Genomic DNA, 56,322 nt, shown 5'->3' with positions numbered 1-56,322 from the left:
GTACTGGGGCACCCACTACGCCCTCGGTACCGCCCTCGCCCAGTTCGGGGAGCAGGCGCGCACGCCCGCGCGGACCGTCGAGGCCTACGAGGCGGCGCGGGCCGCCGTCGAGCTCGCCCCCGAGGAGGACGCGGCCCACTTCCTCGTGGGGCTCACCGCCCAGCGCCGGGGCGACCACGCCACCGCGCAGCGGGCGTACGAGACGACCCTGCGGCTCAACCCGCAGAGCAGCGAGGCCCACAACAACCTGTCGCTGCTGAGGCTGCGGCGCCGCTGGTTCCGGCGCGGGGCCTGGACCCAGGCCGCCGAGGGCTTCGTCGCCTCCGCCGCGCTCGACCTCCAGGACCGCAAGGCCCGCTACAACCTGGAGGCCATGGCCTGGAACACGGTCGCCGGGGCCCGCTGGGTGGCCCTGCTCGGCTTCATCGCCTCGACGTTCGGTGCCGCCTCGCTGCGGGGCGGTGCCACCGGCGCCGAGGCCGTCGTGCCCTTCGTGACGGGTGCCGCCGTGCTCGTCGGCGCCTGGGGCGGCTGGGTGCTGTGGATGGGCCGCAGGGTGCCTCCCCGGCTGCGCCGTCCGATGTTCCTGGTCGCCCGCTCCTGCCGACCGGTGATCGCGATGGCCACCGCCGTGGGGCTCCTCGGGCTCTACTCGGTGGTGTCGATGGCCCTCTGGTCGTTCGACGTGAGCGTCGTCGGAGGGCTGGGGACGCCGCTGTTCTGGGCCGTGATCATCACGTACTGGGTGAGCCGATCGGCCCTCAACCGGCGCGCACCCAAGGACTGACCGGGGACACGGCGCCGCCCGGTGCGGCGGATAGCATGCCCGTGTACCGACCGACGAGGCGAGGAGGCCCAGGGCCATGGCCGGAGAGCCGCAGAGCGACTGCCTGTTCTGCAAGATCGTGGCGGGGGACGTGCCCGCGACGATCGTGCGCGAGACGGAGACGACGCTCGCGTTCCGCGACATAAACCCGCAGGCGCCCACCCACGTCCTCGTGATCCCGCGCCTCCACTACCCGGACGCCGCCTCCCTGGCCACCGCCGCGCCGACCGTCGCCGCCGACATACTGCGCGAGGCCGGCGAGGTCGCCTCGCAGGAGAAGGTCGACGGCAGCGGTTTCCGGATCGTCTTCAACACCGGCGCCGGCGCGGGCCAGACCGTCTTCCACGCCCACGCGCACGTGCTGGGCGGCCGCGGCCTCAACTGGCCCCCCGGATAGGCGGGAACACACATGTCCGTTCGCGAACTCGTCGTGCTCGGGACCGCGAGCCAGGTCCCGACCCGGCACCGGAACCACAACGGCTACCTGCTGCGCTGGGACGGGCAGGGCATCCTCTTCGATCCCGGAGAGGGCACCCAGCGGCAGATGCTGCGGGCCGGGGTCGCGGCGCACGACATCGACCGGATCTGTGTGACGCACTTCCACGGCGACCACTCGCTCGGCCTGGCGGGGGTGATCCAGCGGATCAACCTCGACCAGGTCCCGCACCCGGTCACCGCGCACTACCCGGCGAGCGGACAGCACTTCTTCGAGCGGCTGCGGTACGCCACCGCCTACCGCGAGACCGTGGAGCTGGCGCAGGCCCCGGTCGCCGCCGACGGGGTGCTCGCCGTCACCGACGCGTACACCCTGGACGCGTACAGGCTCTCCCACCCCGTCGAGTCGTACGGCTACCGGCTGACCGAGCCCGACGGGCGCCGCATCCTGCCCGAGCGGCTCGCCGCGCACGACATCAAGGGCCCCGACGTGGGCCGGATCCAGCGCGAGGGTGCCCTGAACGGCGTGACCCTCGACGAGGTCAGCGAGGTCCGTCGCGGGCAGCGCTTCGCCTTCGTCATGGACACCCGGCTCTGTGACGGCGTGCACGCCCTCGCGGAGGGCGCCGACATGCTCGTCATCGAGTCGACGTTCCTCGACGAGGACGTCCGCCTCGCCACCGACCACGGCCATCTGACGGCCGGACAGGCGGCCGCCGTCGCCCGGGACGCGGGTGTCCGGCATCTCGTCCTGACCCACTTCTCGCAGCGCTACTCCGAGCCGTCCGAGTTCGAGCGGCAGGCGCGGGCGGCCGGGTTCGACGGCGAACTGAGCATTGCCCAGGACCTCATGAGGGTCCCCGTACCGAAGAGATAGACACCCCCCATGCACGGACCCACCGGATCCAACGGCCCCACCGGACTCACCGGCCCCACTGGACCCACCGGCCTTCCCAAGGCCGAACTGCACCTCCACATCGAGGGCACCCTCGAACCCGAGCTGGCCTTCGCGCTCGCCGCCCGCAACGGCGTCACCCTGCCGTACGCGGACACCGCCGCCCTGCGCGAGGCGTACCGCTTCAGCGACCTCCAGTCCTTCCTGGACCTCTACTACGGCCTGATGGCGGTCCTGCGCACCGCCGAGGACTTCACCGAGCTCACCGACGCCTATCTGGGGCGGGCCGCCGCCCAGGGCGTCCGGCACGCCGAGATCTTCTTCGACCCGCAGGCGCACACCGCCCGCGGTGTTCCCGTCGGCACCGTCATCGAGGGCCTGAGCGCCTCCCTCGAACGCTCAGAGGAGCGGTACGGGATCTCCACCCGGCTCATCATGTGCTTCCTGCGCGACGAGTCGGCGGAGTCGGCGCTCGCCACCCTGGAGGCCGCGAAGCCCCACCTCGACCGGATCACCGGCGTCGGGCTCGACTCGGCCGAGGTCGGCCACCCGCCGGCCAAGTTCCGCGAGGTGTACGAGGCCGCCGCGGCGCTCGGACTGCGCCGCGTCGCCCACGCGGGCGAGGAGGGCCCGGCCGCCTACATCCGCGAGGCCCTGGACGTCCTCGGCGTCGAGCGGATCGACCACGGGCTGCGCTGCATGGAGGACCCGGAGCTCGTCGAACGGCTCGTGCGGGAGCGGGTGCCGCTCACGCTCTGCCCGCTGTCGAACGTCCGGCTCCGGGCGATCGACGTGCTCGCCGACCACCCGCTGCGGGCGATGATGGCGGCGGGGCTGCTCGTCACCGTGAACTCCGACGACCCGGCCTACTTCGGCGGGTACGTGGGGGACAACTTCGACGGGGTGCGGGACGCGCTGGGGCTGACGCCGGAGCAGCTGCGCGAGCTGGCGCGGAACTCGTTCGAGGCGTCCTTCCTCGACGACGACGAGCCGCGACGGGCGCGGTACCTCTCCGAGGTGGAGGCGTACGAGTTCGGCGCGGAGTAGGCGGTGGGTGGGGGCGCCCGCGGCGGGCTTTCCCCCACCACGCCCCGCCCCTTCCCGGGTCCGGGAGCAAGCCCCGGACCCGCTACGGCCCGCGGCCGTGCCCTCGAAGGCCGGGCGGGCCGGTCTTCCGCCCGGGCGGAGAACCAGCCCGCCGCAGGCGCCCCCTCACCCCCGGTCGCTCGGCCTCGCCAGGCGGAACGCGGACTTCGCGAGGCGGCGGCGGCCCACCGGGACCGGGATCGGGGTGACCTCCTGTTCCGTGGCGCCCATCTGGGGAACGGACGGCGGGGTCGCCGCGGCCGTGCCCGCCAGGACCGCCCCCGCCGCACCGCCCCTGCGCCGCACCGACCCCGGCACCAGCGGCCGGCCGGAGACGTGCCGGGCCACCGCCGTCATCGGCATCGCGACCAGCAGGAGCAGGGCGCACAGGGTCGCGCCCATCCCCGGATAGCCGACCCCCTCCGACAGCAGGCTGCCGGTGACCGGGCCGCACGCCACGCCCAGGGAGGACGCCGCGCCGACCAGGACCGCCCAGCGGCCGCGCGGGTCGAGCGAGGCGGCCAGGCCCAGGAGGTACGAGAGGACTACGGGGTAGAGGGCGTTCCACAGGACTTCGCCGGTCGCGAACGACGCCAGGTCCCCGGCCGACGAGCTGAGCAGCACACAGCCCGCGATGAGGACCGTGCCCACGCCGATCGGTACCGCCCGGCCCAGGCGGGAGCCGAGCGCCCCCGCCGCCGTGACCCCGACGAGCCCCGCGCCGAGCGCCACCGCGAAGACCGCCCCGACGGTGACCTCGGACAGTCCGGCCTGGGTGAGCCCGATGCGGCCGCTCACGCCCCACAGCGCGTTCTGCGCGAGGGACCAGCAGAGGATCCCGCCCGCGAGCACCGCTCCGGCCCGGCGGTGGGGGAGCGTGCCGGTCGGCGCCGCCTCCCGGTTCCCCCGGGTCGCGCTCGGCAGCCGGCCCGTGAGCGGCCACACCAGGGCCGCCGCGCAGGCGATCGCGAGGAGAGGCGGCGCATGGCCGCCGGCCAGGTGCGGGAGCGTCAGATAGAGGGCGCCCGCGGTGGCCGAGACGGAGAGCAGGCCGAGCGTGGAGGCCCGGTGCGGATCCCGCTGTCCGGCGATCCCGGCGGCGGCCACCGCCGTCGCCGTGCCCGAGCCGAGGCCGCCGAGGACGGCGCCCGCGACCACCAGGGGCACGAGGTCGGTCGCGGCGGCGGAGCCGTAGCCGACGGCCATCGCGAGGAGGCCCGCGCGGGCCGCCCGGCGCGGGCCGATCCGCTCCCCGCGCGCGGCGAGGGTGAAGCCCGCGCAGGAGGAGCCGAGCAGCAGGACGGAGCCGACGAGGCCCGCCTGCGAGGGGGTGAGGCCGAGCCCGGCGGAGAGCCGGCCGACGACGGTCGGCAGCAGGTACGGGGCGAGGTAACCGGCCGTGAAAAGGGCGACGAGGGCGACGAGAGCCCCCGGGACGCGCGGGCGCGACGACATGGGCGTTCCAGGAACTGAACAGGGAAATGAGATGGGCGCCCGGTGATCCACGGGTCGCGGCACCATGTGTATCAAGCATCCGAGTGAGCGGAGAAGGCGGTATCCCCCGATTCGGCCTGTGAGACGGGTCACTATCGGTTTGGGGTCGGGGTGACGGGGAACGCGCGAAGGCCGCGTTGCGTCACCCCCGTCTCACCGACCCCATCGGGCACACTGTCCAGATCGGCACCGCGGTGCCGGTCCGCCGCACCACGACCGGGGAGTCCGCCGTGACCACAGCAAGGGGAGACCAGCCGCAACAGGACGCCGGAGTCGACCCTTTGGTGTGTCTGCGCGAACCCACCGACCCGGCCTGCGACGTCTTCCTGACCGGCACGGTCTTCCTCGACATCATCTTCACCGGCCTCGACAGCGCCCCCGTCCGCGGCACCGAGTCCTGGGCCCGGGGCATGGGATCCAGCCCCGGCGGCGTCGCCAACATGGCCACCGCCCTCGCCCGGCTCGGCCTGCGCACCTCCCTCGCCGCCGCCTTCGGCGACGACCACTACGGCGAGTACTGCTGGGACGCCCTGGAGCAGGGCGAGGGCATCGACCTGTCGCTCTCCAGGACCGTGCCCGGCTGGCACTCCCCGGTGACCGTCTCCATGGCCTACGAGGGCGAGCGCACGATGGTCTCCCACGGCCACGCCGCCCCGCCCCTCGACGGCGCCCTGCCCACCTATCCGCCGCACGCGCGGGCCGCCGTCGCCTCCCTCGTCCCCGGCCGCGGCGAGGACTGGGTCGCCCGGGCCGCCCGCGGCGGCGCCAAGGTCTTCGCCGACGTCGGCTGGGACGACACCGGCCGCTGGGACCTGGCGGGCCTCACCGACCTCGCGCACTGCGAGGCCTTCCTGCCCAACGCCGCCGAGGCGATGCGCTACACCCGCACCGACTGCCCCCGGGCCGCCGCCCGCGCCCTCGCCGACAAGGTCCGCTACGCCGTCGTCACCCTCGGTTCCGAGGGCGCCTACGCCGTCGACGGCGCCACCGGCGAGACCGCCGAGGTCCCCGCCATCCAGGTGTCCGCCCTCGACCCGACCGGCGCGGGGGACGTCTTCGTCGCCGGATTCGTCACCGGCACCCTCGCCGACTGGCCCCTCGCCGACCGGCTCGCCTTCGCCGGACTCACCGCGGCCCTCTCCGTCCAGGAGTTCGGCGGCTCCCTGTCCGCCCCCACCTGGGGCGAGATCGCCGCCTGGTGGCAACACGTCCAGGGGCACGCCATGCAGGACCCCGAGGCGCTGCGCGACCGCTACGCCTTCCTGGAGCGGCTCCTGCCGGCCCCCGCCCGCCCCTGGCCGCTGCGCAGGGCGGTGCCCACGATCGGCTTCCGCGCGGCCCACCCCTAGGGTGTGTCCGGATCCTGCCCGGAGAGGCGCCCCGGCCCTCGGCGGCCCCCCTCCGTAAACCGCTACGGGCTTGTCGGCACCGAGTCGTAGGCTTGGTAGCCCAGAGGCGGTCGAGCGGCGACAGCCCTGCATCGGGAGGTGTGTGCAGGCCACAGTGCCGGCCCATGACTCAGACGCCCTCATCCCACAACGGCGCGCCCGGCGAAGCCCGCGCTCAGTTCACGGTCCCCGCCAAGCATCCGATGGTGACCATCCTCGGCTCGGGTGACTCCCTGCTCCGCGTGATCGAGCGGTCGTTCCCGCAGACCGACATCCATGTCCGGGGCAACCAGGTCAGCGCGATCGGCGATGCGGCGGACGTCGCGCTGATCCAGCGCCTGTTCGACGAGATGATGCTGGTGCTCCGCACCGGTCAGCCGATGACGGAGGACGCAGTGGAACGCTCGATCGCCATGCTCAGGGCGAGCGAGAACGGTTCGGAGGGCGGCGAGGAGACCCCCGCCGAGGTGCTCACGCAGAACATCCTCTCCAACCGCGGTCGCACGATCCGGCCCAAGACCCTCAACCAGAAGCGGTACGTCGACGCGATCGACAAGCACACGATCGTCTTCGGCATCGGTCCCGCCGGTACGGGAAAGACCTATCTGGCCATGGCCAAGGCGGTCCAGGCCCTGCAGTCCAAGCAGGTCACCCGGATCATCCTGACCCGCCCGGCCGTCGAGGCCGGCGAGCGCCTCGGCTTCCTGCCCGGCACGCTCTACGAGAAGATCGACCCCTACCTGCGCCCGCTCTACGACGCCCTGCACGACATGCTCGACCCGGACTCGATCCCCAAGCTCATGGCGAGCGGCACGATCGAGGTCGCGCCGCTGGCCTACATGAGGGGTCGCGCGCAGCCCGTCTTCACGAACGTCCTGACGCCGGACGGCTGGCGCCCGATCGGCGACCTGGAGGTCGGCGACCTGGTCATCGGCTCCAACGGCGAGCCGACTCCCGTCCTGGGTGTCTACCCCCAGGGTGAGAAGGACGTCTACCGCGTCAGCGCCCAGGACGGCTCCTGGACCCTCTGCTGCGGCGAGCACCTGTGGACGGTCCGCACCGCCTCGGACAAGCGCCGCGACAAGCCGTGGCGGGTCCTGGAAACCCAGGAGATGATCGGCAACCTGCGGGCCGCACACGCTCGCCGGTACGAGCTGCCGCTGCTCACCGCGCCCGTGGCCATGCCCGAGCGCGAGGTCCCGATGGACCCGTACGCGCTGGGGCTGCTGCTCGGAGACGGCTGTCTGACCGGCTCGACCACGCCCTCGTTCTCCAGCGAGGACCACGAACTCGCCGAGGCGCTGGAAGCGGTGCTTCCCGGCATCGCGGTGCGGGCGAAGGGCGGCCCGGACTACGTACTGAACCGGGTCAAGGCTCCCGGCGACGTCGTCACGCTGGAGAACCCCGTGACGGGGACGCTCCGGCGGCTCGACCTGCTGGGCACCCGGTCCCACTCCAAGTTCGTCCCCGACGACTACCTGTTCAACTCGGCCGAGGTCCGCCTCGCGGTCCTCCAGGGACTCCTGGATTCCGACGGCGGTCCGGTCACCCAGGCCGACCGCACCTGCCGGATCCAGTACTCGACCGCCTCGATCGTGCTCCGCGACGATGTGATCGCGCTGGTCCAGTCGCTCGGCGGCGTCGCATACACACGTCGCCGCCCGGCCGAGGGGCGTCCGCAAGGGTCTGCCCTGGGCAAGCACCGCTACGACGCCCACATCGTCGACATCCGCCTCCCCGAGGGCATCGAGCCCTTCCGGCTCGCCCGCAAGCGGGAGAAGTACCTCGCTGCCGGCGGCGGCGGCCGGCCGATGCGGTTCATCGACTCCATCGAGCCCGCCGGGCGCGAGGAGACGGTCTGCATTCAGGTCGCGGCCGAGGACTCGTTGTACGTCACCCAGGACTACCTGCTGACGCACAACACGCTCAACGACGCCTTCATCATCCTGGACGAGGCGCAGAACACGAACCCCGAGCAGATGAAGATGTTCCTCACCCGCCTCGGTTTCGACTCGAAGATCGTCATCACCGGTGACGTCACCCAGGTCGACCTGCCGAACGGGACGAAGAGCGGTCTGCGGCAGGTCCGGGACATCCTGGATGGGGTCCAGGACGTCCACTTCTCGACGCTCACGTCGCAGGATGTCGTCCGGCACAAGCTCGTCGGCCGTATCGTCGACGCGTACGAGCAGTACGACCTCCGCAACGAGGGCCGCGACGACAGCCGCGGCGAGCATCGGCGCGGCCGTAACGGGAAGTAGAACGCAGAACACATGTCGATCGACGTCAACAACGAGTCCGGCACCGAGGTCGACGAGCAGGCGATCCTCGACATCGCCCGCTACGCGCTCGCGCGCATGCGCATCCACCCGCTCTCCGAGCTCTCGGTGATCGTCGTGGACGCGGAGGCGATGGAGCAGCTCCACATCCAGTGGATGGACCTGCCCGGACCCACGGACGTCATGTCCTTCCCGATGGACGAACTGCGCCCGCCGGCGAAGGACGACGCGGAGCCCCCGCAGGGGCTCCTCGGCGACATCGTGCTCTGCCCCGAGGTCGCCACCCAGCAGGGCAAGGACGCGCCGACGGAGCACTCCATGGACGAGGAGCTGCAGCTGCTCACCGTCCACGGAGTGCTCCACCTCCTCGGGTACGACCACGAGGAGCCCGACGAGAAGGCCGAGATGTTCGGCCTCCAGGCGGCGATCGTCGACGGCTGGCGCGAGGAGAAGGGCCTCACCGGCCCGTCCCCGGCGCCGACCGTCTCCTGACCCCGATGGACGTTTCGCTGATCCTCGGCGCGGTGGCCCTGGTCGTCGTCGCCTGGCTCGCCGCCTGCGCCGAGGCCGGTCTCGCGCGCGTCTCCAGTTTCCGTGCCGCCGAGGCCGTACGGTCCGGCCGGCGCGGGGCCGAGAAGCTCGCCCAGGTCGCCTCGGACCCGACCCGCTATCTCAACGTGGCGCTGCTGGTGCGCGTCGCCTGCGAGATGGCGGCCGGTGTCCTCGTCACGTACGCCTGCCTGGAAGCCTTCCCGGAGACCTGGGAGGCGCTGCTCGTCGCCATCGCCGTGATGGTCCTCGTGTCGTACGTGGCCGTCGGCGTCTCGCCGCGCACCATCGGCCGTCAGCACCCGCTGAACACGGCGACGGCCGCCGCGTACGTCCTGCTGCCGCTGGCCCGGATCATGGGGCCGATCCCGCAGCTGCTCATCCTCATCGGCAACGCGCTGACGCCCGGCAAGGGCTTCCGCAAGGGCCCCTTCGCCTCCGAGGCGGAGCTGCGGGCCATGGTGGACCTCGCGGAACAGGAGTCCCTGATCGAGGACGAGGAGCGCCGGATGGTGCACTCCGTGTTCGAGCTGGGCGACACCCTGGTCCGTGAGGTGATGGTGCCGCGGACCGACCTCGTCTCCATCGAGCGGTACAAGACGATCCGCCAGGGCCTCACCCTCGCGCTGCGCTCCGGGTTCTCCCGTATCCCGGTCACCGGGGAGAACGAGGACGACATCGTCGGCATCGTGTATCTGAAGGACCTCGTCCGCAAGACGCACATCAACCGGGACTCCGAGTCGGACGTGCTGTCCACGGCCATGCGGGCCGCCGCCTTCGTGCCCGACACCAAGAACGCCGGTGACCTGCTGCGGGAGATGCAGCAGGAGCGCAACCACGTCGCCGTCGTCATCGACGAGTACGGCGGCACGGCCGGCATCGTCACGATCGAGGACATCCTGGAGGAGATCGTCGGCGAGATCACCGACGAGTACGACCGGGAGCTGCCGCCCGTCGAGGACCTCGGCGAGGGCCGCCACCGGGTCACCGCGCGCCTCGACATCGGCGACCTCGGCGAGCTGTACGGCTTTGGTCCCGACGAGTACGACGACGAGGACGTGGAGACCGTCGGAGGTCTGCTCGCCAAGGCGCTCGGCCGGGTTCCGATCGCGGGCGCCAAGGCGGTCGTGGAGCTGCCGGACGGGCGCTCGCTGCGGCTGACGGCCGAGTCCCCGGCCGGCCGGCGGAACAAGATCGTCACCGTTCTCGTGGAGCCGCTGGAATCGCTGGAGGAGAACCCGGCATGACCCCCGACGAGCTGCGCGCCTTCTGCCTGGACTTCAACGACGCGACGGAGGAGTTCCCCTTCGGGCCGGACGTCTCCGTCTTCAAGGTGGCCGGGAAGCTGTTCGCGCTCTCGTGGCTCGAGGGCGAGCCGCTGCGGGTCAACCTCAAGTGCGATCCGGACGAGGCGGTACGGCTCCGTGAGGAGTATCCGGCGGTCGCGCCCGGCTATCACATGAACAAGCGGCACTGGAACACCGTGACCGTGGGAGAGCTCCCGGACCGGATGGTCCGGGAGCTCGTCGAGGACTCGTACGACCTGGTGGTCGCGGGTCTGCCGAAGGCCGTGCGGCTCCGTCTCGACAGGCCGTAGGCCCTGTCGTCACCTAGCTCTCTCCGGGGCGTGGTTCAGGACCGGCGCCGCAGGCCGAGGCCGACGAGGAGCGCCGTACCGATCAGGATCGCCGCGTCCACGACGACGACCGTGCGGACGCCCCCGTACAGGTCCCCGCCCGTGGTGGCGAGCACGCCGAGCAGCGGGATGCCGACGGTGAGGCCGACCTGCTGGGTGGTGGTGACCAGGCCGGTCGCCAGGCCCTGCTGCTCGTTCGGGACGCCGGAGGTGACGGTCAGTCCGTACGAGATGATCGCGCCGAGGTGGCACATCGAGGCCAGCGAGACGGCGACGGTCGCCAGGACCACGCCCGACTCCTCGCCGAGGCCGAGCAGCGCGGCCGTCAGCACACCCTGTCCGAGCAGCGAGCCGACCAGGGTGCGGCGGGCGCCGATCCGGCCGATCACCTTCGGGGCGAACATGCCGGCCACGACCGACATCACCCCCTGCACACCGAAGACCAGGCCGGTCGCGAAGGCCGACAGGTCCAGGGTCTCCTGGAGGTACAGGGTGAGGACGAAGACGACCGTCGACATCATCGAGAAGGTGATCAGGCCGCCCAGATTGCCGAAGGCGACCGTGCCGCGCTTCAGCATCGGCAGCGAGATCAGCGGGGCGCTGTGCCGGGACTCGACCCGCACGAAGACCGCGAGCAGCAGGACGCCCGCCACCAGGGTGACCAGCACGTCCGTGCCGCCGAAGCCGCGCTCGGCCGCCGTCGTCAGGGCGTAGATCAGGGCGAGCAAGCCGCCGGTGACGGTCACCGCGCCGGGCAGGTCGAGGCGGGGCCGGTCGGGGGTGCGGGACTCGGGGAGCAGGCCGGGGGCCAGTGGGAGCACGATCACGCTGAAGAGGGCGAGCAGGCCCATGGTGGAGCGCCAGCCGAGCGTGTCGGTCATGACACCGCCGAGGACCATGCCGACGGTGAAGCCGAGCGACAGCAGTGTGCCGGAGATGCCGAGCGCCCGGTCGCGCAGCGGGCCCTCGGGGAAGGTGGTGGTCAGCAGGGACATGCCGGTGGGCACGATCGCGGCGGCGCCGAGGCCCTGGAGGGCGCGTCCGGTGAGGAAGGCGGCCGGGTTCCAGGCGAAGGTGGCGAGCAGCGAGGCCAGGCCGAAGAGGGCGAGTCCGGCGAGGAAGAGCTTCTTGCGTCCGTAGAGGTCGCCCACGCGGCCGAAGAGGAGCAGGAAGCCGCCGGAGGGCAGGGCGAAGGCGGTGACGGCCCACTGGAGGGCGGACCGGTCGAGGCCGAGGTCGGCGCCGAGGACGGGCAGCGCCACGTTCAGCACGGAGAAGTCGAGCGCCACCATGAACTGGGCGGCGCACAGCACGAAGAGGATGAGCCGGGTGCGGCCGGTGAGGGTCGGGGGAGCTGCCGGGGCGGCGGTCTCGGCGGGGGGAGAGGTCAGGGTTGCCATGGCCCCACCCTCGGCGTTCGGGAACAAGGCTGGGGAGCGGGAACTTATCCTGTTGGTCGCACCACCAGGCATCCAGGGGGAGGAAGCACACGTGGCCACCGCTCTCGAGAGCACCACGGCGAAGCGGCACCGACTGGGCGAGCTGCGCGAATTCCTGATGAGCCGTCGGGCCCGGGTGAGCCCGGCCGACGCGGGGCTTCCGGACGGTGGTGCGCGGCGCCGTACGCCGGGGCTGCGCCGGGAGGAGGTCGCGGTCCTCGCGGGTGTCGGGGTCTCCTGGTACCAGTGGCTGGAGCAGGGCCGGGACATCACGGTCTCGCCGCAGGTGCTCGACTCGGTGGCGCGGGTGCTGCGGCTGAGCCCGGCGGAGCGGCGTCATCTGTACGTCCTCGCGGCGCTGAACCCGCCGGCCCTGGAGCTCGCTCCGGAGGACCGGGACATGTGCGACGGGCTGCGGCGGCTCATCGACGCGTGGATGCCGTTCCCCGCGCACATCATGGACTCCTACTGGAACACGGTCCTGTACAACGACGCGGCGGCGATCGTGCTCGGGATGGGTCCCGACATCGCGCAGAACTGCCTGGTCACCTTCTTCACCGAGCCGCTGTACCGCGATCGGATGGCCCACTGGGAGGAACTCGCGCCGAGGGTCGTCGCGCAGTTCCGTTCGGCGTGCTCGGAGTGCCCGGACGACGAGGGCTTCCGGGCGGTGATCGAGGAGGCCAAGGCGCTGAGCCCGGAGTTCGTGGAGCTGTGGGAGCGGCGGGACATCCTGCCCGGCGGTCAGAACCGCAAGGAGATGGAGCATCCGCTGGTCGGCACGCTGGTGGTCGAGGCGACGCAGCTGCGCGTCCCGGCCCGCCCGGACCTGGTGATCGTGCTGCACACGCCGCTGCCGGAGGCCGGTACGGCGGAGAAGCTGGAGTGGCTGGTGTCGCCCGAGGGGCGGCGTGGGGCGATGTACCCGGTCGCGGGCTGAGCCCCGGGGGCGTCGCGGGTCGCGCTCCGGAGCGGACCTATGCTCGGGGCATGACACTCAGCAGCGAGCACGGCGACCTCGGCGCCGAGGACCTCAAGATCATCACCCTGGCGCGCAGCGCCCGCGCCCGCAACGGTGTGCCCGAGGGGGCCGCGGTGCGCGACGAGACCGGCCGTACCTACGTGGCGGGGACCGTGGAGCTGGAATCGCTCAAGCTGAGCGCGCTGCGGACCGCGGTCGCGATGGCGGTGGCGAGCGGCGCCCAGTCCCTGGAGGCGGCGGCCGTCGTGTCCGGCGCGGAGTCCGCGTCGGACGAGGACCGCGCGGCGGTACGGGACCTCGGCGGCCCGGAGACCCCGGTCCTGCTGGCCGGTCCGGACGGACGGCTGCGCGTGGCGGTCACGGCGGGCTGAGCGACCCGGCCGCCCGAGCGGCGGGAACGGGACACCGAAGGGCCCGGCGCACACGCGCCGGGCCCTCGCGTATCGGTCCCTTTGTGTGTTTGTGAAGGATCACCGCAACTTCTCTTGCCTTCCCATGCGGTCTGCGTCTCAATGAACAGCGGTCCGCCCGACGGACCGTCAGATCTCCATCATCCACGCAGTGTCCGCACCCCCCTGCGTTCGCCATCGGAAGGGGTTCGAACTCGCCATGAGAAGCAGAAGCACCTTAGGGACCGTCGCGGTCCTCGCCGGAGGGCTCGCCGCCGCCTCGCTCGCCTTCGCGCCGACGGCCGCCGCCGTCTCGCCGGGCTCGGCCACGGCGACGTACGACTGCGGATCGTGGGGCGGCGGCAGCGCCACCCTCGTCGCGACGCAGAGCGGCACCGCCGCCACCATCACCCTCACCTCGTCCGTGACGACCCCGATCCCGGTCGGCGCCGACCAGATCAACGCCACGCTGACGCTGGCCAAGGCCGGCGGCGGCACGCGGGTCTTCAGCGGCAAGAAGAACCCGGCGCTCCCCGTGGGGCCCGTGACCATCGGACCCCTCAGCGGGACCGTGGCCTCCGGCGACAGCCTCAACTCGTACTTCGCGGGTGTCGCCCTCAAGATGGTGATCTTCGGGGTCACGGTGAACTGTGACGCGCTGACCTCGCAGTCGCCGGGACCGTTCGTCTTCAGCTGAGCCCTGTACCAACCGGACCGGTGTCGCCCTGGGCGGCACCGGTCTCCGTCGTGTTCCGGCCCGCGAAAGGCACTGCTGACCTGGAGAAACGCCTCCGACCCGAGGATCTTGACAGTATCTGATGGGTCATCAGTCAATGTCTTTCGCTTGCATTGACTTCTCTCCGCCCGCAGCCGTCAATGGCGCCCACTCATCCCTAGGAGGGGGCACACCCATGGCACTCACCCGATCCCGGGCGGCGGCCCGAAGACGGCGCTGGACCGCCGTCCTCGGCGCCACCGCCCTCGCGGTCGCAGGAGGCGCGCTCGCGGCCCCGGCCGGCGCGACGACCACCTCCCAGCCGGTGGAATTCCAGACCCGCTGCGTCCCGCCGCCGATCGCCGGCATCCCGCCCATCACGGGCAGCACCACCGCCGAGATCACCGTCGACAAGGCCAGCCCCAAGGTCGGCGAGACGGTCACGGTGACGTACACGATCACCAAGCCCGCCGCGTCCAACCCGGTCGACCTCGCGCTGCCGGCCGACATCATGACGCCCAGCGGCAAGGTCGTCCTCGGCGGCGCCCAGAGCGGCGCGGTCACCGTCAACGGCCCCAAGAAGAACCCGCCGGTCCCCGGCAAGGGCTCCTTCCCGGCCTTCTCGATGACCGGCACCTTCACCGTCACCCAGCCCGGGTCGATCACCCTCTCGCCCGGTGACTACAACATCCACACCAGCTACCTCATGGAGCTGGACACCCCCTGTACGGTGCTCACCCCGCCCGCCCCGGTCTCCGAGACGGTCGTCGCGAGCCCCGTGACCAGTCCCAACACCCGCGCCCTCGCCCTCGACACCGCGTCCGGCGACCCGGGCGTCCGGGTGACCGTCAACGGATCGAAGTTCACCCCGCTCACCGAGGTCACCGTCGTCGGCCGGGCCGGGGCGGCGGAGACCGCGGACAGGATGACCGTCACGACCGACAGCGAGGGCTCCTTCGCCGCACGCCTGAAGGTCAACGACGTGGCGACCACCGGGATCGTGGCCTACGAGGGCGCGGCCTGGGACCCCGAGAAGGGCGCCGGACCCGCCGCGTACAAGGTCGTCGTACCGGCGCCGCCGAACAGCCAGACCATCACCGCGGCCGTCACCGCCGGTGAGCTGTCCATGACCCAGGCCGGGGACGCCGTCCAGCTGTCCTCCGTCGACTTCGGTCAGGGCGGCGCGGCCACCGGCGACCTCAGGACGGTGACGGTCAAGGACTTCCGCGGCGGCCCCGCTGGCTGGTCCCTCACCGGCAAGGTCACCGACTTCACCGGCACCGGCGGCTCCATCGGCGCCGGGAACCTGAGCTGGACCCCGGCCTGCACCGCCAAGGCCGGCAGCCCCAGCGCCTGCGCGGCCGGCTCGTCCGGTCCGGTCGGCAGCGGCGGCGCGACCCTCGCCTCCACGCCGAACGGCGCCCTCACGGGCGGCGAGTTCACGATCGACGCGGGGCTCTCCCTCGACGTCCCGGCCTTCACGGCGCCGGGCTCGTACGCGGGCGTGCTGACGCTCACCCTGTCCTGACCACCGTGCGGGCCGGGCGCGCACCCGGCCGGCCCGCTCCGCACCCCGGGGGTTTCCGACTCGTGCGCACGCTGTACGTACTCCTCCTGAGCGTCCTGCTCCTCCTGCTGGGCCCCGCCCCGCACGCGCGGGCAGCCGAGAACGGCGAGTGGGCCGTCTACCCGGCCGCCGCCCGTCTCGGCAGCCGCCCCTACTTCTTCCTCACCGCCGACCCGGGCTCCACGCTCACCGACCGGGTCACCGTCGCCAACAAGACGACCGTCCCGCTGACCTTCCGGCTCTACGGCGCCGACGCCTACAACACCGACCGGGACGGCGGCTTCGCCGTCCGCACCCAGCGGGAGAAGCAGACCGGCGCCGGTGCCTGGATCAAGCCCGAGCGGACCCGTGTCACCGTCCCGCCCGGCTCCGCCGTCACCGTCCGCTACACACTGACCGTCCCCGCCGACGCCGACCCCGGCGACCACCCCGGGGCGCTCGTCGCCCTCGACGAGCGGATCAGCCCCGGGGGGAAGGGCGCCGTCGCCGTCGGTGTCCAGCGCGCCGTCGCCGCCCGTCTCTACCTGCGGGTGAACGGGCCGACCGTGCCCGCCCTCGGCGTCGAGGACGTCACCGTCGACCAGGACCGGCCGCTGGTCCCCGGCGCCGGCACCAGCAGCGCGGTCGTCTCCTACACGCTGCACAACCGGGGCAACGTCACCCTCAACCCCAAGGTCGCCCTCAAGGCGCAGGGGCTCTTCGGACGCACCCTCCTCGACCGCGACCTCGCCAAGGTGCCGTCCGAGCTGCTGCCCCGGCAGAAGATCCGGCTCACCGAGCGGTGGACCGGCTCCCCGCAGCTGGACTGGGGTGACATCACCCTCACCGCCACCGCGAAGGACGTCCGGGAAGCGGGCACGGTCTCCTTCCTCGCCCTGCCCTGGCTCGCCGCCGCGACCCTGCTCGTCGGGGGCGCCGCGGGCCTCCTCGGCCTGCGGATACGGCGGTACCGGGCGGCCCGCGCGGAGCCGAGTGCGCACGTGAGTACGTGAGGCGGGCGCTCATCGGGGACAATGGCCCCCATGAGCGCTCGCAACCAAGAAACCGAAGCCGTCCACCGGGCCGGCTTCGCCTGCTTCGTCGGCCGCCCCAACGCGGGCAAGTCCACCCTCACGAACGCTCTGGTCGGTCAGAAGGTGGCCATCACCTCGAACCGGCCGCAGACCACCCGGCACACCGTGCGGGGCATCGTGCACCGCCCGGAGGCGCAGCTGATCCTGGTGGACACCCCCGGCCTCCACAAGCCGCGCACCCTCCTCGGCGAGCGGCTCAACGACGTCGTGCGCACCACCTGGGCCGAGGTCGACGTCATCGGCTTCTGCCTGCCCGCCGACCAGAAGCTCGGCCCCGGCGACAAGTTCATCGCCAAGGAGCTCGCCGGGATCAAGAAGACCCCGAAGGTCGCGATCATCACCAAGACCGACCTGGTCGACTCCAAGACGCTCGCCGAGCAGCTCATCGCGATCGACCAGCTCGGCAAGGAGCTGGGCTTCGAGTGGGCGCAGATCGTCCCGGTCTCCGCCGTGGGCAACAAGCAGGTCCAGCTCGTCGCCGACCTGCTGATCCCGCTGCTTCCCGAGTCCCCGCCGCTCTACCCGGAGGGCGACCTCACGGACGAGCCGGAGCAGGTCATGGTCGCGGAGCTGATCCGCGAGGCCGCGCTCGAAGGCGTACGGGACGAGCTGCCGCACTCGATCGCGGTGGTCGTCGAGGAGATGATCCCCCGTGAGAACCGCCCGGCGGACCGGCCGCTGCTCGACATCCACGCCAACGTGTACATCGAGCGTCCCAGCCAGAAGGGCATCATCATCGGCCCGAAGGGCAGCCGTCTCAAGGAGGTCGGCATGAAGTCCCGCAAGCACATCGAGGCCCTCCTCGGCACCCCGGTCTTCCTGGACCTCCACGTCAAGGTCGCCAAGGACTGGCAGCGCGACCCGAAGCAGCTGCGCAAGCTCGGCTTCTAGGCAGTCGCCGGGGACGCGTGCCAGCATGGCGCCGTGACAGAGATCGTCAAGGGGGGAAACCTGCCGGTCCCCGGGCAGGTGTGGCGGATCGCGGTCGTCCGGCGGGACGCTGATGACGGAGTGCCGGAGGTCGACGCCTCGGCGTTGTTGCTCGACGCCTCCGGCAGGGTCAGGGGCGACGGCGACCTGGTCTTCTACAACCAGCCGGTGCACACGTCCGGCGCGGTGCGCCTGCTCGACCGGGTACGGGACGGGGAGCGGCGGGTCGCCGACTGGCTGGAGATCGACACCGGGCGCGTCGAGCCCGCCGTCCAGCGCATCGTGATCACCGCCTCCAGCGAGCACGGGACGTTCGGCCAGGTCCCGGGCCTGCACATCCGGACGGTCAGCGCCGCCACCGGCGAGCAGCTCGCGCTGTACGAGGTCGACGACGCGAGCACCGAGACGGCGTTCCTCCTCGGCGAGTTCTACCTGCGCGACGGGGCGTGGAAGTTCCGTGCGCTGGGCCAGGGGTACGACTCCGGCCTCGTCGGCCTCGCCGAGGACTTCGGCATCGTGGGCAGGGACCCGGAGCACGCCCCCGACGACGAGCCCGGGCATGACGACGAGCCCGCACCTGGCCACGAGCCCGTGCACGACGGCGGGCCGGGCCCGGTCGACGAGCCCGTCTCCGTCGGCGCCGTTCCGGAGGCCATCCCCGAGGAGCTCCTCGCCAAGGTCCGGGAGGCCGAGGCCGAGGCCGCCCTCGTACGGACATCGCCGCCGCGGGTCCCCGCACAGCACTCCCCGTGGGGGACCGGCCCGCGGTCGGACGCCGAGCTGTTCGGCGGGGAGTTCCCGGAGTTCGTCCGCAGCGGCGAGGGCAAGGCCGACATCACCGTCGACGTGCCGATCCCGGCCGGTTACGTCGTCGTCGAATCGACCCGGAGGGGCGACGGCTACTTCGCCGTGCACAGCATCGACGAGAAGGGTGAAAGCGCCGGCCTGCTCGCGAACACGCTGCTGAAGGACCAGGGGGCCCGCCGGGTCCTGCGGTACGACGGCAAGGCCCCGCTGCGCCTGCGCGTGAGCGCCTACGGCGAGTCGTGGACGGTCGCCGTCCGTCCGGTGAGCACCGTGGAGGTCCTCGACGGCACGGCCGAGGGACGGGGCTCCGACGTGCTGCTGTACACGGGCCCGGCCGGCCTGCTCTCCTCCCGGCTCCGCACGAGGTTCGGCTTCGAGTGGTTCAACGTGCACGGCTACGAGCCGGACGGCCGCGATCACCTGCTGGCCAACGAGGCGAACAGGTTCCCCCGGGACACACGTCCCCTGCCCGAGGGGCCCCTGCTCGTGCAGCTCGTCAGCGCCGACGGGGACTGGTCCCTGAAGGTCCGGCCGCCGAAGGAGAACAGATTCTGGCGGCGCGCCTCCCGCTAGGGGGTGCCCGAAGGCCCCGGAGCCTACGCGCCCTCCTTGAGGACCCTCGTGACGAGGGTCCTCTGCGCCTCCGAGAGGCGGGGGTCGCAGCAGCGGACGGTGACGCCGTCGATCGTGATCTCGTAGGAGAAGCCGTCCGGGACGCCCCGGACGTCGCCGTCACCGTCGGCGAGGACGGTGGCGGCCAGGGACTCCCACTCGGTGTCCGTGACCACCACCTCCGCCGACCGCTCGATGCCCGCGAAACCGCCCGTGCGCCGCACTCGAATCCGCATGGGACCTGTGTACCAGCCGGATCAGTCGGTCGGCACGCCCACCGCCGACCAGGCCTTCAGGACGGCCTGGATCTCCTCCCCGTCGCCATACCGGGCGCGCGCCGCCGCCACCGTGGCCGCCGCGAACTCGGAGAAGCGGGCCTCGGGGGTGAGCGTCCCGCCGGTCATCACGTCGTACCAGATCTGCCCGGCCCGCTCCCAGGCGTTGCCGCCGAGCTCCGTCGCGGCCAGGTAGAAGGCGTGGTTGGGGATGCCGGAGTTGATGTGCACCCCGCCGTTGTCGCGGCCGGTGCGGACGTAGTCGTCCATGTGGCCGGGCTGCGGGTCCTTGCCGAGGACGTCGTCGTCGTACGCGGTGCCCGGGGCCTTCATGGAGCGCAGTGCCGTCCCCTCCACGTTCGGGTGGAAGAGGCCCTCGCCGATGAGCCAGTCGGCCCGGTCGGCGCTCTGCCCGCGCGCGTACTGCTTGACCAGCGAGCCGAAGACGTCGGAGACGGACTCGTTGAGGGCGCCGGACTGGCTGAAGTACTCCAGGTTCGCCGTGTACTGGGTGAAGCCGTGGGCCAGCTCGTGGCCGATGACGTCCACGGGGAGGGTGAAGTCGAGGAAGATCTCGTCGTCGCCGTCGCCGAACACCATCTGCTCGCCGTTCCAGAAGGCGTTGCCGTAGTTCTCGTCGTAGTGGACGGAGGCGAGGAGCGGCAGCCCGGAGCCGTCCATCGAGTCGTGTCCGAAGGCGTTCAGGAAGAGGTCGAAGGTGGCGCCGAGGCCGGCGTACGCCCGGTTGACGGTCGCGTCCCCGGTCGCCTCGTCGCCCTCGCCGCGGACCTTGGTGCCCGGCAGATCGGTGCCGCGCGCGCAGTCGTAGACGGTGCGGTGCGGGCGCCCGGCCTCGGCGGGGGCGAGCGTGGGCGCGGTGCCGGGCAGCGGCAGCACCCGGAACGTACGGGCCGAGGCGTCCGCGATGAGGGTGCGGCGGGCGGCGGCGGCGACGGCCGGGTTGTCGGAGTGCGCCAGGTGCTCCAGGAGGTGCGGGGGGACGATCGAGCAGAAGACGGGAGAGCGGTGCGGGGCAGGCGTGTGGGGAGTCATGCTCGCAATGTGGCACTGCGTGAGCCCACTGTCACGGGGTGAGACGAGGATTGGCGAAATGGAGTGATGCGTCACTGTTCGGCCTTGACGCGGAGGCTGTCCCGCATACTGATACGGGACGTCCGCCTCCGGCGCCCCTGGGCTAAGCTGCGGCACATCATGCGTTTCGGGCTGCTTCTCCTTAGCTGCCGCGGCGAGGGCCTGTAGTCGTAGGCCGACCCCCTCCCCGCGGGACCTGGTGTTGCGTTCGACAGTCGGCCGTCCTTCTTGCTGGACCCGAGGAGCCAAACGCACATGACCCAGTCTCCGTTCATCGGCCGCCCCACGCCCGTCACCAACGCGACGCAGCTGCAGAAGCCGTCCGGGATGCCGATCCACAAGTACGGCCGCTACGAGTCGGTGGACATCCCCGACCGCACCTGGCCCGAGCAGCGGATCACCAAGGCCCCGCGCTGGCTGTCCACCGACCTGCGCGACGGCAACCAGGCGCTGATCGACCCGATGTCCCCGGCCCGCAAGCGCGAGATGTTCGACCTGCTGGTCCGCATGGGCTACAAGGAGATCGAGGTCGGCTTCCCGTCCTCCGGCGAGACCGACTTCAACTTCGTGCGCTCCATCATCGAAGAGGGCGCGATCCCGGACGACGTCACCATCTCCGTACTGACCCAGGCCCGCGAGGACCTGATCGAGCGGACCGTGGAGTCCCTGGTCGGCGCGAAGCGCGCCACCGTCCACCTGTACAACGCCACCGCGCCCACCTTCCGCCGGGTCGTCTTCCGCGGCTCGAAGGAGCAGATCAAGCAGATCGCCGTGGACGGCACCCGTCTGGTGATGGAGTACGCGGAGAAGCTGCTCGACGAGCGCACGGTCTTCGGCTACCAGTACAGCCCGGAGATCTTCACCGACACCGAGCTGGACTTCGCCCTGGAGGTCTGCGAGGCGGTCTGCGACGTGTGGCAGCCCGGTCCGGAGCGCGAGATCATCCTGAACCTGCCCGCCACCGTGGAGCGTTCGACGCCGTCCACGCACGCGGACCGCTTCGAGTGGATGTCCCGGAACCTGACCCGCCGTGCGCACGTCTGTCTGTCGGTCCACCCGCACAACGACCGCGGTACGGCCGTGGCGGCGGCCGAGCTGGCGATCATGGCCGGCGCCGACCGCATCGAGGGCTGCCTGTTCGGCCAGGGCGAGCGCACGGGCAACGTCGACCTGGTGACGCTGGGCATGAACCTGTTCTCCCAGGGCGTCGACCCGCAGATCGACTTCTCGCAGATCGACGAGATCCGCCGGACGTCCGAGTACTGCAACCAGATGGAGGTCCACCCGCGCCACCCCTACGCGGGCGACCTGGTCTACACGGCCTTCTCCGGCTCCCACCAGGACGCCATCAAGAAGGGCTTCGACGCGATGGAGGCCGACGCGGCCGCCGCCGGCAAGACCGTCGACGAGATCGAGTGGGCCGTGCCGTACCTGCCGATCGACCCGAAGGACGTCGGCCGCTCCTACGAGGCCGTCATCCGGGTCAACTCGCAGTCCGGCAAGGGCGGTATCGCGTACGTCCTGAAGAACGACCACAAGCTGGACCTGCCCCGCCGGATGCAGATCGAGTTCTCGAAGATCATCCAGCAGAAGACGGACAGCGAGGGCGGCGAGGTCACGCCGGCCGCGATCTGGGCCGTCTTCCAGGACGAGTACCTGCCCAACCCGCAAAACGCCTGGGGTCGCATCCAGCTGCGCTCCGGTCAGACCACCTCCGACACCGACGGCACGGACACCCTGACCGTCGAGGCGGTCGTGGACGGCGCCGAGACCGTGCTGTCCGGCTCCGGCAACGGCCCGATCTCGGCCTTCTTCGCCGCGCTGCAGTCGATCGGCGTGGACGCCCGCCTGCTGGACTACCAGGAGCACACGATGAGCGAGGGCGCCTCCGCGCAGGCCGCCTCGTACATCGAGTGCGCCATCGACGGCCAGGTCCTGTGGGGCATCGGCATCGACGCCAACACGACCCGCGCCTCCCTGAAGGCGGTCATCTCGGCGGTCAACCGCTCCGCCCGCTGACCCGTCCCCCCTGTCGCCACCGGACCGCCCCGCCCCTTTCCGAAGGGGCGGGGCGGTCCGCCGTCGTCCGGCCCCCGTCCGCCGCCGGCGCCCGACGTGTGAGCTGCGTCACGGTTTCAGGTTCACTTAAGGAAGATCATCCCGGCATGCCGGAATCGGCGTCATATCAGGTGAGTTGACGGCACATCGGGGAATGGCGGATGGTCGGCGCGTCCCTTCGGACACCGCCCCCCACGCGCCCTCTCCATACCTCCCTGACCTGGAGTTTCGCATGCGCACGACCGCTGCCGTGGCCGCCGTTCTCGCGGTGACCGGTGCCGCCCTCAGCTGGGTTCCCGCCGCCTCCGCCGCCGACTCCGCGACCACCACGGAGTGCGTGACGCATCCGCTCGGCACCGCCGGTCGCTACGCCGAGTTCGTCGAGAAGGACTCCACCCGCCACTCGGACTCCGAGGGCGCGGTCGCGGTCGGCGGCGACGCCTTCTTCGGCGACGCGAAGCTCGGCCAGGGCTTCTCCATCGGCCACAAGCTGACCGGCGCCGACCTGGCCGCGCTGCCCGGCGGCCACAGCCTCGTCGTCGGCGGCACCCTGCACGCCAACCAGGTCGTGATCAACAAGGGTTCCGGCGTGTACGGATCGCTCGACGACCGCTCCGTGAAGGGCGCGGGCTTCGCCGTCGACGGCCCGCACGCGAAGGGCGCCTCGCCGGTCGACTTCGGCAAGGAGTTCACCGGGCTGCGCGCGCTGTCCACCGGCTGGGCCGCGACGAAGCCCAACGGCACGGTCTCCACCTCCGGCGACGGAGTCTTCCTCACCGGCACCGACCCGAAGCTGAACGTCTTCGCCGTGAACGCCGCCGACCTGGAGAAGTTCCGCGCGATCACCCTGGACGTCCCGGTCGGCTCCTCGACCCTGGTGAACGTGCTCGGCGCCTCGTACGACATGAGCACCTCGGCCACCTACGGCGTCTACTACAAGAACCTCGACGGCGGCGCCCCGGTCGTCGACGACTACGCGGTGCCGCGCCCGGAGTACGGGCAGATCCGTTCCAAGCTGCTGTGGAACTTCCCGCAGGCCGAGAGCGTGAAGAAGAACTACACCTCGTGGCCGGGCACGATCCTCGCGCCGAACGCCAAGGTCGAGATGGGCGGCAAGAACGTCGGCCCCGGCCACGTCAATGGCTCCGTCATCGCCGAGGAGCTCGTCACCGTCCCCGGCGCCGAGACCCACCAGATGAACTTCACCGGCTGCCTGCCCGGCGAGCCGAAGCCCGGCCCGGTCGTCACCCCCGAGACGCCGAAGCCGACCGACACCCCCGTCCCCACGCCGCCGGCCACCCCCGAGCCGACTCCCAGCGAGGGCGGCACGACGCCGAGTGCCTCCAAGACGCCCACGGGCTCCGCGTCCCCGTCCGCGCCCGCCACTCCGGGCGGGACCACCAGTGCCCCGGCCGGGACGCCGACCCCGGCGCCCTCCGCCACCCCGGAGGGTGATCTCGCGACGACCGGATCGGCCATCGGCCCCGGAACGATCGGTGCCGCCGCGGCCGCCGTCCTCGTCGGTGGAGGCTTCCTGGCCTTCGCAAAGCGCCGCCGTCGCACCTCCTGAACCATGACGTGTCTCGGCCAACTCCACGGCGAAGTCCTGACGGGGTGCTGACGCCACATCAAGGATGTGGCTAACATCACGCCAACGCCGGCAGTGCAGCCGGGCCGTTGAGGAGGTGCGTGTGCGGTCTGCCCGGAATTCACGTGGTGGGAAAGTGGGCGTCTGCGGAATCCGCACCTCCTGGAACACGGTCGGCGACGGCGAGTTCTTCTGCGAGGAGTGCGGGGGCGACCGGAACTACCGGCGGCGCACCGGCCGCCGCAGGTTCGCCGTCCTGGGCGTCCCGGTCCTGCCCAGGGGCTGTACGGGCCCCGTCGTCGAGTGCGCGGCCTGTCACACGCACTTCGGTACGGAGGTGCTCGACCACCCGACGACGAGCCGGTTCTCCGCGATGCTGCGGGACGCCGTGCACACCGTCGCCCTGGCCGTCCTCGCGGCCGGCGGCACCGATTCCCGCGAGGTCCTGGACCGGGCCGTGAGCGCGGTCCGGTCCGCCGGCTTCGCCGAGTGCACGGCCGTCCAGCTCGTCGACCTCGTCGAGGCGCTGGAGGCGGACACCGGGCGCTTCATGCCCGAGGTGAACCCCGAGGGGGCGCTCCTCGCGATCGAACTGCACGAGGCCCTGGAGCCGCTCACCCCGCACCTGGCACCGTCCGGACGGGAGTCGATCCTGCTCCAGGCCGCCCGGATCGCCCTCGCCGACGGGGTCTACAGCCCGGCCGAGCGGGAGGTCCTCGGAACCGTCGGGAACGCGCTGGCGCTCGCTCCCGACGACACCGTGCGGCTGCTGGCCTCGGCCCGTACCGTCCCGTAGGGGACGACCCGCTCGGGGCGCGAGGGCGCGAGGGCGCGAAGGCGCGAGGCGCGAGGGGGCAGGGCTCAGGGCGTGATGTTCTGGTTGAGCCGGAACACGTTGTCGGGGTCGTACCGCCGCTTGACCGTGCGCAGCCGGTCGTAGTTCTGCCGGTAGTTGACCCGTACCCGGTCCTGGTCGTCGGTGTCCATGAAGTTGACGTACCCGCCCTCCTGGGTGTGCGGGCGCAGCGCCCTGTCGTAGGCGCGGGTCCAGGCGATGTTGTGCTCCGAGTCCGCCGGATCGGTCCAGGTGCCGCCGAAGGAGTGCGAGAAGACGGCGTCGCGGTAGGCGAACGCGGTCTCCTCCGGGCCCACCCGGTGGCAGGCGCCGTCGATCGGGAAGATCGCCGTGTCCGATTCGAGGGACGGCATCGTCGCGCCGTACTCCATGTGGGCCGCGATCGCGCCGTCCGAGAGTTCGCGGCTGAAGTTGCCCTTCCAGTAGTGGAGGAGCCCCGGCGGCAGCTGCTCGTCGAAGAGGGTGTTGATCACCGGGTACGGCATCCGCTCCATGAACCGGCCGATCACCGGCCCGAGCCCGTCCAGGCGGGCGAGAACCCTCTCGTCCTCCGCCTCCGGGCCGCTGAAACAGGTGAACGCGGCGCAGATCGGACGGCCGTGCCAGCGCTCGGGGAGGAAGGGTTCCTCGGGGCCGAGGGCCAGGACGAGGATCGAGTTCAGCTCCTCGGGGGAGTCCGCGATCAGCTCGCGCCAGGCGCGGGCCACGTCTCCGTCGAGGGGGTAGCAGCTCAGCCCGCCGAAGACGTCCGCGACCGGGTGCAGCCGGTACGCGAGGGAGACGGCGACGCCGAAGTTGCCGCCGCCGCCCCGCAGCGCCCAGAACAGGTCCGGGTTCCGCTCGGCGTCGCAGGACACCAGGGCGCCCTCGGCGGTCACCACGTCCGCCGCGATCAGGTTGTCGCAGCTCAGGCCGTAGCGGCGGGCCAGATGGCCCATGCCGCCGCCGAGCGTGAGGCCGCCGATGCCGGTCGTGGAGATCACCCCGCCGGTGGTCGCGAGACCGAAGGCGTGGGTGGCGTGGTCGAAGTCGCCCCAGGTGGCGCCGCCCTCGGCGCGTGCCGTACGGGTCTCCGGGTCGACCCGGACGCCCCGCATCCGGGACAGGTCGACGACGAGACCGTCGTCCACGGTGCCGAAGCCGGCGACGGAGTGGGAGCCGCCGCGCACGGCCAGGGGGAGATCGTGCTCCCTGGCGTGGAGTACCGCCGCGATCACGTCGGCGGCGTCCACGGCGTGGACGACGACGGCCGGGTGGCGGTCGTGCAGGGCGTTGTAGACCCGGCGGGACTCGTCGTACGACGGGTCGCCGCGGGTCACGACGGTGCCGCGCACGGCACCGCGGAGCATGTCTGCGGTGGTCTGGGGATGCGTCGTGGTGGTCATGTCTCCGGTGTAGCCCGGTGGGCTCCCGGCGCGCATCGCCCGAACCGCCCATGCGCGGGCCCCCGTCCGTATGGGCCGTTCAGACCAGGTCGTGCGCGTACGCGTAGGCCGTGGCGGAGGTGCGGGAACCGACGCCCAGCTTGGCGAAGATGTTGTTGAGGTGCCGGGCGACGGTGTGCTCGCTGATCACCAGCGCACCGGCGATGTCCTTGTTCGTGCCGCCCGAGGCGACCAGCCGCAGGACCTCCGCCTCCCGAGCGGTGAGCCCGCCCGGGAGCCGCCGCCGTGAGCCGCCGCCGAGCAGCGCGGCCGCGCGCCGGGCGTCCGGCACGGCCCCGAGCCGTTCGAAGACCGCCCGCGCGGTGCCGAGCTCCAGCCGGGCCGCCTCCTCGTCGCCCGCCGTCCGGCAGGCGGCCGCGAGCAGCATCCGTACCTGCGCGGCCTCGTACGGCACCCGCAGCTCCAGCCATCCGGCGAGCGCCCGGCGCAGCGGGAGCAGCGCTCCGGGGCGCCTCTCGGCGAGGGCCACCGAGCCGAGGGCGGTGTCGGCCAGGGCACGCAGCAGGGGTACGTCCCCGTCGGCGGCGCCCGCGAGGGCGGCGAGGTCCGCCGCCGCCTTCGCCGCCCCGGGCAGGTCCCGGACGGCGAGCGCCACCTCCGTACGGGCGGCGAGCAGGCGGGCCCGGCCCAGGACGTCGTGGTCGGGGTCGCTCCGGCAGGCCAGGGCCAGGTCGACGCCCGCCACGGCCGCGTCGGCCCGGCCCTGAGCGAGGCGCAGCAGGGCGAGGCCGGGCTGGGGGATCCGGCCCAGCTCGTGGGCGTGGCCGTACGAGACGGCGGCCGCTTCGAGACGGCCCTGGCGCCGCTGGACGTCCCCGGCGGCGTAGTACGCGGCGGCGGCCGACTCCAGGCAGTCCACCGGCACCTCCCGGCAGGCCTGCCGGGCCTCGGCCTCGGCGAGCGCCCAGGCGCCGAGGAGGTCGAGGACCTCGACCCGGTGGGCCCGGCAGACGCCCCGGAAGGGGTTCTCCCCGGAGGGGACGGTCATGGGGAGCGGGGTCAGGGCCGCAGCCGGGTCCTCCGTGTCCGGGGCCGTGCCCGTGTCCGCGTTCCCGTCCGGCGGGCGGCCGGTCCACGGCGGGGCGCACCATTCCATCGCCGCGTTCGTCCACTCCACCGCCCGCGCGAAGTCGGCGGCCTCCATGCACTGGGTCAGGGCCAGGCAGTACAGCCAGCCCGTGACCATGCCGCTCAGCTCGCCCGCCGACACGGCGCACATCGCTTCGTCGAGCAGGGCGAGGCCCTCGGCCCTGCGGCCGGCCGCGAGGAGCACACGGGACTCGGCCTGGCGGGCGAGGGCGAGGAGGTCGGGGCTGCCGCAGGCGAGGGCCAGGGCGGTCATGCGGCGGGTCGCGGCGAGGGCCGACTCGTGGTCGCCGTGCGCCGAGGCCTCCTCGGCGGCCGTCATCGCCAGGAAGCACTGCTCGGGGCAGTCCGGCAGGTCCTCCAGGTGGTGCCGGGCGCGGTGGAGCCAGCCGGCGGCCGCCGCGGGCCGCCCGAGGCCGGTGTACTCGTAGTACAGCCACCAGGAGGTGAGTCCGGCGCCCCGGTGGTCGTCGGCCGCGAGATAGGCGGCGTGGGCCCGGAGCCGGGCGGCGACGGACTCGTCGACGTGCCCGGACCACCAGGCGGAGTCGGCGAGGACGGAGAGGTCGTCGGCGGTCAGGCCGCGCTCGGGGTGCCGGTCGTGGTCGTGCAACAGCTCGTACGCCTCGGCCCAGGACTCGCGGGCGGCGGCGTCCCTGGCGCGTGCGACCGGATCGGTCGTGGTGGGTGCGGACATGGCTCTCGCCCCTTCCCGGTCCTCTCAGGGTAGGCCGGGGAAGGGGCGAGAGCCCGCGAAGTCCTACTTGATCGCGCCGCTGGCGCGCAGCATGTCCTCGCGCTCGACGATCTTCACGCGCTCGCGGCCCTGCGGCTCGCCGAGCGCCTGCTCGGCGGCGTCCAGGGCGTACCAGCCCTCCCACGTCGTGTACGTGAGGCCCTTGCCCTCCAGGAAGGACACGACCGCGTCCGTCTCCGGGCTGTCCGGGGTGAGCAGGCGCCCGTTGGCGAAGTCGTCCAGGAGGTTCGCCACGGTCTCGTTGGCGTCGCCCTTGGTGTGGCCGATGAGGCCGACGGGGCCGCGGCGGATCCAGCCGGTGCAGTACGTGGAGGCCATGTGCTCGCCGGTCTCCTCGATGACGCGGCCGCCCTCGTCCGGGACGGTGCCGGTGGCGGTGTCCCAGGGGAGCTTGGGCAGCTCGTCGGAGAGGTAGCCGACGGCGCGGTAGACGGACTGGACGTCCCAGTCGGTGGTCCTGCCGGTGCCCGTGACGTTGCCGGTGCCGTCCAGTTCGGTGCGCTCGGTGCGCAGGCCGACGACCTGGCCGTCCTCGCCGAGGATCTCGACGGGCGACTCGAAGAAGTGCAGGAAGAGCTTGTGCGGTCGGTCGCCGATGTCGCGGATCGCCCAGTTCTCCAGGGTCTTCGCGACCATGTCGGTCTGCTTGTTCTTGCGTCGCTCGGCGATCGAGCCGTCGTCGTAGTCGATGTCCTCGGGGTTGACGATGACCTCGATGTTCGGCGAGTGGTCCAGCTCGCGCAGCTCCATGGGGCTGAACTTGGCCTGGGCGGGGCCGCGGCGGCCGAAGACGTGGATCTCGACGGCCTTGTTGACCTTGAGGCCGTCGTAGACGTTCGCCGGGATCTCGGTCGGCAGCAGCTCGTCGGCGGTCTTGGCCAGGATGCGGGCGATGTCGAGGGCCACGTTGCCGACGCCGAGGACGGCGACCTTCTCCGCCTCGAGCGGCCAGGTGCGCGGGACGTCCGGGTGGCCGTCGTACCAGGAGGCGAAGTCGGCGGCGCCGTAGGAACCGTCCAGCTCGACGCCGGGGATGCGGAGCTCGCGGTCGGCCATGGCGCCGGTCGAGAAGACCACGGCGTCGTAGAAGGCGCGCAGGTCGTCGAGGTGGATGTCGGTGCCGTAGTCGATGTTGCCGAAGAGGCGGACCTGCGGCTTGTCGAGGACCTGGTGGAGGGCCTTGACGATGCCCTTGATGCGCGGGTGGTCGGGGGCGACGCCGTAACGGATGAGGCCGAAGGGGGCGGGCATCCGCTCGAAGAGATCGATGGACACACCCGGCTCGGCGGCGGCCTCGGACTTCAGCAGCGCATCGGCGGCGTAGATTCCGGCGGGGCCGGCGCCGACGATCGCGACCCGGAGGGGGCGGGGCATGACTGGGTTCCCTTCGCAAGCGACGTGGCGGCGAGGCCGCCGACACTTAGGCCACCCTAAATAATGCACGTCGCGGAGTGGTACCCGCCCCCGGTCTATGAGCTCATAAGTTGGACTTATGACTTCCATAAGTGGGACTGGGGGCCTCAGAGGTCGCCGATCCCGAGCAGGGCGAGGATCACGCAGGTGATCGCCCCGGCGGCCCCCAGCAGGCCGATGACCAGGCCGCTCCCCAGCAGGGTGTAGTCCATCGCCCGCGCGCCACGGCTCCGGAGGACGACCACGCGCCCGGGGTCCTGCGGATCGTAGGCGACGTCGATGGTCCACGTGCCGGCGACCTTCCGCACCATGCGGCTCAGCCCGTCGGGGTCCGTGTAGATGTAGGTGGCGTACTCGCCCGGGGCCCGCTCGGCGGCGACGGTGACGCCGTGCCGGCGCAGATACCGCTCCTCTCGCGAGGGGTACGAGGTCGCCCAGCCGAGCACGAGGAAGAACAGCCCGAGGAAGCCGCTCGGAATGATGAGGACGATCGCGGCGGGGTGCCCGGTGACGCTCACGAGCACGCAGAGGGCGACGATCGCGAGCGTGCCGTAGAGGGCCCCGCGCTTGATCACGCGGAGGGCCGCCGTGGCGTACGGGTCGCTCAGGCGGTTGCTCGATATGTACCCGGCGCCGTCTGCCGTCTCCGTCCGCTCCGGCAGGGCCGCGTTGACCGCGTCGGCGAACGCCGTGGCGTCGGCCTCGTCCACGTCCGCGAACCGCTGGACGTGCGGCGTCGCACCGGCCGGGGCGGTCAGCTCGACGGTGACGGTCCGCCCCTCGGCGTGGACGCGCGCTATGGCCTTCAGCGGGATGTGCAGCTCCTCGCGGGCGCGTCGGAGCAGCAGTGCCTGCCCTTCGGCGCGCAGGCCGGTGCCCTCGGGGCCTCTGAGCGCGGGGATGGGGGACGTGATCGACATGGCGTGATCGTAGGCGCGCGCTGACTGCGGGTGAAGGGCCCGTCCACGGTACGTACGCGAATCCGCCGGACGAGGCTCCCGCCGCCCGGTCCCTCGCCGTTCCTCGTCGCCACTGCCGCCACCGCCACTGCCGCCACCGCCACCGCGTGGAAAGAGGAGGCGTACGGCAACGTGTCGACGAGCCCGCGACGCGACCGTTCGAAAATACCGCCGGTTTGTAGGATTTCGCCGATTCGCATTGCCGCGTCCGACCGCGGCTTTCGAATTCTCCGCTCGAACAGGTCGATGTGTTCCCCCGAAAGCGAACACCAGTCCGCCCAGTTCCTCCCGGGTAAGGCCCGCAGCCTCCCCGCGCTCCTTGAGTACCTCTCCCGGGAACCCCCAAGCGTCCTGCCGCGCGCCTTTGGTCAGGAGCTAACTCCCCGACTCCGCGCCGCAGTTGCACGAGCTGCGAGTCTGCCGATTCTACGGATCCGGCCCCGCCCTGGTGAGGCGAAGCAGGAAATGGATTCAGAAAGGCATACGTTGGTGAAGGAAGACATCATGAAGACGACCGCGGGGGCCATCGACATCGCACAAGAGGCAGTGACGGAATTGCGCGAGGCACTCGCGAGGGCCGGAATCAGGCTTCCCTCGCTCGGGCTCGACGTCGTCACCCTCGCCGCCGATCCTCCGAGGCCGCTCGTCGAATTGGGATGCTGCACGGTGGAAACGGCACGGCTTCTCGCCGCCGCCCTTCCGCCGGGGGAGGAGAGCCGTTCATGACACTGCCCATCGGGTCGTACGTCGTGGAGATCCGCACCGGGCGGGTCGGAAAGGTCATGGGGCACGAAGGGCCCTATGTCCAGGTCCGGCCGCTGGGCGGCGGACGGGAATGGGACGTGGAGCCCGACGGGGTGCGGGAGGCCACCTCGGCCGAGCGGCTGAGCGCGGCCACGGCGCACGTGAACGCGCGGAGCCGTGGCGAGGTGCCCTGACTCCGCACGACGAGGAACGCGCGACGCCCGGCCGGGAGGGGACCTCCGGCCGGGCGTTCGTCGTGCGGCGTACGGAACCCCTTCACGACTCGGGCCCGGGACGCCCCCGGCGTACGGGAGAATGGCCCGCATGAGTCTGTTCCGCGACGACGGCATCGTGCTGCGCACCCAGAAGCTGGGTGAAGCGGACCGCATCATCACGATCCTCACGCGCGGTCACGGTCGCGTACGGGCCGTGGCGCGAGGGGTCCGGCGGACCAAGTCCAAGTTCGGCGCGCGGCTCGAACCGTTCTCGCACGTGGACGTGCAGTTCTTCGCCCGGGGGAGTGAGCTGGTCGGGCGCGGTCTGCCGCTCTGCACCCAGAGCGAGACCATCGCCGCGTACGGCAGCGGGATCGTCACCGACTACGCCCGCTACACCGCCGGCACCGCCATGCTGGAGACCGCCGAACGGTTCACCGACCACGAGGGCGAGCCCGCCGTGCAGCAGTACCTGCTGCTCGTGGGCGGCCTGCGGACCCTCGCCCGGGGTGAGCACGCCCCCCATCTGATCCTGGACGCCTTCCTCCTCCGCTCGCTCGCCGTGAACGGCTACGCGCCGAGCTTCGACGACTGTGCCAAATGCGGAATCCACGGCCCCAACCGGTTCTTCTCGGTCGCGGCGGGCGGTGTCATATGCGGCGACTGCCGGGTGCCCGGAAGCGTCGTACCCTCGGCGGAGGCCGTAGGCCTGCTCAGCGCGCTGCTCACCGGCGACTGGGAGACGGCGGACGCGTGCGAGCCGCGTCACGTCAGGGAGGGCAGCGGACTCGTGTCCGCCTATCTGCACTGGCACCTGGAGCGCGGCCTGCGCTCGTTGCGGTACGTAGAGAAAAGCTAGGTAGGAGAGACCACGTCATGGCCATCGCACGACTGCTCGGTCGCCAGCGCCGGGAGTACAGCACCCCCGAGCCGCACCCGTCCGGTGCCCGCCCGCCGAAGCTCCAGTCCGAGCTCGTCCCGGAGCACGTCGCGATCGTCATGGACGGCAACGGACGCTGGGCGAAGGAGCGCGGTCTGCCCCGCACCGAGGGGCACAAGGTCGGGGCCGAGCAGGTGCTCGACGTGCTCCAGGGCGCGATCGAGATGGGCGTCGGGTCGATCTCGCTGTACGCCTTCTCCACCGAGAACTGGAAGCGCTCGCCCGAGGAGGTGCGCTTCCTGATGAACTTCAACCGCGACTTCATCCGCAAGTCCCGCGACCAGCTCGACTCGCTCGGCGTCCGGGTCCGCTGGGTCGGCCGGATGCCCAAGCTGTGGAAGTCGGTGGCCAAGGAGCTCCAGGTCGCGCAGGAGCAGACCAAGGACAACACCAGGCTCACGCTGTACTTCTGCATGAACTACGGCGGTCGCGCGGAGCTCACGGACGCCGCGCAGGCGATGGGCGAGGACGTGAAGGCGGGCCGGCTCGACCCGGCGAAGATCACCGAGAAGACCATCCAGAAGTACCTCTACTACCCGGACATGCCGGACGTGGACCTGTTCCTGCGGCCCAGCGGCGAGCAGCGCACCTCCAACTACCTGATCTGGCAGAGCGCGTACGCCGAGATGGTCTTCCAGGACGTGCTGTGGCCCGACTTCGACCGCCGCGACCTGTGGCGGGCCTGTGTCGAGTACGCCCAGCGCGACCGCCGCTTCGGCGGTGTCGACCCGGCCGACATGGCCGTCCTCGACAAGGGCTGAGCCGCCCGCGTCCCCCTCGCCGCCGACGACCGGATCGCACCGGGGGCGTTCGGAAACCGGTGCGGGGGCCGTCGTTCGTGCCGCTACGATCACCGCCGTGAACGAAGCGACGGAGAACGGCACCCGAGAAGGGCTCGAACTCGTCTACCCCGCCGTGTACGCGGACGTCGGCGAGGCCGTACGGGTCAGGCTGCGGGCCACCCGCTGGTGGCCCGCGCTGCGCTGGGCGGCCCGCGGCGCGGGCGCGCTTGCCCTCTGCGCCGCGGCGGTCGCGCTGTTCCTCCCGCGGGAGCCGGAACCCGGGACCGCCGTCAAGATGGTCCTGCTCGGCCTCGTCGCCGTCGGCGCCGCCGAGCTGGTGCCCTGGGGCACCGCCCGCAGCGTCTTCGTGATGGCCCGCTCCCAGGGCGAGGTGCGGGCCGTCGTCGACGAGGACGGCGGACGGTGGATCACCCGGGACACCGACGTCAGGGTCCGGTGGGCCATGCTTCCCCGGTACGTCGAGACACCCCGGCTCTTCGTCCTGCTCACCGCCCGGCGGTCCGGCACCGGCTTCGCGTACCTGCCCAAGAGCGGACTCGCCGACCCGGCCGACGCCGACCGGCTGCGGGCGGTCCTGGACCGGAACATCCGCCGGGCCTGAGCGGCCGCGAAAGAAGGCCCGTACCGAAGCGGTACGGGCCTTCTCGTATGTCAGGTCACTTCCCGGCGCACTCCGCGCAGGTGCCGAAGATCTCCACCGTGTGCGCCACGTTCACGAAGCCGTGCTCCGAGGCGATCGCCTCGGCCCACTGCTCCACCATCGGGCCCTCCACCTCCACGGCCTTGCCGCAGAGCCGGCAGACCAGATGGTGGTGGTGGTCGCCGGTCGAGCAGCGGCGGTACACCGTCTCGCCCTCGCTCGTGCGCAGTGCGTCGACCTCGCCCGCGTCCGCGAGGGACTGGAGGGTGCGGTAGACGGTGGTGAGGCCGACCGAGTCGCCGCGGTGCTTGAGCATGTCGTGCAGCTCCTGAGCGCTGCGGAACTCGTCCACCTCGTTCAGCGCCGCCGACACGGCGGCCCGCTGCTTGGTCGAGCGGCCTCGTACGGGGGGTCCTGCCGTCACCACGGGGGCCTCCTTGAATCTTGTCTGCCCCCGCCATTCTGCCAGCCCTCCGGGCCGTCGAGCCCGGGCCGGATCAGACCTTCACGTCGTCCGTGGGCCGCCGGGTCGCCGGAACCGGCGCGTCACAGCTCTCCGCGCCCGCCCCGGCCGCCCGGGCCCGCCGTTTGGCGAGCGGCGTGGCGAGCAGGGTGAGCAGGACGAAGACACCGATCGCGTACAGCACGATCGTCGCGCCGGGAGGTACGTCCTGGTAGTACGAGGTGACCGTGCCGGCCAGGGTGACCGTGATGCCGGTCACCACCGCGAGGACGAACGTCGCGCGGAAGGACTTCGAGAGCTGCTGGGCCGCCGCCACCGGCACCACCATGAGCGCGCTGACCAGCAGCAGGCCCACGACCCGCATGGCGACCGTGACGGTCACCGCGGCGGTGACCGCGATCAGCAGGTTCAGGGCGCGCACCGGGAGGCCGGTGACCCGGGCGAACTCCTCGTCCTGGCTGACCGCGAAGAGCTGGCGGCGCAGGCCGACGGTGACCAGGACCACGAAGGCGGCCAGGACGCCGATCGCGGTGATGTCCTCGGTCGAGACCGTGGAGAGCGAGCCGAAGAGGTACGAGCTCAGGTTGGCGTTGGAGCCGGTCGGGGAGAGGTTGATCAGCAGGACGCCGCCGGCCATGCCGCCGTAGAAGAGCAGCGCGAGCGCGAGGTCGCCGCGGGTCTTCCCGTACGCCCTGATCAGCTCCATCGCGACGGAGCCGACGACGGCGACCGCGGTCGCCATCCAGACCGGGCTGGAGTTCAGCAGGAAGCCGAGGCCGACACCGGTCATGGCGACATGGCCGATGCCGTCGCCCATCAGCGCCTGACGGCGCTGGACCAGGTAGATGCCGACGGCGGGCGCGGTGATGCCGACGAGCACGGCCGCGAGGAGCGCGCGCTGCATGAAGGCGAGATCGAGCATTTCCATGATCAGGTCAGCTTCCTCAGGTCAGCAGACCCGTACGGAGCGGCTCCCCGGCCGCGTGCGGATGGACGTGGTCGTGGCCCGGCAGCGCGTGCTGGCCGAGGGCCTCGGGCGGCGGGCCGTCGTGGACGACACAGCCGTCGCGGAGCACGACCGCGCGGTCGATCAGGGGCTCCAGGGGGCCCAGCTCGTGCAGGACGAGGAGGACGGAGGTGCCGCCGGCGACCTGCTCGCGCAGGGTCGAGGCCAGGATCTCCTGGCTCGCGAGGTCCACGCCCGCCATCGGCTCGTCCATGATCAGGAGCTCGGGCTCGGAGGCGAGCGCGCGGGCGATGAGGACCCGCTGGTGCTGGCCGCCGGAGAGGGCGGAGACGGAGTCCTTGGCGCGGTCGGTGAGACCGACGAGGTCGATGGCCCGCTCGACGGCGGCCTTGTCGGCCCTGGTCAGCCAGCCGAACCTGCGGCGGGAGAGCCGGCCGGAGGAGACGACCTCGCGGATGGTGGCGGGGACGCCGCTCGCCGCGGTGGTGCGCTGCGGTACGTATCCGACCCGGGCCCAGTCGCGGAACCGCTTCCGTTCCGTGCCGAACAGCCGGATCGCGCCGCCGGTCAGCGGCACCTGGCCGATGACGGCGCGGACCGCGGTGGACTTGCCGGAGCCGTTGGCGCCGAGCAGGGCGACGACCTCACCGCGGTGGACGGTGAGGTCGACGCCGCGGAGGACGGGCCGGGCGCCGAGTGCCGCCGTGGCTCCGCGGACGGAGATGACGGGTTCCTGTTCCGGGGCTGCCATGGCTGCTCGTACCTCCTGCTGTGCTGTGGTCACTTGGCGCCGAGGGCCTTCTGCAGCGCGGCGAGGTTCGACTTCATGACCTCGATGTAGTCATCGCCCTTGGAGGTGTCCGTGATTCCCTCCAGCGGGTCGAGCACGTCGGTCCTGAGGCCGGTGTCGCCCGCGAGGGTCTTCGCGGTCCTGTCGCTCGCGAGGGTCTCGAAGAAGACGGTGGTGACCTTGTCCTTCTTCGCGACGTCCTGGAGTTCCTTGATCCGGGCGGGGCTCGGCTCGGACTCGGGGTCGATGCCGGAGATGCCCTCCTGGTCCAGGCCGTAGCGCTCGGCGAGGTAGCCGAAGGCGGAGTGGGTGGTGATGAAGGTCTTCGTCGCGGTGTTCTTCAGCCCGTTCGCGAAGTCGGTGTTCAGCACGCCGAGCTTCTTCACCAGGGCGTCGGTGTTCTTCTTGTAGTCGGCGGCGTGGGCCGGGTCCGCCTTCTCCAGGGCGGTGCCGACGCCCTTGGCGACCTCGGCGTACTTCACGGGGTCGAGCCAGATGTGCGGGTCGGCGCCGGCCTCGGAGCCGTGGTCGTGCCCGGCCTCCTCCTCGGCGTGCTCCTCGGTGCCGTGGTCGTGGCCCTCGTGGCCGACCTCGGTGCCGTGCTTCTCCAGCGTCGTGAGGGTGGCGGCGTCGACGGTGTTCCGGACGCCGGCCTGGGCGATCGCGTCGTCGACGGCGGGCTGGATGCCCTTGAGGTAGAGGACGACGTCGGCCTCGCCGAGCTCGCCGATCTGCTTCGGCTTGAGCTCCAGGTCGTGGGGTTCGACGCCGGGCTTGGTGAGCGTGTTGACGGCGACGTGGTCGCCGCCTATCTGCTCGGCCAGGTACTGCATGGGGTAGAACGACGCGACCACGTCCAGCTTGCCGCTGCTTCCCTTGTCGGCGGCGTCGGAGGTTCCGGCGCAGGCGGAGAGGGAGACGATGCCGAGCGCGACGGCTCCGGCGACGGCGGTGGCGGGTATGAGGCGACGTACGTTCATGACACTCATTTTCAACAAAACTGGAAACGATTGTCAATTGTCGTACGTGTGGCACCGCCCACGCGACCCCTCGGACGATCCGTGTACCGAACCGATTTGATACGGGGGGTGCGGGCGCCGGTAACCTGAGGCATTCGCACTTCGTCGTCGTAATGAAGAGAGCACCGTGGCCGCCGACAAGATCGACACCATCGTCAGCCTGAGCAAGCGCCGTGGCTTCGTCTACCCGTGCAGTGAGATCTACGGTGGCCAGAAGGCCGCCTGGGACTACGGACCGCTGGGTGTCGAACTCAAGGAGAACCTGAAGCGTCAGTGGTGGCGTTACATGGTCACCTCGCGCGAGGACGTCGTCGGCATCGACTCGTCGGTCATCCTGGCCACCGAGGTCTGGGAGGCCTCCGGTCACGTCGCGACCTTCACCGACCCGCTGACCGAGTGCACCTCCTGCCACAAGCGTTACCGGGCGGACCACCTGGAGGAGGCGTACGAGGAGAAGCACGGCCGTCTCCCCGAGAACGGCTTCGCCGACCTCAACTGCCCCAACTGCGGCAACAAGGGCACCTTCACCGAGCCCAAGCAGTTCTCCGGCCTGCTCTCCACGCACCTCGGCCCGACCCAGGACACCGGCTCCGTCGCCTACCTGCGTCCCGAGACCGCCCAGGGCATCTTCACCAACTTCGCCCAGGTGCAGACCACCTCGCGCAAGAAGCCCCCGTTCGGCATCGCGCAGATGGGCAAGTCCTTCCGGAACGAGATCACTCCGGGCAACTTCATCTTCCGCACCCGCGAGTTCGAGCAGATGGAGATGGAGTTCTTCGTCAAGCCGGGCGAGGACGAGCAGTGGCAGGAGTACTGGATGCAGCAGCGCTGGAACTGGTACACCGGCCTGGGTCTCCGTGAGGAGAACATGCGCTGGTTCGAGCACCCGCAGGAGAAGCTCAGCCACTACTCGAAGCGCACCGCCGACATCGAGTACCGCTTCTCCTTCGGCGGCAGCGAGTGGGGCGAGCTGGAAGGTGTCGCCAACCGCACCGACTACGACCTGAACGCGCACTCCAAGGCCTCCGGTGCCAACCTCACGTTCCTGGAGCAGGAGTCCGGCGAGCGCTACACGCCGTACGTCATCGAGCCCGCGGCCGGTGTCGGCCGCGCCATGCTCGCCTTCCTCCTCGACGCGTACATCGAGGACGAGGCCCCGAACGCCAAGGGCGTGATGGAGAAGCGCACGGTCCTGCGCCTCGACCACCGTCTGGCCCCGATCAAGGCCGCGGTCCTGCCGCTCTCCCGCAACGCGCAGCTCTCGCCGAAGGCCAAGGGCCTCGCGGCGGACCTGCGCCAGAACTGGAACATCGAGTTCGACGACGCCGGCGCCATCGGCCGCCGCTACCGTCGCCAGGACGAGATCGGCACCCCGTTCTGCGTGACCGTCGACTTCGACACCCTCGAGGACAACGCGGTGACCGTGCGCGAGCGCGACACCATGAAGCAGGAGCGTGTCTCCCTCGATCAGATCCAGGGCTACCTGGGCAGCCGCCTCCTCGGCTGCTGAGTCCGATCGCAGATACGGGAAAGCCCCCGGTTCCGTCTCGGAACCGGGGGCTTTCCCGTACGGTCAGGCCGCCGCCGCGGCGGCCGCCGCGGCCTCGGCCTGCCGGCGCGCGCCCTCGGCGGCGCGGCGCTTCCCGAACCAGGCCGTCCACACGCCCAGGGCGCCGAGGACCGTGTAGAGCATGACCGGGCTCAGCGTGACCATGGTCTTCGTCGGCAGTGTGTACGCGAGGGCGATGCGGACCAGCGCCTCGGCGACGTACGCCACGCCCCACACCAGCGTCATCGTGCGCATGGTGGAGCGGAAGCCCTCGTACTGCCACATGCCGTTCCACCAGGCCGTGCTCGCCGGGGTGCCGTCGGTGGCGAACTTGCGGCCGAAGTAGAACATCAGCGGGCGGGGGGCGAGGAGGGTGGCCAGACAGAGCAGCCCGAACAGGCCCGTCACACCGGAGTCCTTGACCAGGAGCGCGCGGGCGGTGTGCGCGCCGATCAGCGAGACGAGCGCCGTGATCACCAGGAAGACCAGGGTGACGACGGCGAACTCGTCGATCTTGCGCCGCCAGGCGACCATGATCGCGCTGTCCAGGACGGGCCAGGCGCTGCCGGCGAGCAGGGCCCCGAACTCGGACCAACCGTGGTTCTCGGTCAGGGTGTTGTACGTGACGATGGGCGCGACCACGTTGAGGCCGATGGTGAGGAGCCAGCCGAGCGCGGAGGCGGCCCCCGAGCGGGCCGGTGGCTTGGCGGTTTCGGACATGGTTCCCCCTGGGAGCGTCGACGGTCGCGGTGCGCGAGAACGCTAGTCAGGGTCCGGACACGGAACGGGAAAGTCCGATCCAAATGATCTTCAAGGCGGGTGCGGGTCGGGCCCGCGAGGCGCGTTGTGCCGCGGGTGCGGGTGCGGGTGCGGGTCAGGCCCGCAGGGCGCGCTGTGTCAGCGAGACGACCGCCGCGAACGCGTCCTCGATGTCCGTGGCCGCCCAGTCGGCGGCGTGCGCCGGGTCGTGGAAGCGGCCGGTGGCGTCGAAGACCGCGCGGGCCGTCGTGGCGTAGTCCCGCTCCGGTGCGGCGAACACCCCCTCGTGGTGGCCGTCCTCCACGATGCGGGAGATCTGCTCCACCAGGTGTTCCTCGTGCCGATGGACCACCGCGCTGTTCTCGCCGATCAGCACCTGGAAGGTGGCCATCAGCTCCGGGTCGCCGCCCGCCTTGCGGCGCTTGAGGGTGAAGAGGGCGGTCAGCCAGCCGGTCAGCCGCTCGTCGGCGGCGCCCGGCCCCTCGGTGTAAGGCCGGAGCGCGACGATCGTCCGCTCCAGCCACCGCTCGGTCACCGCCTCGCGGAGGGCCGCCTTGGTGCGGAAGTGGCGGTAGACGCTGCCGTGGCTGACGCCGAGCACACGGGCCACGTCCACCACGGTCGCCTTCGCCGGGCCGTAGCGGCGCAGCACCTCCTCGGTCGCTTCGAGGATGCGCTCGGCGGTCAGGGTCTCGGTGGCGGCCATGCGATGACAGTACCCGTCGGTCGCGGTGGTCCCGCGGTGCCGGTCAGTGCTCGCTGTCCAGGTGTGCCATCTGCGCCGCCGGGTACCGCTCGCCGGCCGCCGCACCCGCCGGGACGGCCTCCTCGATCGCGGCCAGGTCGGCGGCGTCGAGGGTGACGTCCAGGGCGCCGAGCGCCTCCGCGAGCCGGTCCCGGCGCCGGGCGCCGACCAGCGGGACGATGTCCACGCCCTGCCGCTCGGCCTGGGCGAGGACCCAGGCGATCGCGGTCTGCGCGACCGATGCGCCCTTGGCCTCGGCGAGGGTCCGCAGCCGGTCCACCAGGTCCAGGTTCCGCCGGAGGTTCTCGCCCTGGAAGCGCGGGCTCATGCCGCGGAAGTCGTTCGCCGCCAGCTCCCGGTCCCGGGTGAAGTGGCCGCTGATGAGGCCGCGCGACAGCACCCCGTACGCCGTGACACCGATGCCGAGCTCACGGGCGGCCGGGAGGATCTTCTCCTCGATGGAGCGGGAGATGAGCGAGTACTCGATCTGGAGGTCCGCGATCGGGGCCACGGCCGCCGCCCGGCGCAGGGTGTCCGCGCCGACCTCGGAGAGTCCGATGTGCCGGACGTGCCCGGCCTCGACGAGTTCGGCGATGGCGCCGACGGTCTCCTCGATCGGCACGTCCGGGTCGACGCGGGCGATCCGGTAGATGTCGATGTGGTCGGCGCCCAGGCGCTGGAGCGAGTAGGCCGCGAAGTTCTTCACGGCGGCCGGGCGTCCGTCGTACCCGGTGAAGCCGCCCTCCACGGTGCGGAGCGCGCCGAACTTCACGCTGGTCAGGGCCTGCTCGCGGGCGGCGGCGGGGGCGGTCCGCAGCGCCTCGGCGATCAGCAGTTCGTTGTGCCCCATTCCGTAGAAGTCGCCCGTGTCGAGCAGGGTCACCCCCGCGTCCAGGGCGGCGTGGATCGTCGCGAGCGACTCGGCGCGGTCGCTCTCGCCGTACAGGGCGGACATGCCCATGCAGCCGAGCCCGAGGGCGGAGACGCGGGGACCGGTGGTGCCGAGCGGACGGGTGGGGACGGGGTTCCGTGATGTCGTCATGCGAGAAGCATGGCATGACCGATGACAGATTTCAATATCTGTCATTCGTGCGGCCGAAGGGCGGGAAAAGCGGATGCTCCGGGGAGGACGGCCCGGGTAGCGTCACCGGCATGTACTCGTTCTTCCAGATCTACGAGTGAGCGCGCCGCGCAGGCGACCGACCACCGCACACCTCACTGACGGGAGAACCCCATGGCCAAGCGGAACAACCTCCTCGGCGTCGGAGGGCAGCGCAAGAAGCTGTCCCGCGCCGACCAGCACGGCGCCGTCCAGGGCGGTGCCGTCCGCGGCACGGCCGACGACCGCAAGCAGGAACTCCTGAAGAAGATGCGCGAGCGCACCCGGGGAACCGAGGCCGCCGGGACCGACCCGGGCGCCGAAGCCGACCGGAGCGCCGCGAGCCCCGACACGACCGATGCCACCGGCACCACCGATGCCGCCGGAACCACCGGCACGGGCCGGGAGTAGGCGCGGTCACCGCACGACGAAGGGCCCGGGGCGGTCGCCGCCCCGGGCCCTTCGCCCTGCCCGCCCGGGCGGCGCCGCGGGCCGCCGCCTACCGCACGGTCCTCGGCAGACGCACCGCCAGCAGAGCCGTGAGCAGGGCCATCGCCATCTGGAGAAGGACCGTCACCGTCAGCGGTGTGCCCGAGGCCGCGGGGGCCGACTCGGTGAGGCCCAGATAGAGCGTGCCGAGGGTCGCGACACCCAGGGTCAGCGCCGTCTGCTGGGTGGTCACCATCACGCCGCTGCCCACGCCCGCCCGCTCCGCCGGCACCTCCGAGAGCACCACCCGGAACAGCACCGGAAGCTGGAGGCCCTGCCCGACACCCGCGATCGCCATCCCGGGCAGCAGACCCGCCACCGACAGGTCCGGCCAGGAACGCCAGGCGGTCAGGGCGATCAGCCCGAGACCGAGGGCCTGGAGCAGGGCGCCCACTGCCACCACCCGGGTGCCCCAGCGCCGTACCAGCCGGGGGCCCGCGAGCGAGGCCCCGAAGAAGGCCACCGCCATCGGGACCAGCGCCAGGCCCGAGGCCACCGCGCCCAGGCCCAGGCCCTGCTGGAGCGCGACCGCGATCACGAACATGAAGCCGCCGAAGCCGCCCGAGAGCGGCAGGACGAGAAGGAGTCCCCGCCGCAGCGAGACCAGGTCGAACAGGCTCGGCGGGACCAGCGGGGTACGGCCCCGGCGGTCGGCCCGCCGCTCCACCCACCAGAAGGCCGCCGCGGCGAACGGGAACACGGCGAGCGACACCCACGTCCACAGCGGCCAGCCGGCCGCCCGGCCCTCCGTCAGCGGGGCGAGCAGGGTGAGCAGCGAGACGGCGAGCAGCAGGGTGCCCGCCGCGTCCACCGGCGCCGGACGCTCCGAACGGGTCTCCGGGACCGTACGGAGGGCCAGGACGAGGCCCGCCACCGCCACCGGCACGTTCACCAGGAACACCGCACGCCAGCCGGAGCCCGCGAGATCGGCCGCCACCAGGACCCCGCCCAGGATCTGCCCGGTCACCATCGAGAGTCCCGCGGTCGCCCCGTACAGGCTCAGCGCCCTGGCCCGCCGGACGCCCTCCGTGGAGGAGTGGATGGTCGCGAGGACCTGCGGCAGCATCAGCGCCGCCGCCGCGCCCTGCGCCACCCGCGCCCCGACGAGCGTCCAGGCGTCCGGGGCGAGACCGCAGGCGAGCGAGGTCAGCCCGAAGGCGACCATGCCCGCGAGGAAGAGCCGGCGGCGCCCGAAGAGGTCGCCGAGCCGTCCGCCGAGGACGAGCAGGACGGCGTACGACAGGCCGTACCCGGCGACGACCAGTTCGAGTAGCGCCGGACCTGCCGCCAGATCGCGGTCGATGGACGGCAGGGCGACATTGACGATGAAGAAGTCGATCAGCGGCAGCGCGGCGCCGAGCAGGACCGTGAACAGGCCGAGCGGCCCGAGGGCCGGACGGCCGGCGGCGACGGGCGGGGCGCCGGTCGCGGGGGACAGGGGAGAAGCGGAGGTCGAAGTCACGCATCCGACGATCCGCCGACCCTCAGCCTGGTACCAGAGCGTCTTTATCCTGGTAGAAGCAGTACCTGGCAACGGGCTGACCGCCCCGGCACCCTGGGAGCGTGACGACCATGACGACGGCCGGACCCGGCACACGGCGACACGAACTCGCCGCCTTCCTGCGCAGCCGACGCGAGCGCATCACCCCCGAGCAGGTCGGCCTGCCCCGGGGGCGCCGCCGCCGCACCCCGGGCCTGCGCCGCGAGGAGGTCGCCCACCTCTCCGCGGTCGGCGTCACCTGGTACACCTGGCTCGAACAGGCCCGGGACATCACGGTCTCCCCGCAGGTCCTCGACGCCCTCGCCGACGCCCTGCTCCTCGACCCCACCGAGCGGAGCCACCTCTTCGCCCTCGCCGGACAGAGCGACCCCCACCCCGGGACGACCTGCCCGGCCGTCACCCCCGCACTGCGCGAACTGCTCCACCAGCTGGAACCGGTCCCCGCCTGCGTCCAGAACAGCCGGTACGACTTCCTCGCCTACAACCGCACCTTCGGGCGGCTCTACTGCGATCTTGACGCGCTGCCCCGCGAGGACCGCAACACCCTCTGGCTCGCCTTCACGCACGACGACTTCCGCGCCGCCTTCGGCGACCTCCCGGAGGTCCTGCGCGCGATGGTCGGCAAGCTGCGCGCCTCCATGGCCGAGCACCTGGCCGAACCCGCCTGGAAGGCACTCGTCCAGCGGCTCCAGGACGCCTCCCCGGAGTTCTGCGAGCTCTGGGACCGGCGCGACGTCGCCGACCTCGCCGGCCGCGCCAAGGTCATCCGCAACGCCCGGGTGGGCGTGCTGCACCTGGAGCACACCAACCTCTGGCTGGGCCCGGCCGCGGGGCCGCGGCTGGGCACGTACGTACCCCTCGACGAGGAGTCCCGGGCGCGGCTCGAACGGCTCCTGGAGCTCGCCGTGCACGAGGAGGCCCAGGCGGCGCGGGCCCTCACGGCCGCCTGAGCGGCCGTCCCGTCCCGTCCGCCGTCCGGGCACCGTCCTCCGTCTCCAGGCACCGGGCCGTCCGCTCCGCCGTGCGCCGCGCCCACTTCCCGCTGGTCAGCGCCCCGACCGCGAGGACCGCGAGCCCGCACGCCGTCACCACCCAGTAGGCCGGCCGGGCCGCCGCCGCGAAGTCGTCCGGGGACGTCCCGGCGCCCACCCCGGCCGCCAGCACCGCGCCGACGACCGCCACCCCGAGGGTCTGCCCGACCTGGCGGCTCGTCGAGGCCACCGCCGCCGCCACCCCGGCCTGCGCGCGGGGCATCCCGGAGACGGCGGTGTTGGTGATGGGCGCGTTCACCAGACCGAAGCCGATGCCGAAGACCACGTACCCGGTGAAGAGCAGCGGATCGCGCGTCTCGGCCCCGAAGGCGGCGAAGAGCAGCGCCCCGGCCGTCATCGCCGTCCCCGCCAGGAGCAGCGGGAGCCGGGGCCCGCGCGCGCCCGTGAGCCGTCCCGACAGCGGGGCGAAGACGAAGGTCATGCCCGCCATCGGCAGCACGTACAGGCCGGCCTCCAGCGGGGAGAGACCGCGCGCCTCCTGGAGGTACAGGGTGTTCAGGAACAGGAAGCCGGCGAAGCCCGAGAAGGCGCAGACCGCGACGACGGTGGCCCCGCTGAACGGCGCGCTGCGGAAGAACCGCAGGTCGATCAGGGGCTCGCGGCGCCTCGGCTCGTACACGAGGACTCCGGCGAGCGCCGCGACCGTGATCCCGGCGAAGAACGGATCGCTCTCGATGATCGCGTAGGTGAGCGAGCCGAGGAGGGTCGCGACCAGGAGCTGCCCGACCGGGTCGGCGCGCCGGGGGCGGGGCGCGCGGGACTCGGGGACGTACCGCAGGGTGAGGACCAGGGCGACGAGGGCGACGGGCAGGTTGACCCAGAAGATCGCCCGCCAGCCGACCGACTCGACGAGCACCCCGCCGACCAGCGGCCCCAGGGCCAGGGAGATGCCGACGACCGCGCCCCAGACGCCGATGGCACGCGCGCGTGCGGCGGGTTCGGTGAACGTGTTGGTGATGATCGACATGGCGACCGGATTCAGCATCGAGCCGCCGACGGCCTGTACCGCGCGGAAGGCGATCAGCGCCTCCAGGTTCGGCGCGAGGGAGCAGAGCAGCGAGCCGAGGGCGAAGACGACGAGCCCGGTCACGAAGACCTTGCGGCGGCCGATCCGGTCGGCGGTGGAGCCGGCCAGCATGAGCAGCGAGGCCAGGACCAGGGTGTACGCGTCGATGACCCACTGCAGTCCGGCGACGGAGGCGCCCAGGTCGCGCCGCAGGGAGGGCAGGGCGACATTGAGCGCCGTGTTGTCCAGGCTGACGATCAGCAGGCTCATGCAGCAGATCGCCAGGACGACGAGTTGCCGGCCCCGGGGGAGTTGCGAGCGTGTGAGCTCGGGCATGTTCGGATAGTACGGCTAACTAATGACCGCCGCAGTACGCGACAATGGGCCCATGACCGCGTTCTCCCCTCTCGCCATCGGGCCGCACATCGTGCAGCCGCCGGTGGTGCTCGCCCCCATGGCCGGCATCACCAACGCCCCCTTCCGTACCCTCTGCCGCGAGTTCAGCGGCGGCAAGGGGCTGTTCGTGAGCGAGATGATCACGACACGCGCCCTGGTCGAGCGCAACGAGAAGACGATGCAGCTCATCCGCTTCGACGCGACCGAGCAGCCCCGCTCGATCCAGCTGTACGGGGTGGACCCGGTGACGGTCGGCAAGGCCGTGCGGATGATCGTCGACGAGGACCTCGCCGACCACATCGACCTGAACTTCGGCTGCCCGGTCCCCAAGGTGACGCGGAAGGGCGGTGGCTCGGCCCTGCCCTACAAGCGGCCGCTGCTGCGGGCGATCCTGAACGAGGCCGTGACCAACGCCGGCGAGCTGCCGGTCACGATGAAGATGCGCAAGGGCATCGACGACGACCACATCACCTTCCTGGACGCGGGCCGGATCGCGGTGGAGGAGGGTGTCACGGCGATCGCCCTGCACGGGCGGACGGCTGCCCAGCACTACGGCGGTACGGCGGACTGGGACGCGATCGCGCGTCTCAAGGAGCATGTGCCCGAGATCCCGGTGCTCGGCAACGGCGACATCTGGTCCGCCGACGACGCCCTGCGGATGATGCGGGAGACGGGCTGCGACGGCGTGGTCGTCGGCCGTGGCTGCCTGGGGCGGCCGTGGCTCTTCGCGGACCTGGTGGCGGGCTTCGAGGGCACCGGTGCCTACGCCGCGCCCGGGCTGCGGGTGGTCGCGGACGCGATGGTGCGGCACGCGCGGCTGCTCGGCGAGTGGCTCGGTGACGAGGCACGCGGTGTCATCGACTTCCGCAAGCATGTGGCCTGGTACCTGAAGGGCTTCTCGGTGGGCTCCGAGATGCGCAAGAAGCTGGCCGTCACCTCCTCCCTGGACGAACTGAGCGCTCAGTTGAGCGAGCTGGACCTGGACCAGTCGTGGCCGGTGGGTGCGGACGGCCCTCGGGGCCGTACGTCCGGAAACAACCGAGTTGTCCTGCCCGATGGCTGGTTGAAGGACCCGTACGACTGCTCCGGCGTGAGCGAGGAAGCCGAGCTGGACACGTCCGGCGGCTGAGATTCGGCCTCGATTCGGCCGTTCCGGGGGAGTGATCCTCGCCACCCTTGAGGGGGGTGGTGCTCAGATGAGCAGGTTGCAAGCGGCTGCACCGCCTGAAGGGTGGCACGGGGTGCCACCCTTTTTGCGTTCAAGAGTTGAACGCAAGTGCTCGGATGCACGCTCATTCGAGCGACTTCCCTCTGCTTTGGGTCATGCAGCCTTCGGGGTCTGAAAACGGAAGCTACCTCCCGGTTACTTTCGAAGTGCTGGCGGACGGGTGGTTAAGGCCACGTGACCGCTAGGCGTACCTCCCCAGAAGCCTTCGATCTGGGTATGTTCCTCGCCGTCAGGGCAGCCAACCGAGTCATCGAGGAGTCGGGACCCGTGTCGGAAAACAATGATCAGAAGTTCGTGTACGACTTCACCGAGGGCAACAGGGACCTGAAGGACCTGCTCGGTGGCAAGGGCGCGAATCTCGCCGAGATGACCAACCTCGGCCTCCCGGTCCCCCCCGGCTTCACGATCACCACCGAAGCGTGCAAGGTCTACCTCGAGAGCGGCTCGGAGCCGGTCGAGCTCCGCGACGAGGTGAGCGCCCACCTCGACGCCCTCGAGCGGCAGATGGGCAAGAAGCTCGGGCAGGCGGACGACCCGCTGCTCGTCTCCGTCCGCTCCGGAGCGAAGTTCTCCATGCCGGGCATGATGGACACGGTCCTCAACATCGGCCTCTCCGACGAGTCCGTCGCCGGCCTCGCCCGCCAGGCCGACAACGAGCGCTTCGCCTGGGACTCGTACCGCCGTCTCATCCAGATGTTCGGCAAGACCGTCCTCGGCGTCGAGGGCGAGCTCTTCGAGGACGCGCTGGACGAGGCGAAGACGACGAAGAAGGTCGCCAGCGACACCGACCTCGACGCCGCCGACCTGAAGAAGGTCGTCAAGCACTTCAAGAAGATCGTCAAGGCCGAGACCGGCCGCGACTTCCCCCAGGACCCGCGCGAGCAGATGGACCTCGCCATCGAGGCCGTCTTCAACTCCTGGAACACCGACCGCGCCAAGCTGTACCGCCGCCAGGAGCGCATCCCCGGCGACCTCGGCACCGCGGTCAACGTCTGCTCGATGGTCTTCGGCAACCTCGGCCCGGACTCCGGCACCGGTGTCGCCTTCACCCGCGACCCCGCCTCCGGCCACGCCGGCGTCTACGGCGACTACCTGCAGAACGCGCAGGGCGAGGACGTCGTCGCCGGTATCCGCAACACCGTGCCGCTGGCCGACCTCGAGTCGATCGACAAGACGTCGTACGACCAGCTCATGCACATCATGAACACGCTGGAGACCCACTACAAGGATCTCTGCGACATCGAGTTCACGATCGAGCGCGGCCAGCTCTGGATGCTCCAGACCCGCGTCGGCAAGCGCACCGCCGGTGCCGCCTTCCGCATCGCCACGCAGCTCGTGGACCAGGGCCTGATCGACGAGGCCGAGGCGCTCCAGCGCGTCACCGGCGCGCAGCTCGCCCAGCTGATGTTCCCCAAGTTCGACGAGGACGCGAAGGTCGACCAGATCGGGCGCGGCATCGCCGCCTCCCCGGGCGCCGCGGTCGGCAAGGCCGTCTTCGACTCGTACACCGCGGTCAAGTGGTCCCGGTCCGGCGAGAAGGTCATCCTGATCCGCCGCGAGACCAACCCGGACGACCTGGACGGCATGATCGCCGCCGAGGGCATCCTCACCTCCCGCGGCGGCAAGACCTCGCACGCCGCCGTCGTCGCCCGCGGCATGGGCAAGACCTGTGTCTGCGGCGCCGAGGAGCTCGAGGTCGACACCAAGCGCCGCCGGATGACCACCTCCGACGGCCAGGTCGTCGAGGAGGGCGACGTCGTCTCCATCGACGGCTCCACCGGCAAGGTCTACCTCGGTGAGGTACCCGTCGTACCGTCCCCGGTCGTCGAGTACTTCGAGGGCCGCATGCACGCCGGCGCCGACGACGCCGACGAGCTCGTCGCCGCCGTGCACCGGATCATGGCCTACGCGGACCGCGTCCGCCGGCTGCGGGTCCGCGCCAACGCCGACAACGCCGAGGACGCCAACCGCGCCCGCCGCTTCGGCGCCCAGGGCATCGGTCTCTGCCGCACCGAGCACATGTTCCTCGGCGAGCGCCGCCAGTTCGTCGAGCGGCTGATCCTGGCCGACACCGACGTCGAGCGCGACGACGCCCTGGAAGCCCTCCTGCCGCTGCAGAAGACCGACTTCGTCGAGCTCTTCGAGGCCATGGACGGGCTGCCCGTCACGGTCCGCCTGCTCGACCCGCCGCTGCACGAGTTCCTGCCCGACATCACCGAGCTGTCGGTGCGCGTGGCTCTCGCCGAGTCCCGCAAGGAGCCGCACGAGAACGACCTGCGCCTGCTCCAGGCCGTGCACCGTCTGCACGAGCAGAACCCGATGCTGGGTCTGCGCGGTGTCCGCCTCGGCCTGGTCATCCCCGGTCTGTTCACCATGCAGGTCCGGGCGATCGCCGAGGCCGCGGCCCAGCGCATCGACGCCAAGGGCGACCCGCGCGTCGAGATCATGATCCCGCTCGTCGGCACCGTCCAGGAGCTGGAGATCGTCCGCGAGGAGGCCGAGCAGGTCATCGCCGAGGTGCAGGCCCGCACCGGCGTGGAGCTCAAGCTCGCGCTCGGCACCATGATCGAGCTGCCGCGCGCCGCCGTGACCGCCGGTCAGATCGCCGAGGCCGCCGAGTTCTTCTCCTTCGGCACCAACGACCTGACCCAGACGGTGTGGGGCTTCTCCCGCGACGACGTGGAGGCCTCGTTCTTCACCGCGTACCTGGAGAAGGGCATCTTCGGCGTCAGCCCCTTCGAGACCATCGACAAGGACGGTGTCGGCGCGCTCGTGCGCAGCGCCGTCCAGGCCGGCCGCGCCACCCGCCCCGACATCAAGCTCGGTGTCTGCGGCGAGCACGGCGGCGACCCGGAGTCGGTGCACTTCTTCCACGAGGTCGGTCTCGACTACGTCTCCTGCTCGCCCTTCCGGATCCCGGTGGCGCGTCTGGAGGCCGGCCGCGCGGCGGCCGAGTCGAAGGGCAGCGACAGCCGCTGAGTCCTGCTGAACGGGGGTTCAGGAGTGGCGGTCGGGCCCTCCTGAACCCCCGTTCAGCAGCGGAAATCACGGAACCACCCCGGTACGACCGGGCTCGCCGTCGGTCATCTCTCCACCCTCACCGGCGGGCGGCGGCTCCGGAAACACGGCGACGGGACGGACACCTTTGTGCGGAGGTGTCCGTCCCGTCGTTTGTTTGTTGAGCGGATGTGAGTAGTTGTTCAATTGCCTCTGATTGAATTATTGGCCATTGAACTTCTTCGCTTCCTCACCGCAAAGAATGGAGCGGGCGCGACCCCCGGATCCCCACCCGGAGGCCGCGCCCTTTACCGATGCCGGGCAGGTGAGCCGCAACCTCGCCGACCGCCGCCGGACGCGCAAAGCCCCCCACGGTCTTCACCACGTCACCTCGGTCCTGAAGGTTTCCTGCCCGACCCGTACAGCTTTTCGGTTCCGCCCCGATTGCCGCGATGCTTTTCAACTGTGGCTGAAACACCCTGGTAACGTGCAGTGATGCTGTGCATACTCGACGTCGGGGGTGGTTGCGAGTGCACAGGTGGGGACGTCATGCTGCGGATTCATTTCACCGGAAACGACCTGGCGGGGGTGCGAACGGCCGCCCGGCCGGACGTTCTGTGGGAAACGATTCTGAGCTTTCACCGTTTAAGGGACCGGCGCGGCCCCGTCGTCTTCGGAGAATGGCGCTCGGAAACCCGGATGCGGCTCGGGGGTGAGACCAGGCTCCTCGCCGCACTCGTTCCCAGCCGCGGCTATTTCCCCGACTTCCTGACGCCCGCCGAGGGCGTCAACGGACTCGACGAAGGCCTCCAGGCGATCCGCGCGACCACCTCCGGCCGGCTGCGCGGCGAGCTCTCCCTGCTCGCCGCGGACCGCTCCGGCGGGCGGACCGTACCCCACTCGCTCCGTGCCCTCGCCGACGGCGGCGCGGAGCCCTTCGACCGGCTCGTGGGGGCCCTGCGGAGCTACCACCGGGCCGCCGTCGAGCCGTACTGGCCGCACATCCTGGCCCGGGTCGAGGCCGACCGCGCCCGCCGCGGACGCGCCCTCCTGGACGGCGGCGCCGACGAACTCCTCGCCTCGCTGCCGCCGATGCTGCGCTGGCGCGCGCCCGTCCTGGAGGCCGACTACCCGGTCGACCGGGACGTCCACCTCGACGGGCGGGGGCTGCTTCTCCAGCCCTCGTACTTCTGCCGGGGGACCCCCGTCGTGCTGCGCGACCCCGCGCTGCCGCCGGTGCTCGTCTACCCCGTCACCCACGGCGAGGCCCCGACCGTCCGCCCGCCCGGCGGCTCCTCGCTCGCCAAACTGGTCGGCCAGACCCGTTCGACCGTCCTGCACGCGATCGGGGACGGAGGCACGACGAGCGAGCTCGCCCGCCGGGCCGGGGTGTCGCTCGCCTCGGCGAGCCAGCACGCGGGCGTCCTGCGGGAGGCCGGGCTCATCGCGACCCTGCGCCACGGCAACGCGGTCCTGCACACCCTGACGCCGTTGGGCGCCGCCCTGCTCGGCGGCGCCCAACGGAAGGTCGATCTGAGGTGCTACGCGCGGAACGGGCCCGTCACCTCCTAGGTGTCAGGGGGTGAACGGGCCGGTCGCCGCAGGGGTGTCAGGTGCGGAACGGGCCCGTCACCTCGTAGGTGATGCCGCCGGAGGAGCTGCCGCTCGTGCCCCGCTGGCTGGAGAAGTACAGCCGGGAGCCGTCGGGGGAGAAGGCGGGCCCGGTGATCTCCGAGGAGGACTGGCCGCTGATCCGCAGGAACGGCGCCACGACGTCGTCCGGGGTGATCACGCAGATCTCCATGTTGCCGCCGTCCTCCGCGACGAACAGGTCTCCGGAGGAGGTGCCGGTGACGTTGTCGACACCGGTGAGCGGGGCGCCGCCGCCGGAGACCAGCGAGTCGTCGTAGGCCAGCTCGTACGTGCCCGCGGCGAGGTTCACCTGCCAGACCCGGTTGTCGCCCTTGGTGGTGAACCAGACGGTGTCGTTCGCGTAGTAGCAGCCCTCGCCGCCGCTGAAGCGCTTGGCGCCGGAGACCTGGTTGCGGGTGGTGGTCGGGGAGCCGTCCGGGTCCGGCACGTTCTGCCAGGTGAAGGTGCCGGAGGTGGCGGTGGATGCCTTGAAGACCTGGAGGGTGCCGGAGGAGAGGTTGCCCCAGGTGGTGGGGACGAAGCGGTAGAAGCAGCCGTCCGTCTCGTCCTCGGTCAGGTAGACGACCTTGCGGACCGGGTCGGCCGCGGCGGCCTCGTGCTTGAACCGGCCCATCGCGTCACGGCGGTACGCGGTGCCGCCCCACGGGTTCGACTCGTAGACGTAGCCGAGGGACACCTCCTCGCAGGACAGCCAGGTGTTCCACGGGGTGGCGCCGCCCGCGCAGTTCTGCCGGGTGCCGGAGAGGATGCGGTACGCGCCGGTGATCGCGCCCGCCGAGTCGAACCGCACGGCGCTCGCGCCGCCGCTCGGGTTGATCTCCGAGTTCGACACGTAGATCCAGCCCGTGCCGTCGACGAAGCAGGCGCCGCCGTCGGGCGCGCTGTGCCAGGCGTACGAGGTGCCGGGGACCGACTGGCCGGACTGGGCGATCACCCGGCTGGTGAACCCGGCGGGCAGCAGGATGCCGTTCGCGTCCGCCGCGCCGAGCGCCCCGTAGGGACCCGCACCCGGCTGGGCGGGGGCGGCGAAGGCCGCGCCGTGCCACAGACTGCCGCCGAAGGCGGCGGCCGACGTGCCGATGACCGCTCCACGCAGGAAACTGCGTCGCTCCACGTCTCACTCCTGAGAAGGGTGGTGAACCGCCCCGCCACGCCGGTCGGGCGGCGGGGTCGCGCGCTTCCGGAACCTAGGAGTACGGAGTTGACTGTGCGGCAACTCGCGATGAAGGGGAAGCGGCGGAACGCCGTCGGGCGGGCCCCGCCGGCCGGGGCACGACGCGGGACGCCGGCCGAGGGGCCGCGTCGGACCCCCGGCGCTCGGGTCCCGGCGGTGCCACGGGGGCCTCCGGCGCTCGGGTCCCGGCGGTGCCACGGGGGCCTCCGGCGCTCGGGTCCCGGCGGTGCCACGAGGGCCGCGGCACGCGGGTCCCGGCGGGCCATGAGAGGCGTTCGGCGCGCGATTCCAGGAGGGGCGGGAGGGGGCCTTCGCCACGCGGGTCCAGGAGGGGCGGCAGGGGACCTTCGGCACTTGGGCACGGGCGGGGCGGCAGGGGACACTGGACGCATGCGCGCCACCCGGGACATCAGCGACCGTGACGACCTCGATGTGCTGCTGCGCCGCTTCTACACCGCGGCCTTCGCCGATCCGCTCATCGGGCCCTTCTTCACCCGGATCGCCGGCACCGATCTGGAGGTCCACCTGCCGCACATCACCGACTTCTGGGAGCGCGCCCTCTTCCGTACCGCCGGCTACGGGCGGGACGCCTTCGCGCCGCATGCCGCCCTGCACGCCACCCGGCCCCTCACCGCCGCCCACTTCGGGCGGTGGGTGCAGCTCTGGCACGCCTCCGTCGACGGCCTCCACGCCGGGCCCCGGGCCGAGCGCGCCAAGGCGCAGGGCGAGCGGATCGCGCTCGCCCTGCTGCGGCGGCTCGGCGGGCCCGGGGCGGACACCCGGGGCGCGGGCGGCGGATTCGTACCCTTGGCGGCCCTTGAGCTGCGCTCCGTGGCCTGAGCGAAAAAAATCCTCGGGAGAGCGATGAGTTACGGGCGGCACGCCCGTCCTCCCTCTTGAAAGCGCCGGAACGCACCCAGCGGGCCGGCCGACCGAAGGAAGAGAGCGCATCATGGCCGCCCCGCAGATGATCTTCGTGAACCTGCCCGTCAAGAGCGTCGACGCCAGCAAGGCCTTCTTCGAGAAGCTCGGCTACTCCAGCAACCCGCAGTTCAGCGACGAGACCACCGCCTGTGTGGTCTTCAGCGACACGATCTTCGCGATGCTGCTCGAGGAGCCCAAGTTCAAGTCCTTCATGGCGCCCGGCAAGGAGCTCTCCGACGCGACCAGGGCCACCGAGGTCCTGGTCACCCTGAGCGCCGAGAGCCGCGAGAAGTGCGACGAGCTGGCGGACGCCGCCCTGGCCGCCGGCGGCACCCCGGCGAAGGAGCCGATGGACCTCGGCTTCATGTACGGCCGCTCCTTCACCGACCTGGACGGCCACCACTGGGAGGTCTTCTGGATGGACCCGGCGGCCGCCCAGGGCTGAGCCCCGCGCGGGTCAGGCGGAGACGCCGCCGTCGATCACCAGGTCCGTGCCGACGGCGGAGCCCGCCGCGTCCGACGCCAGGTAGAGCACGGCCGCCGCCACCTCGGCGGCGGAGGAGATCCGGCCCAGCGGGGACTCCTGCTTCATCCGGACCTCCCGCTCGGCCTCCGTCTCGCCGGGCCTCAGCGACATCGTGGACTCCGAGGCGCCGGGGCTGACCGCGTTGATGCGGACCCCGTCGGCGATGTGGTCCAGGGCCGCGGCCCTGGTCAGCGCCGAGACCGCCGCCTTCGAGACCTGGTAGCCGAAGACCCCCGGGATCCGGACGTGCGGGCCCAGGTTCGACGAGATGTTCACGATCGCCCCGCCGCCGTGCGCCCGCATGTGCGCCACCTCGGCCTGGAGGGCGTGGAGCACCCCCGTGACGTTGATGTCGAGCAGCGCTCGCCAGTCGTCCAGCGGGAAGTCGGCGGCGCTGTGGCCGCCGCCGCGGAAGACCCCCGCGTTGTTCACGGCCACGTCGAGGCCCCCGAAGATCTCGACCGTGCGCCGGACCAGCTCCCGCGTGGACTCGGCGCGGGCGACATCGGCGGTGACGGCGGCGGCGGTGCCCCCGGCGGCCTCGATCAGGGCGACCGTGCCGGCGAGCGGCTCGGCGGTGCGGCCGGCGGCGACGACCTTCGCGCCCTCGGCGGCGAAGGCGAGCGCGATGGCCCGGCCGAGACCGGAGCCGGCACCGGTGACGAGGACGACGCGATCGGTGAAGCGTGCGGACATGGCGGTCAACTCCTGTGTCGGTGTTTTCACTTGGTGCGGAACGTGGTCGCGGCGAGCGCCGCGAACAGGGCGGCGGCCGCCGCCAGTGACAGCGCGTCCCCGCCGAGGGTGAGCAGGGCGGCGAAGAGCACGGTCGGCCCCAGCTCCATCGCCGTGTTCAGGACGCCGCCCGCGAGGCCCGCCCGATGGGCCGGGACGCCCTCGGTGGCGAGGACGGCGGCGCCCGCGAAGGACAGCGCGCCGCCGGCCGGCAGCAGGAGCAGGCCGGGGAGCAGCCCGTACGCGTACGGGACGGAGGTGTCGAAGCCGGTCGCGGCGAGCAGTCCGAGCCCGGCCGCCGCCGTCGCGAGTCCGGCGGCGGTCACGCGTCCGGGGCCGTACCGCCCGATCAGCGGGCCCGCGAGCCTGCCCGAGCCGAGCAGGGCGACCGCGAAGGGGACGAAGGCCGCCGAGGTGAGCGGCTCGTTCCAGCCGCGCTGCTGCTGGAAGGCGAGGGAGAGCAGCACGAAGACCGTGGCCGTGCCCGCCGCCGTGAGGCCGATCGCCGCCAGGCCGAGGGCCCGGCGGCCGTCGCGGAGGAAGCCCGGGGGCAGGAGGGGGTCGGTGGTGCGCCGCTCCACGAGGCCGAAGGCGGCGAGCAGGGCGAGGCCGGTGAGGAGCGGGGCGAGGACCGGGGCGGAGCCCCAGGGGTGGGCGTCGGTGAGCACGAGCCCGTAGCTGGCGAGGGTGATCCCTGCGGTGGCGAGCAGGGCGCCGGGGAGGTCGAGGGTGCGGCGGCGGTCCGGGGTGCGGCGGTGGGTGGGGGTCCTGTCGGGTGCGGCCCCGGGCAGCACCCTCGGCGCGAGGAGCAGCGCCGCGAGGGTCGCCGCGACCGGGACGGCGAACGTGCCGCGCCAGGACGTGGCGCCCGCGATCACCCCCGAGAGCAGGTTCCCCGCCGTCGCGCCGAGTACGGAGAGACCGCCCCAGGTGGCCATCGCCCTGCCGTACGCGGCCGGTTCGGGGAACAGCGTCCGGAGTACCGCCATCGCCGCCGGGGCGACGAGCGCCGCGCCGACCCCCTGCCCGAACCGGGCGGCGAGGAGCGACTCGTACCCGGGGGAGAGCGGGGCGAGGGCGGAGGCCGTGCCGAAGACCAGCAGGCCTGCGGTGAGGGTCCGGCGCCCGCCGAAGCGGTCTGCGAGCCGTCCGCCGAAGAGGAGCAGCCCGGCGAAGGTCAGGCCGTACGCGGCGCTCAGCAGGATGAGCCGGGACCGGTCGAGCCCGAACTCGACGCCGATGCGGGGGAGGGGCACGGCGAGGGACGCGAGCGTGAA

At 71.8% G+C, this 56,322-nt stretch carries 52 protein-coding genes (2 of these 52 running past the window's edge); 32 read left to right on the top strand and 20 right to left on the bottom strand.

The features are described from left to right. The 4 genes from IE311_RS01015 to IE311_RS01000 form a co-directional block, all read left to right on the top strand. Positions 1-787: the 3' portion of a tetratricopeptide repeat protein gene (locus IE311_RS01015; protein ID WP_189829565.1), read on the top strand. The gene continues 308 nt to the left of window position 1, outside the view; 787 of the gene's 1,095 nt are visible here — the last part of the coding sequence; the start codon falls outside the window, past its left edge; it ends in the stop codon at positions 785-787. Between the two features lie 76 nt (positions 788-863). Then, complete coding sequence (locus IE311_RS01010; RefSeq protein WP_189829564.1) at positions 864-1,223, top strand: histidine triad nucleotide-binding protein; 360 nt, start codon at positions 864-866, stop codon at positions 1,221-1,223. A 12-nt stretch (positions 1,224-1,235) separates the two neighbouring features. Further along, positions 1,236-2,138: a ribonuclease Z gene (locus IE311_RS01005; RefSeq protein WP_189829563.1), complete on the top strand. Its 903-nt coding sequence runs from the start codon at positions 1,236-1,238 to the stop codon at positions 2,136-2,138. A 9-nt stretch (positions 2,139-2,147) separates the two neighbouring features. Further along, complete coding sequence (locus IE311_RS01000; protein ID WP_189829562.1) at positions 2,148-3,203, top strand: adenosine deaminase; 1,056 nt, start codon at positions 2,148-2,150, stop codon at positions 3,201-3,203. A gap of 165 nt (positions 3,204-3,368) precedes the next feature. On the opposite strand, the gene IE311_RS00995 is transcribed toward IE311_RS01000, so the two are convergent. Next, positions 3,369-4,697 (bottom strand): MFS transporter, encoded by a 1,329-nt coding sequence (locus IE311_RS00995; RefSeq protein ID WP_189829561.1) that lies wholly within the window; start codon positions 4,695-4,697, stop codon positions 3,369-3,371. Positions 4,698-4,966: 269 nt separating this feature from the next. On the opposite strand from IE311_RS00995, the gene IE311_RS00990 reads away from it, so the two are divergent. The 5 genes from IE311_RS00990 (at position 4,967) to IE311_RS00970 (ending at position 10,549) form a co-directional block, all read left to right on the top strand. Further along, positions 4,967-6,085 (top strand): carbohydrate kinase family protein, encoded by a 1,119-nt coding sequence (locus tag IE311_RS00990; protein WP_189829916.1) that lies wholly within the window; start codon positions 4,967-4,969, stop codon positions 6,083-6,085. A gap of 164 nt (positions 6,086-6,249) precedes the next feature. After that, positions 6,250-8,385: a PhoH family protein gene (locus IE311_RS00985; protein ID WP_189829560.1), complete on the top strand. Its 2,136-nt coding sequence runs from the start codon at positions 6,250-6,252 to the stop codon at positions 8,383-8,385. 12 nt (positions 8,386-8,397) lie between these two features. Then, positions 8,398-8,895: an rRNA maturation RNase YbeY gene (ybeY, locus tag IE311_RS00980; RefSeq protein WP_148004175.1), complete on the top strand. Its 498-nt coding sequence runs from the start codon at positions 8,398-8,400 to the stop codon at positions 8,893-8,895. A 5-nt stretch (positions 8,896-8,900) separates the two neighbouring features. Then, positions 8,901-10,199, top strand: a complete 1,299-nt coding sequence (locus IE311_RS00975) for a hemolysin family protein (protein WP_189829559.1) — start codon at positions 8,901-8,903, stop codon at positions 10,197-10,199. Next, entirely contained in the window at positions 10,196-10,549 is a 354-nt protein-coding gene (locus tag IE311_RS00970) for an MmcQ/YjbR family DNA-binding protein (RefSeq protein WP_189829558.1), read from the top strand. The genes IE311_RS00975 and IE311_RS00970 overlap by 4 nt, the downstream gene beginning before the upstream one ends. A gap of 35 nt (positions 10,550-10,584) precedes the next feature. On the opposite strand, the gene IE311_RS00965 is transcribed toward IE311_RS00970, so the two are convergent. Next, positions 10,585-11,988, bottom strand: a complete 1,404-nt coding sequence (locus tag IE311_RS00965; protein ID WP_189829557.1) for an MFS transporter — start codon at positions 11,986-11,988, stop codon at positions 10,585-10,587. A 157-nt stretch (positions 11,989-12,145) separates the two neighbouring features. Here IE311_RS00965 and IE311_RS00960 point away from each other — a divergent pair, with 157 nt between their 5' ends. The 7 genes from IE311_RS00960 (at position 12,146) to IE311_RS36520 (ending at position 19,063) form a co-directional block, all read left to right on the top strand. Next, positions 12,146-12,967 carry a helix-turn-helix transcriptional regulator gene (locus IE311_RS00960; protein ID WP_373313734.1) on the top strand — a complete coding sequence of 274 codons (822 nt, stop codon included), beginning with the start codon at positions 12,146-12,148 and terminating at the stop codon, positions 12,965-12,967. 50 nt (positions 12,968-13,017) lie between these two features. Then, the gene (locus IE311_RS00955) at positions 13,018-13,380 is read left to right on the top strand and encodes a cytidine/deoxycytidylate deaminase family protein (protein ID WP_189829555.1); all 363 of its coding nucleotides are present in this window, start codon (positions 13,018-13,020) and stop codon (positions 13,378-13,380) included. 238 nt (positions 13,381-13,618) lie between these two features. Then, a complete protein-coding gene (locus IE311_RS00950) occupies positions 13,619-14,095 on the top strand; it encodes a hypothetical protein (RefSeq protein ID WP_073914338.1) in 477 nt (158 codons plus the stop codon). A gap of 214 nt (positions 14,096-14,309) precedes the next feature. Next, positions 14,310-15,641, top strand: a complete 1,332-nt coding sequence (locus IE311_RS00945) for a beta-xylosidase (protein ID WP_189829554.1) — start codon at positions 14,310-14,312, stop codon at positions 15,639-15,641. Between the two features lie 62 nt (positions 15,642-15,703). Continuing rightward, complete coding sequence (locus IE311_RS00940) at positions 15,704-16,672, top strand: WxL protein peptidoglycan domain-containing protein (protein ID WP_189829553.1); 969 nt, start codon at positions 15,704-15,706, stop codon at positions 16,670-16,672. Between the two features lie 21 nt (positions 16,673-16,693). Continuing rightward, positions 16,694-17,644, top strand: coding sequence for a GTPase Era (gene era, locus IE311_RS00935; protein WP_373313716.1), 951 nt, complete (start codon positions 16,694-16,696; stop codon positions 17,642-17,644). Positions 17,645-17,677: 33 nt separating this feature from the next. Then, positions 17,678-19,063 (top strand): TerD family protein, encoded by a 1,386-nt coding sequence (locus IE311_RS36520; RefSeq protein ID WP_229901654.1) that lies wholly within the window; start codon positions 17,678-17,680, stop codon positions 19,061-19,063. 23 nt (positions 19,064-19,086) lie between these two features. On the opposite strand, the gene IE311_RS00925 is transcribed toward IE311_RS36520, so the two are convergent. Together IE311_RS00925 and IE311_RS00920 are read right to left on the bottom strand one after the other, a co-directional pair. After that, complete coding sequence (locus tag IE311_RS00925; RefSeq protein ID WP_189829551.1) at positions 19,087-19,338, bottom strand: protealysin inhibitor emfourin; 252 nt, start codon at positions 19,336-19,338, stop codon at positions 19,087-19,089. Positions 19,339-19,359: 21 nt separating this feature from the next. Then, on the bottom strand, positions 19,360-20,430 hold the full coding sequence (locus IE311_RS00920; RefSeq protein ID WP_189829550.1) for a M4 family metallopeptidase: 1,071 nt from the start codon (positions 20,428-20,430) through the stop codon (positions 19,360-19,362). Between the two features lie 294 nt (positions 20,431-20,724). Here IE311_RS00920 and leuA point away from each other — a divergent pair, with 294 nt between their 5' ends. The 3 genes from leuA (at position 20,725) to IE311_RS00905 (ending at position 24,911) form a co-directional block, all read left to right on the top strand. After that, a complete protein-coding gene (gene leuA, locus IE311_RS00915) occupies positions 20,725-22,488 on the top strand; it encodes a 2-isopropylmalate synthase (protein ID WP_189829549.1) in 1,764 nt (587 codons plus the stop codon). A gap of 271 nt (positions 22,489-22,759) precedes the next feature. Next, a complete protein-coding gene (locus IE311_RS00910; protein ID WP_189829548.1) occupies positions 22,760-24,097 on the top strand; it encodes a choice-of-anchor A family protein in 1,338 nt (445 codons plus the stop codon). Between the two features lie 121 nt (positions 24,098-24,218). Further along, positions 24,219-24,911 (top strand): TerB family tellurite resistance protein, encoded by a 693-nt coding sequence (locus IE311_RS00905; protein ID WP_189829547.1) that lies wholly within the window; start codon positions 24,219-24,221, stop codon positions 24,909-24,911. A gap of 65 nt (positions 24,912-24,976) precedes the next feature. Here IE311_RS00905 and IE311_RS00900 read toward each other — a convergent pair whose 3' ends face one another. The 4 genes from IE311_RS00900 to IE311_RS00885 all read right to left on the bottom strand — a co-directional run bounded on the left by IE311_RS00900 (position 24,977) and on the right by IE311_RS00885 (position 30,592). Beyond that, positions 24,977-26,356, bottom strand: a complete 1,380-nt coding sequence (locus IE311_RS00900) for an FAD-binding oxidoreductase (RefSeq protein ID WP_189829546.1) — start codon at positions 26,354-26,356, stop codon at positions 24,977-24,979. A 79-nt stretch (positions 26,357-26,435) separates the two neighbouring features. Further along, positions 26,436-28,199, bottom strand: a complete 1,764-nt coding sequence (locus tag IE311_RS00895; protein ID WP_189829545.1) for a LuxR family transcriptional regulator — start codon at positions 28,197-28,199, stop codon at positions 26,436-26,438. Positions 28,200-28,262: 63 nt separating this feature from the next. Continuing rightward, positions 28,263-29,633: an FAD-dependent oxidoreductase gene (locus tag IE311_RS00890; protein ID WP_189829544.1), complete on the bottom strand. Its 1,371-nt coding sequence runs from the start codon at positions 29,631-29,633 to the stop codon at positions 28,263-28,265. 146 nt (positions 29,634-29,779) lie between these two features. Beyond that, complete coding sequence (locus IE311_RS00885; protein ID WP_189829543.1) at positions 29,780-30,592, bottom strand: hypothetical protein; 813 nt, start codon at positions 30,590-30,592, stop codon at positions 29,780-29,782. 543 nt (positions 30,593-31,135) lie between these two features. Here IE311_RS00885 and IE311_RS00880 point away from each other — a divergent pair. The 5 genes from IE311_RS00880 (at position 31,136) to IE311_RS00860 (ending at position 33,934) form a co-directional block, all read left to right on the top strand. Continuing rightward, on the top strand, positions 31,136-31,357 hold the full coding sequence (locus tag IE311_RS00880; protein ID WP_189829542.1) for a hypothetical protein: 222 nt from the start codon (positions 31,136-31,138) through the stop codon (positions 31,355-31,357). Next, positions 31,354-31,569 (top strand): hypothetical protein, encoded by a 216-nt coding sequence (locus tag IE311_RS00875; RefSeq protein ID WP_189829541.1) that lies wholly within the window; start codon positions 31,354-31,356, stop codon positions 31,567-31,569. The genes IE311_RS00880 and IE311_RS00875 overlap by 4 nt, the downstream gene beginning before the upstream one ends. Before the next feature lie 130 nt (positions 31,570-31,699). Next, on the top strand, positions 31,700-32,449 hold the full coding sequence (recO, locus tag IE311_RS00870; protein ID WP_189829540.1) for a DNA repair protein RecO: 750 nt from the start codon (positions 31,700-31,702) through the stop codon (positions 32,447-32,449). A gap of 17 nt (positions 32,450-32,466) precedes the next feature. Next, positions 32,467-33,291 (top strand): isoprenyl transferase, encoded by an 825-nt coding sequence (locus IE311_RS00865; RefSeq protein WP_189829539.1) that lies wholly within the window; start codon positions 32,467-32,469, stop codon positions 33,289-33,291. Between the two features lie 97 nt (positions 33,292-33,388). After that, the gene (locus IE311_RS00860; RefSeq protein ID WP_189829538.1) at positions 33,389-33,934 is read left to right on the top strand and encodes a YcxB family protein; all 546 of its coding nucleotides are present in this window, start codon (positions 33,389-33,391) and stop codon (positions 33,932-33,934) included. A gap of 55 nt (positions 33,935-33,989) precedes the next feature. On the opposite strand, the gene IE311_RS00855 is transcribed toward IE311_RS00860, so the two are convergent. The 4 genes from IE311_RS00855 to IE311_RS00840 form a co-directional block, all read right to left on the bottom strand. Continuing rightward, the gene (locus IE311_RS00855) at positions 33,990-34,400 is read right to left on the bottom strand and encodes a Fur family transcriptional regulator (RefSeq protein WP_189829537.1); all 411 of its coding nucleotides are present in this window, start codon (positions 34,398-34,400) and stop codon (positions 33,990-33,992) included. A gap of 70 nt (positions 34,401-34,470) precedes the next feature. Further along, positions 34,471-35,364 (bottom strand): metal ABC transporter permease, encoded by an 894-nt coding sequence (locus tag IE311_RS00850; RefSeq protein ID WP_189829536.1) that lies wholly within the window; start codon positions 35,362-35,364, stop codon positions 34,471-34,473. A gap of 16 nt (positions 35,365-35,380) precedes the next feature. Further along, complete coding sequence (locus IE311_RS00845) at positions 35,381-36,154, bottom strand: metal ABC transporter ATP-binding protein (protein WP_189829535.1); 774 nt, start codon at positions 36,152-36,154, stop codon at positions 35,381-35,383. 29 nt (positions 36,155-36,183) lie between these two features. After that, on the bottom strand, positions 36,184-37,173 hold the full coding sequence (locus tag IE311_RS00840) for a metal ABC transporter substrate-binding protein (protein WP_189829534.1): 990 nt from the start codon (positions 37,171-37,173) through the stop codon (positions 36,184-36,186). A gap of 166 nt (positions 37,174-37,339) precedes the next feature. On the opposite strand from IE311_RS00840, the gene IE311_RS00835 reads away from it, so the two are divergent. Further along, the gene (locus IE311_RS00835; protein WP_189829533.1) at positions 37,340-38,722 is read left to right on the top strand and encodes a glycine--tRNA ligase; all 1,383 of its coding nucleotides are present in this window, start codon (positions 37,340-37,342) and stop codon (positions 38,720-38,722) included. Positions 38,723-38,785: 63 nt separating this feature from the next. On the opposite strand, the gene IE311_RS00830 is transcribed toward IE311_RS00835, so the two are convergent. From IE311_RS00830 to IE311_RS00820, 3 genes are all read right to left on the bottom strand, one after another. Beyond that, positions 38,786-39,481: a VC0807 family protein gene (locus IE311_RS00830; RefSeq protein ID WP_189829532.1), complete on the bottom strand. Its 696-nt coding sequence runs from the start codon at positions 39,479-39,481 to the stop codon at positions 38,786-38,788. Positions 39,482-39,635: 154 nt separating this feature from the next. Further along, a complete protein-coding gene (locus IE311_RS00825; protein ID WP_189829531.1) occupies positions 39,636-40,226 on the bottom strand; it encodes a TetR family transcriptional regulator in 591 nt (196 codons plus the stop codon). Between the two features lie 43 nt (positions 40,227-40,269). Continuing rightward, positions 40,270-41,307: an aldo/keto reductase gene (locus IE311_RS00820; protein WP_189829530.1), complete on the bottom strand. Its 1,038-nt coding sequence runs from the start codon at positions 41,305-41,307 to the stop codon at positions 40,270-40,272. Between the two features lie 192 nt (positions 41,308-41,499). Here IE311_RS00820 and IE311_RS00815 point away from each other — a divergent pair, with 192 nt between their 5' ends. After that, entirely contained in the window at positions 41,500-41,775 is a 276-nt protein-coding gene (locus tag IE311_RS00815) for a DUF6243 family protein (protein WP_189829529.1), read from the top strand. A gap of 88 nt (positions 41,776-41,863) precedes the next feature. On the opposite strand, the gene IE311_RS00810 is transcribed toward IE311_RS00815, so the two are convergent. Further along, a complete protein-coding gene (locus tag IE311_RS00810; RefSeq protein ID WP_229901674.1) occupies positions 41,864-43,291 on the bottom strand; it encodes an MFS transporter in 1,428 nt (475 codons plus the stop codon). A gap of 134 nt (positions 43,292-43,425) precedes the next feature. Between IE311_RS00810 and IE311_RS00805 the strand changes: the two genes are divergently transcribed. After that, positions 43,426-44,304, top strand: a complete 879-nt coding sequence (locus IE311_RS00805; protein WP_189829915.1) for an MmyB family transcriptional regulator — start codon at positions 43,426-43,428, stop codon at positions 44,302-44,304. Here IE311_RS00805 and IE311_RS00800 read toward each other — a convergent pair. Then, complete coding sequence (locus tag IE311_RS00800) at positions 44,291-45,748, bottom strand: MFS transporter (protein WP_189829528.1); 1,458 nt, start codon at positions 45,746-45,748, stop codon at positions 44,291-44,293. The genes IE311_RS00805 and IE311_RS00800 overlap by 14 nt on opposite strands. 52 nt (positions 45,749-45,800) lie before the next feature. Between IE311_RS00800 and dusB the strand changes: the two genes are divergently transcribed. From dusB to IE311_RS00785, 3 genes are all read left to right on the top strand, one after another. Continuing rightward, positions 45,801-46,937 (top strand): tRNA dihydrouridine synthase DusB, encoded by a 1,137-nt coding sequence (dusB, locus tag IE311_RS00795; protein WP_189829527.1) that lies wholly within the window; start codon positions 45,801-45,803, stop codon positions 46,935-46,937. Between the two features lie 366 nt (positions 46,938-47,303). Continuing rightward, positions 47,304-50,015 carry a pyruvate, phosphate dikinase gene (ppdK, locus tag IE311_RS00790; protein ID WP_189829526.1) on the top strand — a complete coding sequence of 904 codons (2,712 nt, stop codon included), beginning with the start codon at positions 47,304-47,306 and terminating at the stop codon, positions 50,013-50,015. A gap of 567 nt (positions 50,016-50,582) precedes the next feature. Next, positions 50,583-51,605, top strand: a complete 1,023-nt coding sequence (locus tag IE311_RS00785) for an ArsR/SmtB family transcription factor (protein ID WP_189829525.1) — start codon at positions 50,583-50,585, stop codon at positions 51,603-51,605. 37 nt (positions 51,606-51,642) lie between these two features. Here the strand turns inward: IE311_RS00785 and IE311_RS00780 are convergent, their stop codons facing one another. Continuing rightward, positions 51,643-52,800, bottom strand: a complete 1,158-nt coding sequence (locus IE311_RS00780) for an alkaline phosphatase PhoX (RefSeq protein WP_189829524.1) — start codon at positions 52,798-52,800, stop codon at positions 51,643-51,645. 450 nt (positions 52,801-53,250) lie between these two features. Between IE311_RS00780 and IE311_RS00775 the strand changes: the two genes are divergently transcribed. Next, complete coding sequence (locus IE311_RS00775) at positions 53,251-53,700, top strand: group III truncated hemoglobin (protein ID WP_189829523.1); 450 nt, start codon at positions 53,251-53,253, stop codon at positions 53,698-53,700. Between the two features lie 112 nt (positions 53,701-53,812). After that, the gene (locus tag IE311_RS00770; protein WP_189829522.1) at positions 53,813-54,229 is read left to right on the top strand and encodes a VOC family protein; all 417 of its coding nucleotides are present in this window, start codon (positions 53,813-53,815) and stop codon (positions 54,227-54,229) included. Between the two features lie 12 nt (positions 54,230-54,241). Here IE311_RS00770 and IE311_RS00765 read toward each other — a convergent pair whose 3' ends face one another. Then, positions 54,242-55,006, bottom strand: a complete 765-nt coding sequence (locus tag IE311_RS00765; RefSeq protein ID WP_189829521.1) for an SDR family NAD(P)-dependent oxidoreductase — start codon at positions 55,004-55,006, stop codon at positions 54,242-54,244. Positions 55,007-55,032: 26 nt separating this feature from the next. Next, positions 55,033-56,322, bottom strand: partial view of an MFS transporter gene (locus IE311_RS00760; RefSeq protein ID WP_189829520.1) — the 3' portion only. 195 nt of this gene lie beyond the right edge of the window; only the last 1,290 of its 1,485 coding nucleotides appear in the window; its start codon lies beyond the right edge, outside the window; its stop codon occupies positions 55,033-55,035.

It is taken from the genome of Streptomyces zaomyceticus (assembly GCF_014656215.1).
Lineage (GTDB): Bacteria > Actinomycetota > Actinomycetes > Streptomycetales > Streptomycetaceae > Streptomyces > Streptomyces zaomyceticus.
This window is presented reverse-complemented; position numbering and strand designations above follow the sequence as displayed.

What these genes read in the sequence shown, in the direction of transcription:
- era (WP_373313716.1), top strand. Translation starts at nt 16,694, where the DNA reads ATGGCCCCCATGAGCGCTCGCAACCAAGAAACCGAAGCCGTCCACCGG.
- IE311_RS00920 (WP_189829550.1), bottom strand. Translation starts at nt 20,430, where the DNA reads ATGACTCCCCACACGCCTGCCCCGCACCGCTCTCCCGTCTTCTGCTCG.
- IE311_RS00845 (WP_189829535.1), bottom strand. Translation starts at nt 36,154, where the DNA reads ATGGCAGCCCCGGAACAGGAACCCGTCATCTCCGTCCGCGGAGCCACG.
- IE311_RS00805 (WP_189829915.1), top strand. Translation starts at nt 43,426, where the DNA reads ATGACGACGGCCGGACCCGGCACACGGCGACACGAACTCGCCGCCTTC.
- IE311_RS01000 (WP_189829562.1), top strand. Translation starts at nt 2,148, where the DNA reads ATGCACGGACCCACCGGATCCAACGGCCCCACCGGACTCACCGGCCCC.
- IE311_RS00850 (WP_189829536.1), bottom strand. Translation starts at nt 35,364, where the DNA reads ATGGAAATGCTCGATCTCGCCTTCATGCAGCGCGCGCTCCTCGCGGCC.
- IE311_RS00875 (WP_189829541.1), top strand. Translation starts at nt 31,354, where the DNA reads ATGACACTGCCCATCGGGTCGTACGTCGTGGAGATCCGCACCGGGCGG.
- IE311_RS00910 (WP_189829548.1), top strand. Translation starts at nt 22,760, where the DNA reads ATGCGCACGACCGCTGCCGTGGCCGCCGTTCTCGCGGTGACCGGTGCC.
- IE311_RS00965 (WP_189829557.1), bottom strand. Translation starts at nt 11,988, where the DNA reads ATGGCAACCCTGACCTCTCCCCCCGCCGAGACCGCCGCCCCGGCAGCT.
- IE311_RS00985 (WP_189829560.1), top strand. Translation starts at nt 6,250, where the DNA reads ATGACTCAGACGCCCTCATCCCACAACGGCGCGCCCGGCGAAGCCCGC.
- IE311_RS01010 (WP_189829564.1), top strand. Translation starts at nt 864, where the DNA reads ATGGCCGGAGAGCCGCAGAGCGACTGCCTGTTCTGCAAGATCGTGGCG.
- leuA (WP_189829549.1), top strand. Translation starts at nt 20,725, where the DNA reads ATGACCCAGTCTCCGTTCATCGGCCGCCCCACGCCCGTCACCAACGCG.
- IE311_RS00995 (WP_189829561.1), bottom strand. Translation starts at nt 4,697, where the DNA reads ATGTCGTCGCGCCCGCGCGTCCCGGGGGCTCTCGTCGCCCTCGTCGCC.
- IE311_RS00895 (WP_189829545.1), bottom strand. Translation starts at nt 28,199, where the DNA reads ATGTCCGCACCCACCACGACCGATCCGGTCGCACGCGCCAGGGACGCC.
- IE311_RS00820 (WP_189829530.1), bottom strand. Translation starts at nt 41,307, where the DNA reads ATGACGACATCACGGAACCCCGTCCCCACCCGTCCGCTCGGCACCACC.
- IE311_RS00770 (WP_189829522.1), top strand. Translation starts at nt 53,813, where the DNA reads ATGGCCGCCCCGCAGATGATCTTCGTGAACCTGCCCGTCAAGAGCGTC.
- IE311_RS00785 (WP_189829525.1), top strand. Translation starts at nt 50,583, where the DNA reads ATGCTGCGGATTCATTTCACCGGAAACGACCTGGCGGGGGTGCGAACG.
- IE311_RS01005 (WP_189829563.1), top strand. Translation starts at nt 1,236, where the DNA reads ATGTCCGTTCGCGAACTCGTCGTGCTCGGGACCGCGAGCCAGGTCCCG.
- IE311_RS00885 (WP_189829543.1), bottom strand. Translation starts at nt 30,592, where the DNA reads ATGTCGATCACGTCCCCCATCCCCGCGCTCAGAGGCCCCGAGGGCACC.
- IE311_RS00800 (WP_189829528.1), bottom strand. Translation starts at nt 45,748, where the DNA reads ATGCCCGAGCTCACACGCTCGCAACTCCCCCGGGGCCGGCAACTCGTC.
- IE311_RS00865 (WP_189829539.1), top strand. Translation starts at nt 32,467, where the DNA reads ATGGCCATCGCACGACTGCTCGGTCGCCAGCGCCGGGAGTACAGCACC.
- recO (WP_189829540.1), top strand. Translation starts at nt 31,700, where the DNA reads ATGAGTCTGTTCCGCGACGACGGCATCGTGCTGCGCACCCAGAAGCTG.
- IE311_RS00765 (WP_189829521.1), bottom strand. Translation starts at nt 55,006, where the DNA reads ATGTCCGCACGCTTCACCGATCGCGTCGTCCTCGTCACCGGTGCCGGC.
- IE311_RS00955 (WP_189829555.1), top strand. Translation starts at nt 13,018, where the DNA reads ATGACACTCAGCAGCGAGCACGGCGACCTCGGCGCCGAGGACCTCAAG.
- IE311_RS00960 (WP_373313734.1), top strand. Translation starts at nt 12,146, where the DNA reads ATGAGCCGTCGGGCCCGGGTGAGCCCGGCCGACGCGGGGCTTCCGGAC.
- IE311_RS00970 (WP_189829558.1), top strand. Translation starts at nt 10,196, where the DNA reads ATGACCCCCGACGAGCTGCGCGCCTTCTGCCTGGACTTCAACGACGCG.
- IE311_RS00945 (WP_189829554.1), top strand. Translation starts at nt 14,310, where the DNA reads ATGGCACTCACCCGATCCCGGGCGGCGGCCCGAAGACGGCGCTGGACC.
- IE311_RS00815 (WP_189829529.1), top strand. Translation starts at nt 41,500, where the DNA reads ATGGCCAAGCGGAACAACCTCCTCGGCGTCGGAGGGCAGCGCAAGAAG.
- IE311_RS00830 (WP_189829532.1), bottom strand. Translation starts at nt 39,481, where the DNA reads ATGTCCGAAACCGCCAAGCCACCGGCCCGCTCGGGGGCCGCCTCCGCG.
- IE311_RS00840 (WP_189829534.1), bottom strand. Translation starts at nt 37,173, where the DNA reads ATGAACGTACGTCGCCTCATACCCGCCACCGCCGTCGCCGGAGCCGTC.
- IE311_RS00975 (WP_189829559.1), top strand. Translation starts at nt 8,901, where the DNA reads ATGGACGTTTCGCTGATCCTCGGCGCGGTGGCCCTGGTCGTCGTCGCC.
- IE311_RS00890 (WP_189829544.1), bottom strand. Translation starts at nt 29,633, where the DNA reads ATGCCCCGCCCCCTCCGGGTCGCGATCGTCGGCGCCGGCCCCGCCGGA.
- ybeY (WP_148004175.1), top strand. Translation starts at nt 8,398, where the DNA reads ATGTCGATCGACGTCAACAACGAGTCCGGCACCGAGGTCGACGAGCAG.
- IE311_RS00900 (WP_189829546.1), bottom strand. Translation starts at nt 26,356, where the DNA reads ATGACCACCACGACGCATCCCCAGACCACCGCAGACATGCTCCGCGGT.
- IE311_RS00775 (WP_189829523.1), top strand. Translation starts at nt 53,251, where the DNA reads ATGCGCGCCACCCGGGACATCAGCGACCGTGACGACCTCGATGTGCTG.
- IE311_RS00950 (WP_073914338.1), top strand. Translation starts at nt 13,619, where the DNA reads ATGAGAAGCAGAAGCACCTTAGGGACCGTCGCGGTCCTCGCCGGAGGG.
- dusB (WP_189829527.1), top strand. Translation starts at nt 45,801, where the DNA reads ATGACCGCGTTCTCCCCTCTCGCCATCGGGCCGCACATCGTGCAGCCG.
- IE311_RS00825 (WP_189829531.1), bottom strand. Translation starts at nt 40,226, where the DNA reads ATGGCCGCCACCGAGACCCTGACCGCCGAGCGCATCCTCGAAGCGACC.
- IE311_RS00880 (WP_189829542.1), top strand. Translation starts at nt 31,136, where the DNA reads ATGAAGACGACCGCGGGGGCCATCGACATCGCACAAGAGGCAGTGACG.
- IE311_RS00925 (WP_189829551.1), bottom strand. Translation starts at nt 19,338, where the DNA reads ATGCGGATTCGAGTGCGGCGCACGGGCGGTTTCGCGGGCATCGAGCGG.